The following is a 57,671-nucleotide window of genomic DNA, read 5'->3' on the forward strand; positions in this document are numbered from 1 at the left end:
ATAAAATGATGAAAATGCATGCGTGTTTTACGACGGAATGGAATCGAATCATAAAACTGGTCCATTAACCATGTTTTACCGCGACCCACCCCACCCCACATATAAACACCTTGTGGAGATGTCTGACGACGAAAGCGACGAAATGCCTTCTTTGATGCCTTATAGCGCTGAATCAGTTCTTGCCAGACACGGTCTAATTCATGTACGGCCTGTGCTTGAGCTTCATCAGGCATAAATTGCCCAGAAGCCAAAGCTTGCGCGTAACGTTCAGCTGGTGATAATGGAGCAAAGGCGGTGCTGTGAAGATTTAAATCCGACATATCTTGATTACTATTTTGGTCTGACGAAAGTATAACGAAAATTAGGGAACAATAAATAAAACTTTGGCATGAGTAACACTACTTGGAATATTGCCGAGGACTGCGTCCAAACCAACGTTTAAAGGCATGGTTAAATGCCGCTGGTTCAGAATAGCCCAATAATTCAGCAATCATTTCAATGGTGTACTCCTGATATTCAATTAACCTCAGCGCTTTTTCCTTAATTAATTGTTCTCTAATCTGCTTATAACTACTATTTAGCTGCTGCAACTGATGTCTCAGTGTGCGCTCTGGAACATGTAATGCTTGTGCTGTTTCCGCCATTGTTGGAATAACACCTTGCTGCAAGTCCAAATAGTCCTGAACGCGCTCCACCAAATCAGGTACTGCTGATTGCTGAGACAATCGCTTCATTTCAGCCTGACATTTATAATCATAAATACGGAATGTCATTTGATCAGCCGAAGGAATTTTAATCCCCAAAACAGCCTCATCAAACCAAAATGCAGCATAAGGCTTTGAAAAGGTAATATCCATCCCATAGTATGCTTGATACATTGCCAAAATCTCAGTATTTTCAGGCGGATCAAAGGGTAACTCAACTTTTAGCTGAGGCACGCTTAGCCCCATCTTCTTATACAACTCCTGAATAAACTTATATGTACCCGCCAATTCAGATTGCGTACGTAGCATATTTAGCTCATCAGTTAAATCATTGGCTTCATAACACAATGCCACCTGATGATTTTGAAATTTTAAACTCAGTTTAGCTGTAAGATGTGTTAGCGGCTGATATGCAATCACTTTTTCAAGGGCAACTCTAATATTGTCACTGGTCACCAATAGCATCAATAAAGGACCATACCCTGCTAACGTATAATGTTGCCCAATATTTAAGCCTTGCTCAGACGAAATATGCTCACCCAAGACCATCAATACATCACACTCTAAACTGGGGTGAATAATCGCAGTCGGGTCCAAGGTATCGACACTTAAACCAATGCCTTTTAACTGCTGATCAACATCAATCCCAGCTTTACGCATCGCTTGTATTAAATACATGAGACTGAGAATCGATCTTTTCATATTTGTGTCAATAAAGATAAGAACCCTTTTTTAACTCAATTCCCCGTATTTGAAAATTGCCGAATCTATCAAACTACAATCGTATATAAAGATGTAGGATTTCGTGCCGCCCGAATCTAATGTCAAAATTTCGATCATATCGATATCAACCACTGCAACATTTGCATACTTAGGCTATGATGGCACATCATTAAAATATCGCTTTACCTATGCAAGCATTTATTCTTATATCTCAGCTTCTTTTGTGCTTAGCCGCTGGATATTTCTTTGCAAAAAAAATTCCAAGTAGTTTAATTAAACTATGCTTTAAAGTCTTACCTTACTTTTCTTATTTGCTCTTGATTGGGATTAGCATGGAATTCACCCATGCCCTTGAAAATATTCATGGCTCTTCTCAAATATTAAGTAGTGCAACCGCACTGGCTTTTTTTACAACAATAGGGTCATTTTTATGTTGTTTTGCTCTCTATAAATTTATTGGCATACAACCTGTTTCTGGCAAAATTTCACTGTCATTATTATTCAAGTCCTTCATGAGTATCTCCTACGCGTGTATAGCACTAGCAGTAGGATTTCTTTTAGCAAAATTACTGGAAAATATAGGAATTCCAACCCAAGTAAATACATGGTATCTACTTCTGGTTTTCATGTTTTTGATTGGACTCGATCTTGCATTCAGCCCATTAGATCGCTCTTGGTTAAATTTTAAAATTCTTTTAGTGCCTATTGGTTGTATTGTTGGTTCTATTATTGGAGCCTTACTGTGTAGTATTTTTCTAAAACAACTACAATTGAAAGATCTGATTATGCTATCTCAAGGTTATGGTTTCTACTCCATGAGCGGAATTGTTGTTTCAGAACTTAAAAATCCTGCCCTAGGCAGTATTGCGCTAATTAATGATTTATTTAGAGAGATCTTTGCAATCATTCTCATGTATTGTATTGGCTGGCGTTATCCGCGTTCAGCAATCGCTTCAGCAGCAGCCACTGCAATGGATGTTTCCCTTCCAATGGTCAAACAAGCTTGTGGTAATGACTTTATCCCTCATGCAATGGTCAGCGGTTTTATTCTCTCTATTCTTGCACCGATTGCTGTTAGTGTGCTTGCTGCACTTTAAGAATAAGACATCCCTTGGTATTAATTTAAGAGTTAACGCCAAGGGAGTTAATAAGATCGAACCAGACACCCTACAGGTCTATATCAATATTACCAATAATATCACCCACAGCTTCAATAATGGCAGATCCGATATCTACCAAATCAATTCCAGCCGACCAATCAGTAGAAGAGCCTTCTTTCTTTTCTTCAAGTAACTTCGTTTCTTCTAACGTGTTCTGTAACGTGGCAAAATTCTCCGCTTCAGCAATCTCATCGAACTCTAACATTTTTTATTTACCACCTATTCACCTTTTTAATGGTGTATTCATACAAAAAAGCCTTTCATTAGAAAGGCTTTTATCAATTATTCGTAATATTAAAGATTACAGTGTTGCCAAGATATCTTTTAAGGTTTGACGTGGATTCTCAGATTTTGTAATTGGACGACCAATCACCAAATGTGTAGAACCATCTAGCATTGCTTGCTTTGGTGTAACAATTCGCTTTTGGTCATCTGCATTAGCCCCCTCAGGACGAATTCCAGGTGTCACCAATGCAAAATCCTGCCCCAACAATTCGCGCAACATTTTTGCCTCTTGCGCAGAACACACCACACCATCCAAACCTGATTCTTTGGTTAATTGTGCCAAACGCTTAACCTGTTCAAATGGCTCAACATCCAAACCAATATCACGCAAGTCCTCACGTCCCATAGAAGTTAGAACAGTCACAGCAATCAACTGAGTTGCATAATTCCCTGCTTTTAAACGCTCTACGCAGGTTTCCATCATTTTACGGCCACCTGATGCATGCACGTTAACCATCCATACACCCAAATCCGCAGCTGCACAAACTGCTTGTGCTGTGGTATTTGGAATATCATGAAATTTTAGGTCCAAGAAAACCTCAAACCCTTCTGCATGCAAAGCTTTAACAACAGATGGTCCCTCATGAGTAAATAACTCTTTACCAACTTTTACTCGACATAATGCAGGATCTAACTGCTCTGCAATGTGCAATGCATCAATTTGGCTTTTAGCATCTAGTGCAACAATGATACTCAAGAGAATTTACCTTTGATTAGACAAAAAGAAAGCCCATTATAATGGGCTTTTATTATCGTTTGTTACATCAAATACAGTTTTTTCATGCCTTGCATTTGCAGCAGCTTCAGCAGCAGCCAATTGCGCAGCCTGAATTTGTTCTTTACGCAGGTGATCAATATCTTTACGTAAGCGCTTAATCTCCCAACTTGTTTGAAACACGCGGAATACTTGCACACCAAGTAATAATCCGACCACCACACCTAAGGCTAAAGTCAGTAATAGAACCAAACCTAAGCGCATAGCTGGAACTTGTGTAAATAACAAATCGACAGTGACTTCGGTACCATTCTGTAAAACCAAAGCCAATGAATAACCAAATAAAATGATTAATATGGCGACCAATACATAACGCATATACACCCCACCTATTATTATTCTATAGCTTCATTCACTGCGTCACGTAATGCTTTACCAGGTTTGAAATGTGGAACTGCTTTTGCTGCCACTTCAACAGATTTTCCTGTTTTCGGATTGCGACCAATTCGTGGCTCACGATGATGCAATGCAAAGCTACCAAACCCACGAATTTCAATACGACTATCAGATGAAAGGGATGCAATCATTTGATCAATCATGATCTTAACAGCCTCTTCTACTAACGGCTCCGCTAAGTGCGGGTTTTTTAGAGAAATACGCTCAATTAAGTCAGACTTATTAAGTGCTTCAGTAGTCATCGGCGACCTCTTTAATTATCAAGCTACTTGTACCTAAACTGATAATAACCTGTTTAAATACAAAACGGTAGCGCAATAATTAAATACTACGCTACCGTTTACAGTATTTGTGTAAAAAGTATTAGTTAAATTACATTAACAATACAATTTATACGACCTACTTAGTGGTTCATTTGAGCTTTGATCAAGTCACCAATAGTCTTAGGACCATTGTCTTGAGATGCAGATGCAGTCTTCAAGTTAGCAACAGCTTCTTTCTCTTCAGCTTCGTCTTTCGCTTTGATAGACAAGTTGATAGAGCGAGATTTACGATCAACGTTGATGATTTTCGCTTCAACTTCTTGACCAACTTCCAAGAATTTAGTTGCATCTTCAACGCGATCACGGTTGATTTCAGAAGCTTTTAATTGAGCTTCTACTTCGTCAGCCAACTTAACAGTAGCGCCTTTAGCGTCAACTGCAGTTACAGTACCTTTAACCAAAGCACCGCGTTCGTTAGCAGCTAAGAAATCATTGAATGGATCGCTGTTCATTTGCTTGATGCCAAGGCTGATACGGTTGCCTTCAGCGTCTACAGACAAGATAACCGCTTCAACAGTGTCACCTTTCTTGTAACGACGAATTGCTTCTTCACCTTGTTCGTTCCAAGAAATATCAGACAAGTGAACTAAACCGTCGATACCACCTGGTAAACCGATAAAGATACCGAAGTCAGTGATAGATTTGATCGTACCAGAAACTTTCTCGCCTTTGTCGTGGTTCTTAGCAAACTCTTCCCATGGGTTAGCACGAGTTTGTTTAATACCAAGAGAAATACGACGACGTTCTTCATCAACTTCAAGAACCATAACATCAACTTCATCACCAATCTGAACAACTTTAGATGGGTGGATGTTTTTGTTTGTGTGGTCCATTTCTGAAACGTGTACTAAGCCTTCAACGCCTTCAGCGATTTCAGCGAAGCAACCGTAGTCAGTTAAGTTAGTTACGCGAGCTTTAACGATAGAACCTTTAGGGTAACGGCTCATGATCGCTAACCATGGATCTTCGCCTAATTGCTTAAGACCTAAAGATACGCGGTTACGCTCTTTGTCAAATTTAAGTACTTTAACAGTAACTTCTTGACCAACTTCAACAACTTCTGATGGGTGCTTGATACGTTTCCAAGCCATATCAGTGATGTGAAGAAGACCATCGATACCGCCAAGGTCAACGAACGCGCCGTAGTCAGTAAGGTTCTTAATAGTACCTGTAACTGTTTGACCTTCTTCAAGCTGAGCAAGAAGAGCTTCACGGTCAGCTGAAGATTCAGCTTCCATAACAGCACGACGAGATACAACAACGTTGTTACGTTTTGCATCAAGTTTGATTACTTTGAATTCTAACTCTTTACCTTCAAGGTGAGTTGTGTCACGGATAGGACGAGTATCTACCAAAGAACCTGGTAAGAACGCACGAACTGGACCGATGTCAACAGTGAAACCGCCTTTAACTTTACCAGAGATAACACCAGTAACGATTTCGCCATCTTCAAAGATTTTTTCAAGTTTAGTCCAAGTTTCAGCACGTTTCGCTTTTTCACGTGATAAAACAGTTTGGCCCATACCGTTGTCAAGAGCTTCAACAACAACATCAACTGTATCGCCAACTTGAACTTCAAGTTCACGTTGTTCGTTTAAGAATTCAGCACGGTCAACTACGCCTTCAGATTTAAGGCCAGTGTCAACTGTTACCCAGTCAGAGTCGATGCTTACTACAACGCCTTGGATGACAGCACCCTTTTCAACGTTGAGGTTTAATTCGCTTTCTTCAAAGAGGGCTGCAAAAGATTCGGTCATGATATACCCGATAAAGTATGCGGTCTTGGATCAGACAAGGCCGTTTTAGTTAAGCGTCTACATAGTCCGTTATAAACTGATCAAGCTATGCTTTCGCTAAAAATTTCTTTACTTGGCTAACTGCTTGTCGATATATTGAGTCATGAGATTAAACACTTCATCAATGTTTAATTCAGAGCTATCAATAATCAAAGCATCTGCTGCGGGTCTGAGTGGAGCGACTTCGCGTTCCATATCTCGTTTATCGCGAGCTTCAATATTAGCTAAAATGTCGTTTATTTTAACATCCAGCCCCATGCCCTGCAACTGTTTTACCCGACGCTCAGCTCTGGATTGTGCCGAAGCGGTCAAATAAATCTTCGCTGGCGCTTCTGGAAAAATTGAAGTTGCCATATCGCGACCATCTGCAACCAAGCCTGGCGCTTGTGCAAAGGCACGCTGGCGCTCGAATAATGCTGTTCTAAGCACAGGAATTGCAGCAACTTTTGAGGCAAACTCACCCACTCGCTCCGTACGAATAGTTTGAGTGACATCTTCACCATCTAACAAAATTTGTGTTTCATTTGAGGTTGTTACAAATTGTATGTCTAAATTTGTTGCAATTTCAGCACAATGATCAAGATGGGAATCAATTTCTTCCAATAAGCCTTGTTTATGCAATGACAGGCCTAGCAACCGATATAAAGCACCAGAATCTAATAAATGAAATTGATAATGTGCAGCTAATTTAGCCGCCAAAGTACCTTTACCCGAACCGCTAGGTCCATCAATCGTAATAATTTTAACTGTCATTGCTTTTCCGTTGTTGCCTTATACAGATTTCGCGAGTTTAGAAAAACCTAGTTTAATCGCAGATTTGAGCTGCGCAAGAATTAATTTATTCACAAAAGGAACACGTGCTTGTAATTCAATCGTATAGGTGACTAATGTTGAATCAGGCGTTAATGCTTCAAATTCAATAATCCCAAGATGGTGCTTAATGAGAGGGTTCTGAATAATTTTATATTCAATACGCTGGTTTTCTTGCATTAAAGTTATTTTTTCACGTAATGGCTTTACAGGACCAATCCCCATTCGACGAACCGAACCTAAACCATCAGGTCTTTGCGAATCATTTGAGTCGATTATTCGCTCGACTTGAATAGGAGCAAAAGCAACATTATACGTTGCATGTTTTGCTAATAAATCAAAAACTTGTTGAATTGGTGCTTCAAATTTCTTCTTTACTTGAATTGAATTCATACATATATCCATTTTGACAATTTTTATTGTCATTAGATTTTACATGAATTTATTTAATTAATCTGAACCCTGAAGTTTTTCTTGTCTTTTTTGTTCTCTCTTCTGCTGACGACGCATTTTAAAGAAATCACTCAACTGCTGAGAACATTGTTCCTGCAAACATCCAGAAACCACTTCAAACTGATGGTTATAGTAACCTGTTTCCAATAACCTACGCGCACTAACCAAAGAACCTGCTTTGGGTTCGGTTGCAGCAAATACCACCTTTGCAACGCGCGAATGTATTAATGCCCCAACGCACATTGTACAAGGCTCTAAAGTGACATATAGAACTGCATCAGAAGGCAAACGATAATTTTGCAAATTAAGGCAAGCTTGTCGGATTGCTTGTATTTCAGCATGTGCTGTTGGGTCGATTTTTGAAATAGGTGCATTATGTCCCATTCCAAGAATTTGATTCTGACTCACTAAAACAGCACCCACAGGAATTTCTTGTTGTGATGCAGCTATGGCAGCCTGCTCGTAAGCAAGCTGCATCCAATATTCATCGGAATAAAGTTCAAAGTCAGCCATTCAATTAGGTAATCACACCATACTGTTTCAGTAATTGATTCCAGCTTTCAATCGTTGTTACTGGTGGGTTTGCTGATAAAATTCCTTTTAGGGACAAATCTGTTCCTTTTGTCCATTCAGGTGCTAAATCTTTATCTACCAAACGTGCACGTACACCTTCCACAAAGTCTGCATGGCGAATTTTCCAATCAGAAATTTGCGTTTCTAATTCAAATACTTCATTCCAAGAGTGAATCTGCTTACCCCATTGCCATAATAGCCAAGTGAGTGCAGCAGTTGCAGGCGACCCTTTTTGTAAATTTTCACTGGCTTGACGCAACCAATCGCTACGCGCATCACGTAAACCTATGATTGACTCATAATCATGTTCAAAATTCACACCACGACAAACACTTTGAATCACATCCAGAGAGTTTTGTAATGGCCCAGGTCCAACAGGTCTATGTAGACTATTCAAAGTGTCATCAATTGCACGGAAATCACCTGCTGGGTAATGTCCCCAATCAATATTGATGAGCTTATCTAGCACTTTATCACGATGTGCATCACAAATATGCGTCGCCCAACCAATACTATAAGCACCAGCAGCCGTCATAATCGAACCAGTCAAACCAGTAAATAATCCAATCGCTCCACGATCTGCTAAGAAACGTGTAGCCCCAACATCAGGATATAAACCAATATTAATTTCAGGCATGGCTAAACGTGAGTATGGTGTCACCATACGGAATGGAGCGGCCATAAACAATCCTAAGCCACCACCCATGACATAGCCTTCACCCCACACCAATACTGGCTTTGCATAATTATGTAAAAGCAGATCAAGGGCATATTCTTGTTCAAAGAATTTATTTGCCGTATCAACTTCTGCATTAATCACCAGTTGGCGCAATTTACGTACATCTCCACCCGCACAAAATGCTTTTGGTGTGGTTGAATCCAACCAAATAGCTTTTACTTGATCGTCATGATGGAAATCTTGAAATACTTCCAATAATGCCGTGACGATTGATTCATCTAAAGCATGTAATGACTTTGGGCGATTCAAACGCACAATACGCCAGCCATTAATCGCTTCTTGTACGAGGATGTCAGGATGATAATTTTTTACTACGGGAGAATGTGTCATGCGTCCAGCTGCCAATTTATAGGCTCAATGCCATTATGTTTGAGATAATTATTTGTTTTCGAAAAAACTTTGCATCCAAAAAAACCACCACGATTTGCAGCCAACGGAGATGGATGTGCTGCTTTTAAAATGAGGTGCTTATTTGGATCTATTCTTTGTCCTTTACGTTGAGCATATGCGCCCCAAAGAATAAATACGATGTGTTCACGTTGTTCATTTAATACATCAATAACATGATCGGTAAAATTTTCCCAACCACGCTTTTGATGTGAAGTCGGCTGACCTGCTTCAACGGTAAGCACACTGTTTAATAAGAGCACCCCTTGTTCCGCCCAACGGGTTAAATCGCCATGCCGAGGAATTTCTACACCAACATCCGCATGTAATTCATGAAAAATATTACGTAAGGATGGAGGTAATGCAACACCTCTTTGCACAGAAAAACTTAAGCCATGCGCCTGATTTGGTCCATGATATGGGTCTTGCCCCAAAATCACCACCTTGACTTGCTCTAAAGGTGTCATATTAAACGCATTAAAAATCAAGCTATTCGGTGGATAAATTTCTTTCTGCGCTTGTTTTTCTGACACCAAAAAATCTCTTAACTCATCCATTTTTGAGCTGAGTAAGAAATCACTGAGTCCATATTTCCAACTGGCTTCAAGCTGAACTTTGTCCAACTTGTAGAGTTGTTGATCGGTATAAGACATGCTTATTTCCTAATCCCTTTGAATTCTTTCTTAGTTTTTAAATTAAATTTTTACTTGTAAATCCACACTTGGATTTTGGAATTTAAAGCCTTGTTTCAGCTTGTCGTACATGAATGGATCAGTCCATTCTGATTGTACTTGCTCAGAAAATATAATTTCGTCTAGGCGTAAAATTCCCATTTGCTCATTTTCAATATCTTCCAAAAAGCTTTGTGCATAACCTGTATCAGTTTCATGCACAATCACAGAATAAACTTCAACATCACCTTCACCATTTTGGGTTTCAGTCGATGCTAAAATTTGTTGTGCTAAAAAGAAAAATATTCTAGAAAACTGTTCTGCTGATGGCGAAACTGGTAATGAGACCCAACGTGCACTAAATTTTTGACATGCTTGAATATATTCCAAGTCATCATGTTGCCAAAAACAAATTGCATGATCAAAACTGTCAAAAATATCTTTGATTAAACCTTTAAGTAAACCAAAGTCATATACCATTTGACCATGATCCAACTTCGAAGCTTTAAGTAATAATTCAACTTTATAGCTATGCCCATGAATCGAACGCTTGCAGCGATCTGATGTGCAATTTCGCACTATATGCGCATTTTCGAACTTAAATAACTTACGAATTAACATGTGCCTTAATGGTATCAGTCATCAATGAAATAATGCTAATTATAGAACAAAAGTGACCCAAAGCACATTAATTTTCCCATTTAACATGATCGGTCTATTCTAATTTACTTATTCAGGAGTAAGAGAACGACTTAATACTGAAATTTTCTTATCTTCTCTCAAAAAAATGTCTGAAACTTCCGCTTCCTTTCACTGAGCATCACTTCAATTTTGGCACGAAAATAGCTCGACTTGACTCCAAGTAGACCTTGCACTGAGCTCTGTATATCCGAATTAACCTGATTAAAAGGCTCTAACTTCCAGAACTCTTCTAAATTAGAAAAATGCTCCATATTCTGTCGCTTGGTTTCCAATGCAGCTTGGACTGCTTTTACATCTAAATGCTCACCTAAACTCGCCAATACGATTGCAGGTGCAGTATTCACATTCACTTTGGCATCTTTCACCGATATAGCACTGACGTAGGGTGCAATTTTCAGGTAATTTTCACCTTCAAACCCTCGAACCATTTTTAGCTCATCTACCGCATGAAATTTAGTATTTGCTGGCAAATACGCATTATTAAGCCCACGATAATAGCTTTCTTCAGCTCCCATCGGCCCTACATTATCATTATCAGCATCTTGCCAATCAATCACAGCTTCACTTAATTCTGCTGTTAACCCCGCATTCACAAGTAATCGCTCGAACCATTGTTTTGCTGCCACATTGACTTGTCCTGAATCATCTACCAGATTATTCAGATTAAATTTACCTGATTCGTCATAGAGTTGCCCAGTCACGTAGCCATCTTCAACAGGGAATGCAGGCATGGGTTTTGCCCAATTTTCTTGTAAATAATCCACATCACCTGCATTTTCAGCATCTTCTTTTAACATTTCCGCAAAAAAAGTTTCCGCACTTTTTGCATACCACAATGATTGATTTTGTCTCATCAAATAAGCTGTATTATCTGCTGTAAACTTTTGACGTTGACCGATCGTTGCAGCCAAAATAGTAGCTAAAGCCACCATCACCAATATCGTGATTAATGCGATACCTTTTTGCTTATTCATTTGACATCCCATTGTGTGCATTCATGAACATTGACTGCGCTTTAACTCTTTTGTTTCTGCTCTAAATAATCTGTATTCAGCAGACTAAATACCCATTCATAGGCCACACCATTGACTGTTAAATTTATTTTTATTCCCTTTGGTAGTTTCTTTTTTTGCACCAAATCATCTTGCTGTTCTGCAAATTCAGGCCAAGTCGTGAGTTCATTCGGGTTCAATACTCTCACCTGAAATTGCTCAACATTTTCAAGCAATACACTCGACTCAGGTTGTATCTGTGTTGCTGCATTTAAACCACGTGAACGTAATCGATTTAATCGTTGTGTATCTGCCTGATATTGATATTGGATACGTTCCTCTGCTGGAATACCCTGTAATAGCGGATCTGTGACGCCTATTTTACTAAAAGCAAAACGTTCATTCTGCAAAACCAAAGCAGGTTCAATTTCACCATTTATATTTGAGGTCAACGGTGCAATCTGAATACTATCTTTTAAAATCTGCTGATAGGCTTGTTGTAAATTCGCCAGTTTTTGTTCATGTTGAGCATTACGTTCTTTTACTTTTATTAAATAATCAAAAACTTTCCACCCCAAAGCAGATAATACTGCAAAAATTGCAATAGCAACTAACAGCTCGACCAAAGTAAAACCAGCTCGTTTGTGCATAATTATGTTCTATTATTAAAAAAGACCAGATGGGTAACTCCCGCTTCCGCCTTACCAGTTTCTGTATTAAACAACCGTACTTGTATTTCTACCCGTTGCACATCTGGGCTAATTGTGGATTGTGCGCTTTTCTCTACTTGCCAATGCTCACCCTGCTGGGAAAGTTGTTCGGATTGAGTGCCATCCAACCATTCACCTTTAATTTGCATTTCAGCAATTTCATTCTGTGCAACAAACTGAGCTTTCGTTCGTAAAATTGCCTGTGCTGTTGCTTGCGTATATTGCATTGCGACTTTGGTCAATGCAATTGCCGCTGTTGCAAAAATCGCCAAAGCCACCATGACTTCTAATAGTGTAAACCCTTTAGATTTCATTCATTTTACCTAAATGGTCAATTTCAATTTCAGGTCCAATCGGTTGCTGCGCAAAATAAAATTGTATTCTGACAGGTTTAACTTCGCCATTACCCAACCAAATTAACTGGGGTGCCTTAGCATCTAACAAAGTTGAATTCTGTGCCTTATCATATTGATAATCTGTCGATTGTATTTGAAAGCTAACATCTTCCGGTAAAGACTGTATTTTAAAAGCAGAATACTCAGTCCACGTGGGCTGATTCTCAACCATATTTACTTCAGTTTGTGCAGGATGATATTCAACAACGGTATATCGAAAAGGGTTTACATCTGTTGCTGGTTGTACATTCAAAGCCAAAACAAGCGATTGATCGTTCGCCTCACGAGCAATACGTTGCAGATTCATCATGAAAATTTCACGTGCTTGCATGGCTTTACGCTGATCAATTCCACCAAAATTCATCATGATTAATGATGTCACAATAGCGACAACCACAATGACCACCATTACCTCAATCAGTGTAAAACCTCGACTCGAAGCATATTGATGGTATTTCATGATTTAAATGTCTACGAATTGACTTGTTTGGGTAATGCAAGAGCTTGATCAATATAAGCAACACGTAAAGTATCACGCGAGCCAAGATAGCGCTGATAGAAGCTAGAATTCAAAATCGCAGCAGCACCATGAGTCAAAGACCAAATTGACGCCAGATAATCGCGTACAGACATTAAACTCTGAATCGAATCCAAATAGGTTTCTGTCATATTAATAATGAGTCGCAAGCGGTGACGTCGCACTTTGTATAACTCACTGAATAAGTGCTGAATACCTTGCCCTGTAATTGAAAGGCGCTCTTCGATTTGATGAAAAAGGACAGTACGTTCAGGATGATGAAGATGATGAAGCATGAAAAATGCAAGGTGTTCAGGAAATGCTTTTCCCGAATCCATAATCATCTCTAGCAACATTCGCTCATTACGAATAATAAGCAGCATATACAGCTCATCTTTGCTTTGAAAATGTTTGTAGAGTGTGCCTTTGGCTAAATCAAGTTCAGCAGCCAAGGCATCGAGTGTCATGCCTGATTCACCATTTTCTAGCAATAATTGCTCAGCCACTTGAAAAATTAAAGTTTCTCTTGCTCGAAACTGAGCTTGACGATCCATCTTCACTCTACACTCTCTTCAATTCTTATATTCAGTCTAAAGCCACACAATCTATTACTTTAATTGCAGCAAGTTTTCAAAATTTTGTGTGGTAATCAATGCCATTTCTTCCAGTGACTTATCATATACATCAGCCAAAGCTTTGGCTACATATGGCACATATTTTGGCTCATTTGTTTTACCACGATAAGGCACAGGTGCCAGATATGGACTATCCGTTTCAATCAGCACGCGATCTAAAGGAACTTGTTTTGCGACATCTCTTAAATCCTGCGCATTTTTAAAAGAAACAATGCCTGAGAAAGAAATATAATAGCCGCAATCTAAAACAGCTTTCGCTGTCGGCCAGTCCTCTGTAAAACAATGCAAAATACCATGTGTTGATTTTTCTGCACGAATAATATCAATTGTGTCATGTTTCGCTGAACGGGTATGTACCACAACTGGTTTTTTCACAATTTGAGAAGCATGAATATGACGGGCAAAACATTCTTTTTGTGCTTGAACAAAATCGGTACTATGAAAATAATCCAACCCTGTCTCACCGAGTGCCCAAACCTTTTCTGCTTGTGCCAACTCAACTAGATATTCAGTTGTTGCTCGCGCCATGGTCGCCGCATCTTCACATGGATGCACACCCACGGTATAACCCACATCAGCATGTCTTGCTGCAATTTGCGCTAAAGCAATATGGTCATCTAAATCGACCGAGATACCCATGAATTTGGTTACACCTGCTTCGCGGGCTTGTGCCAATGCCATATCCAAATTTCCATCATATGGAGTTAGATCTAGCATAGTTAAATGACAATGAGTGTCTACAAACACAATTTTTTCCTATTTTTCAACCACTTTACATGGTGTAACTATAACGACCTTCAGCTTTAAAGCCTGCCAGAATTTTTTCAGCTTCGGTTTTGAAGTAAACCCCTTTTTCACCCGATAATTGCATACCAAAACCTTGTGGTTTAATGCCATTTTGTTTCTGTGATATCCAAATCACTTTACCCGTTAAGGGAATTTTCTGAGATTGTTCTGGCAATGTCGTGAGTACGAAAACCTCATCACCTAACTTAACTGCTTGTTTTGAAGGAATGAATAAACCGCCGCCTACAACATAAGGCATATACGATTGGTACAAGGTTTCCTTATCTGGAATATTTGCCTGAATAATACCGCCCATACGTGGTTGCATTGTTTTCCCCTTTAAACATTCATTAGTTTTATACACAGTTGATCGAGTACTAAATTTGTTTGTACGTTTTGCTCAATAAACTGTTTGGACTGTTGTAAATCTGAATACAAATTAAAAAGCGTTTCTAAAGAATATTGCTCAGAAAGCTGCACCAATTCCAAATCTATATTTTTTATTGGTTGATTTAGCTTGACACAAATCAGGTCAGCCAACAAGTATTCAAACATGCGACTAAAATCATCAAAGGGCAAGGCTTTCTGCCATTTGGTCGCAATAGCCATAGGCATATTTTTATCCTGTACCAATTTCTGCCAATCATTTAAAAAATCTTGACGTAAATTCAACCATTGACTTTGTGCCAATTCTAGCGCTTGCAAGGGCATATCATTCGACAGATTCAACAACAGCTGCAATTGCTCCGGTGTCAATTCAGAAGCAAGATGTGCTGACAAATACGCCTGAGTTTGTTCTGTACCAATTCGATCCAGCGCAAAATGTTGCAGTCGACTACGAATGGTCGCTGGTAATTTTAAATAATGTTCAGCCATCAAAATAATGACAATACGATCACCCGGCTCTTCTAAGGTTTTTAACAGTGCATTTGCAGATGCCGTGTTTAAAGCTTCGGCGGGTTCAATCACGATCACCCGCCAACCATCTACGGTTTGCTGTACAAATGGCAATAATTCTCGGATTTTTTCAATCTTAATTTTGGCATTTTGCTTTTTATTTTCTTCGTCCGTAGAGATATACACATAATTCGGATGTGTATCCGATTTCAACCACTGACAACTGCCACACTCTCCACAAGGTGCATTATGCAGATGTCGTTGTTGGCACAAAATCCACGCCAAAAAATATTGGGTAAACGCTTCTTTACCGCAGCCTTTTTTGCCATAAAACAATAAACCATGCCCCAACTGCGGGAAACGCCCCGTTAAGGTGTCCCACACATGTTGTTGCCATGAGAAAACTTGTGGTTGAATATCGGTTTGCATCATCAATCAGTCTTATTCAAAATGTGCAACACCCATGCTGTTTAAACGATCCAAGTCCGCTTGCGTATCTACACCTGGCGGTAAATTTGCTTCTGCAATAGCAATGGCAATACGATGTCCATTTTCCAATACACGTAGTTGCTCAAGACTTTCTAGTTTTTCTAAAACACCCATGTCCCAAGTGACATATTCTTGCAATAAACTAACACGATAGGCATATAAACCTAAATGACGAAACGCTTGTTGATGCAGCTCTGGATGACTCAGTTTAGCTCCATCTCTGTCATAAGGAATTGTCGCACGACTGAAATAAAGTGCCTGATTAAACTTAGACTTGACCACCTTTACGATGCTGTCACGCTGAAATTCATCTAGACTATGTATTGGCTCACACAAAGTGGACATTGAACAATCTGGTTGAGCAACCAAAAGCTCCGCCACCTGCTTCACCAATGTCGCAGGCAATAATGGCTCATCACCCTGCACATTCACAATAATATCGTCTTTATCCCAACCTTTTAAACGTGCCACTTCACTTAAACGGTCTGTACCCGATGGGTGGTCTGCACTGGTCAGTACAACATCAACACCTTCCGCACGACACACTTCAGCTATACGCGCATCGTCTGTCGCCACACACAAATCATCAAAACCTTGCACTTTTTTTGCTTGATCAACCACACGTAAAATCATTGGACGACCATGAATTTCCAATAATGGTTTACCTGGTAATCTTGAACTGGAAAAACGCGCAGGAATGACGATATGCTTCATAATTTACTCTTATTCAATTGAAATGCCTAAATCAGACAATTGCTGATTGAGCACACGATAACATGCACTTGAAAGTACAGCTTCAACGGGCACTACCCAAATTTCACGATTAAAATCTGGATGATGTTTTAAAATTGGCAGCAGTTTAACTGCATCTTTTTCCGTAGTAATAATCGGATTGGTATCTTCAAACTGTAAATCTGTTAGATCATAATCATAATGATCTGGAAATTCGTGGCACTGAAACTGTTGCACACCTAAAGACTCAAGCGTACGGTAAAAACGCTGCGGAAAGCCAATCCCTACAACGGCATAAAAATCTTGTTTAGGATCAAATGTTCGCGCTTCATAGGCATTCAGCAAGTAAGGTGTTGCAACTTCTAAGTGCATATTCAGCTCTGTTTCAGGCTGAGCAGCATGTTCAATCACTGTTCCAGTATTTAAACGGCTTTTCGGTTCACGTAAATAACCTTCAGGCAACAATTTTTCATTACCTAAACCACGATTACGATCTAATACAATCCATTCAAGTTGTCGTGCAAGCGCGTGATGTTGTAAACCATCATCACTAATAATGAGATCTAGCTCATGCTTAGCCAACAACAGCTCTATGCTTTGTTGACGATTTGACCCCACTGCCATCGCAGCGCCAGTAGATTGTACAATCAGACACGGTTCGTCACCCACTTGATCTGGTGTAGCATCCAACCCTACATATGCAGGGAATGGCCCTTTGCCACCATAACCGCGACTAATAATTCCTACGCGTACATTTTGGGACTGTAAGTAATTCACTAAATGGATTAAGAGCGGTGTTTTTCCACTTCCCCCCACAGTAATGTTACCAATAATCATGACTGGCACTGGTGCTGTATAAACTGATTTTATCCCTTTTTCATAAAGCTTTTGATTCACCCAAAAACCAAAATGATACAAGCATGACAAAGGACGTAGCACAATTAACCACTTTGCTTGTCTATTCCAAGCATTTTGAATAAGTTGTGCCACCGACATGCTTAATTTTCCTCAAAATTACGTTGATGTAACTGGAAGTATGCACCACGTTTTTCGATTAACTCTACGTGAGAGCCGTGCTCAACAATACGCCCCTGATCCATCACCACAATTCGATCAGCATTCTCAATGGTTGATAATCGATGTGCAATAACAATCGTAGTACGGTTTTGCATTGCTGAATCAAACGCTCGCTGAATAAAGTATTCCGATTCGTTATCTAATGCACTAGTTGCTTCATCTAAAATTAAAATCGGTGCATTTTTCAAAATCGCACGTGCAATTGCAATTCGTTGTCTTTGCCCACCCGATAAATTTAAGCCTTGCGCACCAAGTTGTGTAGCATAACCTTGTGGTAATGCCATAATAAAATCATGTGCATAAGCGGCTTTTGCAGCAGCAATCACTTGCTCATCAGTTGCATCTTGCAATAAACCATAGGCAATATTTTCACGCACTGTACGGTTAAATAACACAACTTGCTGATTCACCATCGCAATTTGCGAACGCAAACAATTCACTTCGATGTCATCAATTGGATATTGATCCAACAATAGCTGACCCGAACTTAACTCTTGAAAACGTGGCAACAAGTTGACTAAAGATGTTTTACCTGCACCCGACCGTCCAACCAATGCAACCGTTTCACCTGCTTTAACCTGCAGATTAAAATCATGAATGGCATGATGACCATCAGAATAAACCAAGTTAACATCCTTAAACTGGATATTACCTTGTAATACTGGTGTTAAAGTCCCCGTATTTTCTTCTTCTGGTAAATCAATTAATTCAAAAACTGAATGCGCAGCCGCCATACCACGTTGCAGTTTTTCATTCACATCGGTTAAAGCTTTAATTGGCTTACTTAGCATACCTGCAGCAGTAATATAGGCAACGAATTCGCCCGCTGTGGTATCTCGCAAAATTTCAGGACGCAAGGCAATCCACATAATAATACTCATAGCAATGGACATAATGAACTGCACTACTGGGCTGTTCAACTGCTGTACCACAACCATTTTCAAACCACGTTTTAGGTTTTCAACTGATGTCGCTTTAAAACGCTCTTGTTCATAAGCTTGTCCACCAAAACCTTTCACCACCACATTACCATTGACCGTTTCTTGCACGACATGGTTAACGTCACCCATCGTGTCTTGCACTTGTAATGACAATTTACGCATACGTTTTGATGCTTTACGAATCAACAAACCAATTAATGGCGCGAAAATCAGAATAATTAAGGTTAAGCGCCAGTTGGTATAAATCAAATATCCCAACAACCCCAAGGTAATTAAGCCCTGTTGAACAATGGTCTTTAGCGATTCAGATGAAGCAGCGGTGAGCTGCTCCACGTTATACATAATTTTGGCGGTAATGTGTCCACTGGTATTGTCTAAGTAGTATTGCGAAGGCAAACGTAATAGCTTGGCAAACACTTCCTGACGAATATCAAAAACTAAATTTCGTGAAATAACCGCCGTAAAATAGCCACCAATGAAGGAGCCTACACCTCGAAAGAACATCAATAACACAACCAAAAATGGGATAAGGTTGGTAAAACCCTGATCCCGATGTTGAATGGCTGTAATAATTTTTTCCAGCAACTTGGCAATTGATACTTCGGTTGCTGCGTTAATAGCAAAACCAATGACGATTAAAATCGCTACGCCCCAAAATCGCTTCAGATAGCTCAGAAGACGCAGATAGACCTTGAAATCCTGATTCACTAATAACCTCGAGATGGTACTTTGGTACTGATATTAATATTCACAAAACCGAGTTGCCCTGCAACATCCATGACACGGATGACATCTTGATGCGTAGCTTTTGCATCAGCAGCAATCACAAACATTAAATCACGTCGCTCATTAGAGATCTGTTTAATTGCAGTACTTAAATCAGCAACTTCTTTACTCGATAAGGCCTGTCCATTCACGGCATAGTGCCCTGAAGAGTCCACAATCACTTCAATCTTTTGATTGTATTGCTTCGGTGGAACGCCTTGCGCATCGGGCAACGTCAGGTTCATGCGACTAAACTGATTAAATGTGGTCGATAACAGTAAAAACACCAAGATAAACAATAAACAGTCAATCATTGGTGTCAAATTAATATGAATATCTTCAACTTGCCTACGCTTGAATTTCATATTTCACCTTAGCCTGCTTTACGAAGTTCTTGCTCTTCAACAGCAGAGTTTTGGTAGTAAAGTGCTGCATGAAATAAGGTAGATTGCTGCTCTAATTCTGCTACATATTCCTGTACCAAACGCTGAAAATAACGATAGGCAAATAAAGCTGGAATTGCGATCAACATGCCCGCAGCTGTGGTAATTAAAGCTTTTGAAATCCCTGGAATCATCATGGTTGGGTTACTGTTGCTTCCCATATCAATTACTAAAAAGGATTCAATAATCCCCACAACTGTTCCCAATAATCCCAAGAGTGGCGCAACCGCACTTAAAGTGCCTAAGAAATTAATATTTTTTTCTAAAAAACCAATTTCTTGTGATGCTGTTGCTTCCATTTGCGCACGTGCATATTGCTCTGTTTGCTTTTGGCTATTTAAACCAGAAACTAAAATGCGTCCTAGACTACTTAACTGCAAGTTTTGATTATTTTGTAATTGTTGTACGACTTGATGTACATCCTGCCCACCACTCAACAACAACTCTTTTGGTAATACCATTGAACGTTTCAAACGAATAAAACGCTCAATCGTGATCGCTACTGTAAAAATGGAACACAAAACCAGTGGAATCATTAACCATCCACCAGCTTTTACTAATTCCCACATTATTCTTCCCCAAGAATTTTAAAATATTAATCAGCTAAACAAATATTCAAAATACCATCCAACTCATCGAGTGAATGATAATGAATCACGAGTTTGCCTTTACCCTGTTTATTATGATCAATTTTTACATCTGCACTAAAGCGCTCAGCTAAACGCTGTGTAAGCTGCTGTAAATCTGGTGCAATGTCAGTTTTCGCTTTTTCAGTTTTTGGTGCAGTCAAATCACGTACAAGTTGCTCTGTTTGACGTACCGATAAGCTTTTAGCAATCACCAACTCTGCGACTTTTATTTGTTCTTTTGCCTTCAAAGTCAGAATTGCTCGCGCATGCCCCATATCAAGTTGACCTTGTTGCATCAGATCTTTGACAGATTCAGCCAGCGTCAACAAACGCAACAAATTACTCACTGTGGTACGTGCTTTACCCACAGTGTCTGCAATTTCTTGATGACTTAAACCAAATTCATCATGGAAGCGCTGTAAGGCAAGTGCTTGATCAATTGGGTTCAAATCTTGACGTTGAATGTTTTCAATCAACGCCAAAGCAATTGCGACTTGATCATTCAAATCACGAACTAATGCTGGAATTTCAGTCAATCCCGCCAATTGAGCTGCACGCCAACGACGCTCACCCGCAATGATCTCGTACGGGTACTCTTCATCGGCAATCGGACGAATCACAATCGGTTGCATCACGCCATGCTTTTTAATGGATGCAGCCAATTCTTGTAAATCATTTTCCTGAATAAATCGACGCGGTTGATATTCGCCACGTCTAAGCAAATTAACATCAATTTGTTTTAGCTGACCATGATCTAATGCTTGCACTTCAAGTTGTAGTTTTTCTTTTTGGATTGACCCAAGTAAGGCATCCAAACCACGACCTTTGGCAAGTCCGCGTTTTTTTAAGGTCATGCTTTACTTCCTTTCTTCACTTTGCTTTTCTTTAAAATCTCAGCTGCTAAATTTAAATAGGCAACTGCACCCTTGGAACTTTTTTCAAAATAAATAATCGGTAAACCGTGAGCAGGTGCTTCAGCCAAACGTACATTACGCGGAATCACACAATCATATAGCTTTTTACCAAAATACTGCTCTAATTCAGCTGATACATCACGGGTTAAAGCATTACGACCGTCATACATGGTGCGTAACACACCCACAACTTCTAACTGCGGATTCAAAGCTTGTTGAATACGGTCAATGGTCTGAGTTAAGTCTGCCAAGCCTTCTAATGCATAATATTCACATTGCATTGGAATAATGACACCTTGAACGGCAGCTAATGCATTTACTGTAATTAAGCTTAAACTTGGCGCACAGTCCACAATAATATAATCAAATGCATGATCAATACTTTGTAAAGCATCACGCAAAATGAACTCACGACCTTCTTGCTCGGCAATTGCAAGCTCTACACCCGCCAAATCTCGGTTTGCCCCAAGAACTTTATAACCTACTTCTGCTTTGGTAATTGCCGTTTCAATTGGCACTTCACCCAAAAGTACATCTGTTACTGAATATAATAGGTCATTCTTTTGAATGCCTGACCCCATTGTGGCGTTACCCTGTGAATCCATGTCCACAAGTAAAACTCTTTTTTTCAGCACGGCTAATGATGCTGCCAAATTAACTGCGGTTGTGGTTTTCCCTACACCACCTTTTTGGTTCGCAATCGCAATAATTTGAGCCATGGTAACCCCAGTCCTTCGAAAATAATTAAATCTGTTTCAATAATAATAAATGGCGCTGCTCATCTAATCGAGGTACTTTTAACTCAATCACTTCACAACTATATTCATCTTTTAACGCGATAATTTCATCTTGAGGAATCAAACCTTTCATTGATGCAATGATGCTCTTTTCATGCATATATGGCTTAGATGCAGTTACAAAGTCAGTCAGCGAAGCAAATGCTCGACTGGTAATGACATCAAACTTTCCTAAATTTTGAATACTACCTTCATCTTCAACACGCGTTTGTACAGCAACCACATTTTTTAATTTTAAGTCTGCAATAAACTGCTTTAAGAAACGAATTTTTTTACCGTTCGAGTCTAATAACACACAGCTACGTTCAGGCTGACATAATGCAATGATCATGCCTGGCATACCACCACCAGTACCAATATCGAGCAAGCGACCTTCTGGCAAGTCTTTTAAAATACTGAGGCTATCAAGCAAATGCTTGACCAGCATTTCTTTAGGATCACGAATTGCTGTCAAGTTATACGCCTTATTCCAAAGGACTAAAGCGTCTTGGTATTTGAGTAATAAATTTAAAGTCTCTTCGCTGAGCTCTAAACCTAAAGTTTGACTACCCTGCTTTAGTTCTTGAAAAAACATGTGCATATACAATTAACGTCTCGAAAATGTTAGGTGAAGTATACCGATTTATCCATGAAGTCATAGTGGCTTGTGCTTAGTGAATATTCACTTAAGCATACATGCCTTGTCGAATCTGCAAATCTAGAGCAGTTAAACGCTCTGGCGTGCCCACATCAACCCATGAAGCATGCATTTTTTCTGCAGAAACTCGACCATCCAGCATCGCCTGTTTCAATAAAGGCGCCAAAGGACGTTTACCATTTTCCAAGCCAGCAAACATCTGCGGATGTAAAACAGCCACACCACTATAGGTTAAATCTTCGCCTTGCTGTGCTTGTTCAAAAGTATATGCTCGTCCATTCACCAATGTGAAATCACCCTGTAAATGCTGTGGGGGATTTTTCACAAAGACCAAATGCGCCAAATCCTGATCAAGTTGTATTTCCAGTAATGAAGCAAAGTCAAAGGTCGTCCAGACATCACCATTGACTAGAATAAAAGGTTCTGTTCCCAATAAAGGCAATGCATTAATAATGCCACCCGCTGTTTCTAAACCTTCTTCTTCGCGTGTCCACAAAATATTTACACCAAATTGCGAGCCATCACCTAATGCACCAATCAACACATCAGCCAACCATGCAGAATTGATCACGATGTCTGTCACACCAATTTCTTTGAGTTTTTCAATATGCCATACAATCAGTGGCTTACCACCAACTTCGAGTAAAGGCTTAGGTTTATACAGCGTTAAGGGACGCATCCGATTGCCCAATCCCGCAGCTAAAATCATGGCTTTCATGCAGCAACGACCTCGTATTTGCCATATTTTTGTTCAAATTTTGGCATAACTTTAACCCGAATGAACTGCATAAATGGTTGTAATTCTGCATATGGCTTGCTTTCTTCCAGCAAATACCACATCACTCGCGGTAAATCTTTGAGATACCCCGATTTTCCATCGCGTTCAAACAAACGTACAAAAATGCCTAAAATCTTGATGTGGCGCTGAATCGCCATTAGGTCTGCATCTTGCTTAAACTGCTCAAAGTCACGACCTTCTTTCGCAGAAACAGGCAATAAGTCATAAAACACTTTAAACCAACCATACACGCGCACAGGATCCCACTGTACATAAGCATCACGCGTAATTGAAATTAGATCATAAGTATCTGCACCAATCACCGCATCTTGAAAGTCGATCACACCTTGCTCTTGCTCGTCTGCCAAAAGCATGAGATTACGACTATGGAAATCACGATGTACAATCACTTGTGGCTGGGCCAAAGCAGCATTAGCTAAAATCGCAAATGTTCTTTTAATCAGCGCAGATTCCTCTTCCGAAGGTTGAATCTGTAAACTTGGCAGCAGCCAATCGGTTAATAACGACATTTCAGTCATTAACTTTTCATAAGAATATGCGGGGAAATGTCCCTCACCATTAATTGACTGTAATTGAATCAACTGTTTAAAGCTTTGCTCATAATGTGCATCGACGGTGTTTTCATCTAACTGGGTTGATAACAACACATCGCCAAAATCTTCAAGCAACAACAGACCTTGCTCTAAATCTTTCGCCACAATATGGGGTACACGTACACCATGTGCATCAAAAAATTCATCAATCGACACAAAAGGTACACAATCTTCTTTCTCAGGAGGTGCATCCATCAACATAAATGTTTTATGATTCAAATTGATTCGTGCATAACGACGGAAGCTGGCATCACCTGCTAAAAAATTAATTTCAAATTGATCTGAACCAAGTACAGATGTAATCCATGTTTGTATCAATTGTTCACGTTGTGTATTCATTTGCGATAAATTCTAATACAGGCTGAGTTTTTAAAGTGCTAAGTGTAGCCACTTATCAACTTTTTCTCTATGATGCGACAATAATTAATTGCGATTAAGCATACTTGGTTAATGATACAAATGAAGCATCAGTTTAAATTCAATCCTTTAGCGACTGCTATTTTCAGCCTCTTATGCGGAAGCTCGATTACGGCATACGCAGATACATCTAATACTGTTTCATCCCTAACCAATGAACAACTGAAAGCAAGTATAAATGAAGCCTATGCGGGGCAGCATTTTTTTGAACAATACTATGTCGACAAATCTGCACCTGAAGCACAGCAACGCCAGGGGAAATCACTAAGTGCAGCTTATTGTCAAGGAGCTTGGGTCACTCCAATTGCTTCAAACACAACAGCGGTTGATCCAAGCAAAGCAACATCCGTGGTTACGGCCGATTATGGTCATTATGACCCGAACGGTGATTCTGTTCTTGAAGGTAATGTTCTGATAGATCAAGAAGGACGTCAAATTCGTGCCGATAAAATTACCATTGATAAAACACAAACTTTCGCCAATGCGCAAGGACGTGTGCAAATGGCGCAAGCTGGTCTTTTGGCGCAAAGTGACCAAATCAATTATAATTTGAAAACCCAACAGGGTGATTTAAATAACAGTTACTACATTGCCGAAGAACAACATGCACATGGTCATGCAGCCAAAATTGCTCGCACCTCTGAAAATGTTGTCGTATTAAGCAATGCCACCTATAGCACTTGCCCACCAGAACAAAAACCAACTTGGAAAATTCAAGCCAATACAATTGAATTGAATCAAGACACTGGACGTGGTGTTACCAAAGGCACTAAGTTATATGTGAAGGATGTTCCTGTTTTAGCTGTACCATATTTCAACTTTCCGATTGATGACCGTCGAACTACAGGAATTCTGACTCCTGGTTTTGGCTATACCAACGATGGTGGTATCGAGTTTTCAGTTCCTGTTTATTTAAACCTTGCACCGAATTATGATGCCACACTGACACCACGCTATATGAGCGACCGTGGCGCCATGATAGATGCTGAGTTCCGTTATTTAACAGAAAACTTTGGTGAAGGTAAAATTTGGGGTGGCTATTTACCTTCAGATGAGAGCTATAAAAATCAGGATCGTAAAGATTTGCACGTTATCCACAAATGGCAAATCAACGACAGCTTCTCAACCAACCTTGAATACAACTATGCATCGGATAAAGACTACTTTACCGACCTAAATAATAATCCAAACACCAAAACCGACCTGAACTTACGCCGCGCTTGGGAACTTAATTACAAAAACGGCATCCCAGGTCTGACGGCTCAGCTAAAAGTCGAAGATTTCCAGACCTTAGATAAATCAGTTTCCGATGAAAAGCGTCCTTACGCGCGTTTACCTCAATTCTTACTCACCTACAAAGGTGGAAATCCACAAGGTTTCCAGTATGAATTTAATAACGACACTGCTTATTTCAAAAAGAATATTGGCAGTACAACCTCAGCAACTTCAGAACCAAGCGGCACAAGGTTCTATAACGATTTTGCTGTACGCTACAATTACCGCAATCCTTGGTCGTTTGTTATCCCAGAAGTATCGGTACGCAGTATTAATACCTTCTACGACCAAGACACGATTACAGCACAGCAGAATCAGACCACAAGTGTCAGTAATGCTGACCAAAACAAATCTGTCGTCGTTCCGCAATTTAGCTTGGACACTGGTTTAACATTCGAAAAAGATGGCAAATACTTACAAACCATTACACCACGTGCCTTCTATGCATATTCGCCTTATGAAAATCAAGCGGATTATCCAAACTTCGACACTATTAGCGCCTCAATCAACTATGATCAATTGTTTAGTTCAAGACGTTTCTATGGTCATGACCGTTTAGAGGACAACAATTTCTTATCATTGGGCTTAAGTTATAGCTTATTTGATGATATTGGCTTAGAACGCATCAAAGCGAGCGTAGGCCAAAGTTTCTATTTTGATGATCGCCGAGTCACTTTAGATGGCACAACAGATGAGTTAAATACAGAATCACATACGGGCCCAATCGTTAGTCTTTCAAGCCAACTCTCGCAGCATTATCGTGTAAGCGCCAACTCAGCTTGGATGGCAAATGGAGACAATGCTCAACGTGATGTGCAAATTTACTACATGGGCGACCAAGGGAATATTTATAGTGCAGGTTATTTCTATCGCAAGGAAATTGCTAACCGCCAAGATAAATATGACCAATTTGTTGCATCATTTATACAACCTATTCACAACAACTGGCGTATTATGGGCCACGCTCAATATGACATGGACAATAATGTTGCGCGTGAATACTTACTCGGTGTGAATTACGAATCGTGCTGTTGGGGGCTTTCTCTCTACGGACGTTCTTACTACAACGACTTGGATGATGTAAGCGATTCTAGCGTTAAACCAAAACGTGCTTTTATGGCTGAAATTAACCTGAAAGGTTTAGCTGGTTTTAATAATAAACTGGCATCCATGCTTGAAAATCGAATTTTAGGTTACGATCATATTAATTAGGCTCTAGACTAGCAGACTAGTTATGTTGGTCTGTAATCATGATTAAAAACAGTAAATTAAGCCACTACAAGATTAAAAAAATCATTCAATGCTTTTGCATTGATATACCCGCTTCTAAAACTGCATTATTACTCAATTTAAATCGTAATACGATCAACTATTGGTACATGCTTTTTAGGGAAGCTATTTATGATCATCAAACAGATTTAAGAACTAAATTTGTAGGTTCTATTGAAGTGGATGAAAGCTATTTTGGCGCTAAACGACAACGTGGTTTTCATGGGAAGTTAAAACGTGGTCGTGGCACTTTAAAACAACCCGTATTTGGAATATTTGAACGGGATGGGCGTGTTTATACTGAAATCGTTCCTGACTGTAAAATGAAGACTTTACAAAAGGTTATCTTAGGTAAGGTGGCACTAGAAAGTGTCATTTATAGTGATGGATGGCGAGGCTATAATGGTCTAGTTGATGTTGGTTATTCAAAGCATTTCAGGGTAAATCACGGAGCAAATGAGTTTGCTAGAGGACAATGTCACATAAATGGAATAGAATCATTTTGGAGTTTCTGTAAACGAAGATTATCCAAGTTCAATGGTATCTCAAAAGATTATTTTGACTACCATCTGAAGGAGTCTGAATGGCGTTGGATGAGAGAACCTAATGAGTTAGCAACTGAGTTGTGGAACATCATTAGATAAAATTAAGTATAAATCTGCTAGTCTAGAGCCTTAATTAATTTGGACACGATGTTAATGAAGACAAAACAGTTAAAACAATTCTTTAAGGCGACTGCACTAGCAATTGCCCTTTCTTCATCAATGCCGACATTTGCCCAAACTTCAGATGAAGTTGTAGCAGTTGTCGACAACAGTGTCATTTTACGCAGTGATTTACAGCAGAATGTTGCCGAAGCTAAACATCAATTAGAAGCTCAAAAGCGCCCTGTTCCGCCAGAGCAGTATCTTGAGCAACAAGCACTCGAGCAACTTATCTTACGTCAAACTCAATTAGAGCAAGTAAAACGCTATAACATTAAAGCCGATGAAAAGAGCTTAAATGAAGCTGTGCTTAAAGTAGCCAATCAATCTGGAATCAACTCGTTAGAAGCATTCCAGCAAAAGTTAGACAAAATGGCACCAGGCACCTACGAATCTCTCCGCAAACGTATTGCAGAAGATTTAGCGATCACTCGTTTACGCCAACAGATTGTGATGTCACGTATTAAAATTAGCGATCAAGACGTTGCCAATTTCCTTAAAACCCCGCAAGGACAAGCGGCTCTGGGCAGCCAAGTTCATGTCATTCATGCGCGTATAGCGGGTGACAGCAATGTAGAAGCCGTTGCCAAACAAGTACGCACTGCTTTAGCCAGCAGCGATGATATTGCAGCGATTAGCAAGCAATTCAGTACCAACAGCGTTAAAGTTGAAGGTGCAGATATGGGGTTCAGAAATCTTTCTGAAATTCCCACTGAACTTGCTGCACGTGTTACTCCACTCCAAGTTGGCCAAACCAGTGAACTGATTACCGCACGTGATGGTATTCATGTGATTAAGCTATTAGAACGCAAAGGGTCTGAACAAAAAGCCATTATTCCACAATATCAGACGCGTCATATTTTGATTCAAACTTCTGAAGTTGTAAGTCCTGAAAGCGCCAAACAAATGATTGATAGCATTTACAACCGACTTAAAGCGGGTGAAGATTTTGCAGTGTTGGCAGCTACATTCTCAAATGATTCTGGCTCTGCTCGTGATGGCGGTAGCTTAGGTTGGGTAAGCCCAGGTATGATGGTTCCTCAATTTGAAGAGCAAATGAAGAGCACTCCTGTAGGTCAAATTAGCCAACCCTTCCAGACCCAGTTTGGTTGGCATATTCTTCAAGTGACTGAGACGCGCCAGCAAGATATGACACAGGAATATCAAGAGCGCATGGCTCGCCAAATTCTAGGTGAGCGCCAATTTGATGCCGAATTAGATAGTTGGTTACGTGAAATTCGTAATAATGCTTTTGTTGAAATTAAAGACCCAAACTTGGATCGTAAGAACAATAAAACATCTTAATTGGTAACTTGAAAAGCCAGTCAAATGACTGGCTTTTTTTACTACAGTTATGTAATTCATTTGCCATTTATAAAAATTTTGTACGCATTCTATACTTATTGTTAATTTTGCATCAACCTGATCCTATAAAATCTATCCCGAACAATTTCTTAAATTCCCACATGTTTTATTAAAAAAAAAAGCCTCTCATTTGAGAGGCTTTTTTTAATGAATATCAATTAACGATTGTTGTCGTCTTCTTGAGAGTCATCAAATTTAGTTTCGCTATCAAAACCACCTTGGCCACCGAAGCCACCTTGACCACCGAAGCCACCTTGGCCACCGAAGCCACCTTGACCACCGAAGCCACCTTGACCGCCGAAACCACCACCTTGACCGCCAAAGCCACTGCCTTGACCGCCACCAAAGCCACCGCCTTGACCGCCACCAAAGCCACCGCCTTGACCGCCACCAAAGCCACCGCCTTGACCGCCACCAAAGCCACCGCCTTGACCGCCACCAAAGCCAGCACCTTGTGCACCAGCAGGAGCACCAGCAGGACGAGGGTTACGTGCAGGAACAACCGTAGAAATAGCGTGTTTATAAACCATTTGGCTTACAGTATTTTTCAACAGAACAACATATTGGTCAAAAGATTCAATATGACCTTGTAACTTAATACCGTTTACAAGGAAGATAGATACAGGAATACGTTCTTTACGGAGAGAATTCAAGAACGGATCTTGCAAAGTTTGACCTTTAGACATGTTATACAACTCCAAAAATATTAAAAATCAGCGCAAAAAACTATCTTTATTTTTCAATTAAAAATTATAAAAAAGACAGTATGTAAATTTTGCTTTATCCGTAACAGTTTCGCAAGTCTTCTTGAGCCTGCTTTATTGTTAAATATGTTTTAAATTTATGCGACTGTTGCAAAGATCTTAACCAAGTATATTGACGTTTGGCAAGTTGTCGTGTCGCAAAAAGGGCTTTATCCTCCATTTCTTTCTTATTTTCGAGACTTTTGTCGCTTTTTAATAAAAAATCTAAGGCTTGTCGATAACCTACTGATCTCATTGAAGGCAAATCATCGGTTAGATCGTATTTTTCAATTAGTGACTCGACCTCATTTAAAAAACCGATATCCCACATAATTTCTAAGCGTTTTTCAATTCGCTTATGCAATTCTAACCGATCTGGTAACAAAGCATAATTATGAAAAGTGTAACGATATGGTACATTTTTAGGTTGTTCTGCTTGTAGTTTGGTAATCGGTTGCCCTGTAATACGAAACACCTCGAGCGCACGAATAATACGTTGCTTGTCACTCACCTTGAACTTTTCGCCCGCCAATGGATCCACTGCACATAGCGATGCGTATACAGCCTCCCAGCCCTCAAGCTCACCTTGTGCCTCAATTTCTGCTCGAATAGCATAGTCCGCACTTGGTAGATTGCTTGATAAGCCTTCTAGCAAAGCCTTGAAATACAACATCGTTCCACCGACTAAAATCGGCGTTTTCCCTTTGGCATGTATGCCATCAATAAGTTTAGATACATCTTCTACAAATTGCGCAGCAGAATACACTTCTAACGGGCTTATAATATCAATCAAATGATGTGGATACTGCACCTGCTCAGCTTTACTTGGTTTCGCTGTTCCAATATCCATATCTCGATAAACCAATGCCGAGTCAACAGAAATCAATTCAAAATTGCCCCGTTCATATAACTCACATGCTAAAGCCGTTTTACCGCTGGCTGTAGGTCCCATCAAATTGATGACAGGCAATTGATTCGACATTTAGGTTCACTCTCCTCGAGCAAAAAGTTTATCTAGCTGAGCCAATGGAAATGCACGCCAAGTTGGTCGACCATGGTTACATTGACTCGCAAATTCAGTCTGCTCCATTTGACGAAGCAAGGCATTCATTTCAGAAAGGCTTAATAATCGATGCGCACGCACAGCACCGTGGCACGCCATACCCGCCAAGATTTGATCACGTTTCTGCAATAGCCCACGCACCTCGTCCGTTGGATCCAAATCATTGAGTAATTCAGGAATCAAAGCCGAAAAATCAGCTTTGTGCAAAATAGCAGGCACACCACGAACAATAACCTGTTCATCACCATATTGATCAATTTCCAAACCCAAGCGTGCTAAAGGTTCTTTCAAATCTTCTACTCGAAGTGCCTGCATCCGATTCACATTAACTACTTTCGGAATCAATAACTGCTGAGAAATCCAAAACTCTGGATTTTCCCAAGCGGATTTCATTTGTTGTAATAAAATCCTTTCATGCGCAGCATGCATATCAACAATAATCAGACCTTCGGTGTTCTGTGCCAAAATATAAATGCCGTGCAACTGTGCAATTGCAATCCCTAAGGGATGCTCATCCACCTTAGGCGCCATATCATCAATTACAACATCATCAGTAGACTCAGCTACTGTACGTAATGGTGCGAGGTAGCTCTGTAAAGCAGCAGCATTTATCCTTGATGTAGGATTGACTTGATACGCTCGGGAATCTTGCGCCACATATTGCACAGCATGTGGCTGTGAAGACTCGAAGTCTGTTAATATGGCGACAGACTCAGGTGTTGGTGTAGACTCTACCGAACGATGCAGTTGGAACTGCTCCTGATAACGCGGTTGCTGTGTATTAGTTGGGCTTGTTGGCTCAACTTTCAATGCTTGGGCTAAATCTGCACTCGCAGTTTGAAATTGAGACAGCGTGTCTTTTGCAAAATGACGTACAAACTCATGAACCTCGCGTTGATTCAGAAAACGGATTTCATGCTTAGTTGGATGAACATTGACATCGATATTTTCAGGATCAACTTCTAAAAATAACAAATATGCAGAGTGTTGATGCCCGTGCAAAATACCATCATAAGCCATGCGTAAAGCATGAGAAATCGTTTTATCTTTGACAATCCGCCCATTGACATAGACATACTGTAAATCTGCTTGTGCTCTTGCATCCGAAGGATGACCCAACCAACCACTAAGACGCATATTGACGCTGTCTGCGTCAATCCAATACGCATTTTCTGTGAATTGACGCCCCAGTAATTGTTGTACCCGCTGAAAGCGTAATGCGCCACTATCGGCAACGGGCAAATTCAACCGAATATTATTGTTATGTTCTAACACAAAACGAATATCAAAATGAGTAAGCGCTAAACGGCGCACAATTTCTTCGATATGACCGAATTCCGTGCCTGGTTTTTTTAAGAATTTTCGGCGCGCAGGGACATTAAAAAATAAATCCTGTACTCGAATCTGTGTGCCACGCGATGCTGCTACAGCTTGAATTTGTTGGTGTTGAAATGCAGTGCCATTCACTTCAACCTGATAACCAACACCATCGTCTACTTGACTACTGGTCAAGGTTAAACGGGAAACTGCTGCTATCGATGCTAATGCTTCACCACGAAAACCCAAACTCACAATCGCATGTAAATCTTCTGCGGTTTGAATCTTACTGGTCGCATGACGCATCACCGCCAAAGACAAATCATCAGGATGAATACCTCGACCATTGTCGATAATTTCAATCAGCGTACTACCACCTTGTTCAACACGAATGATCAGTTCTGTTGCACCTGCATCAATTGAGTTTTCCAACAACTCTTTGACGACAGAAGCTGGTCGTTCAATTACTTCACCCGCAGCAATCTGGTTGGCAAGTGCGGGATCTAAAGTATGAATGCGGCGAACAGAAACTTCATCATGCATGTTGAAATGCCTGCTCAAGGGCTTTATAGAGCACTTCATCTTTAAAGCTCAATGTGGCATGACGAGTTAGCTCGTCTTCTGACTTTAATATCTCAATAGTTAAATCTGCTGTAGGAATTTCTTCACCACCTTTACTTGGCCATTCAAATAAGAATAAAGCGTTGGGTGTATCCAAATAATCGCGAATACCCATTAACTCAAGTTCATAAGGATCATTGAGGCGATACAAATCAAAATGAAAGACTTGTTTATTCTGAATGCTGTATGGTTCCACCAAAGTATACGTTGGACTTTTTACTGAACCTTCATGCCCAAGTTGTTGTAACAAATAACGAGTAAATGTCGTTTTCCCAGCACCTAAATCACCGACTAAATAAATTACACCCTCAGTAAAATGTTGTGCAACCACACGCGCAAGTTGCTGGGTATCTGCTTCAGAGTTTAGGGGCAAATGAAATGAATACGACATATGACTCACAACATGATTCAAAAGTAGAATTATGATAGCATCGCCACGCTGTTAATACCTATGCCATGCATACGAAATGTGTATTTTTAATACAGCACATGCATTCTGCCAACCTGTTGTGATTGATATCTTATGACTGCGCATGACTTTGTTCCACCGATGATTCGCGGTGTAACTGCAAGCAAACTGTTCTTACCTGCTTTACAACCTGCGCCACAGCGTTTGTATGATTATCTCTGCCAACAGTTTGCACATATTTCAGCACAAGAGTGGCAACAACGTTTTCAAGACCAATTGATTTATGCAGCCGACGGTACAATTCTAAGTTTAGATAGTGCTTATCTTGCCAATCAACATATTTATTACTATCGTTTTTTAGCACACGAAATCCATGTTCCGTTTCAGCATCATATTTTGTATGAAACTGATGATCTGTATATCGTCGATAAACCACATTTCCTGACCATGAGCCCTACAGGTCAGTATGTGCAGGAAACCTTATTAGTACGCTTAAAAAATCAAACGGGAAATGCGGATTTAACTCCGATTCATCGTTTAGACCGTGAAACGGCAGGACTGGTTTTATTTTCTAAACGGCCAGCAACGCGTGGTATTTACCAACAAATGTTTGCTCACCGTGTAGTTAAAAAGACTTATCATGCGATTGCAGCTTATCATTCCACTCTTGAATTCCCACGTACCGTTTGTTTAAGAATGGACAAAGGTCAACCTTTTTACACCATGACAATTGTAGAAGGTGAACCAAACAGCGAAACCCAGATTGATATTTTGGAACACAACTCTCAATGGGCGAAATATCTACTAAAACCCGAAACTGGAAAACAGCACCAATTACGGGTTCACCTGAATCATTTAGGCATAGCCATTAAAAACGATCCTTTTTACCCAATAGTGCAGCACAAATCTGATGATGATTTCTCTAACCCATTACAACTACTGGCTAAGCGAATTCAATTCATCGATCCTGTTACAAACAAGTCTATGGACTTTTCATCCAATTTTGAACTGACACTGTAGTTTGTTTGTCATTACAAAAAAATGAAGTTTTAAGCTCAAGAATATTGAAATTACAATAAAATTGATTAAAATGAAGTCTAAAATTTTAATCTTCAAATTTATAAAAATCATGAGAAAAACCGAAGTTTATCAAATTCGTCTCGATTCACAGGAAAAGAAACAAGCTTTTGCTGTATTTAAACAGTTGGGGATTACGCCAGCACAAGCGGTGCGGCTTTTTTTCAAACAAGTTGTACTGACAAAGTCCATCCCCTTTTCTATTGAAAATCAGAATATCAATTTAGAGCAATTGATTAAGTTAAGACGACTCAAACAAGAGCAGAAAACGGCTGCTGTTACGCATGAAAGCAATGACAGCTCAAACAGCATTCAACATAACGATGAATTTCTCATTGATGATGACCATCTAGACTTATTTGAAGAACTTAACGCAATCTTGGGTGAAGGTGATAAAAATTAACCCTGTTGCATTTTTATACATTATTTAAATTTTTTCATTTAAAAACTTAGGTATGCTTCATGCAATGACAATAAAAAATGCATGGAGCAATCAATGATTGTAAAAAGAGCGACATTAGATGATCTCAATCAACTTGCAGTTTTATTTGATGAATACCGCCAATTTTATGGTGCTTCTTCCAATTTAAATCTTTCCCAACAATTTTTAAAACAACGCTTTGAAAACCAAGAAAGTGTCATTTTTATTCATATCAAAGATGAAGTATTTACAGGTTTCATTTTGCTTTATTTAGGTTTCTCTTCTGTTGCCTGTTCAACCTACTATATTTTAGACGATGTTTATGTAACACCCCAATTTCGCCGTCAAGGCTCAGCCAAACAACTTATTGATACTGCCATTTTGTTTACACGACATGAAAATGCGCTTCGCATTAGCCTCGAAACGCAAAAAACCAATCGTGAATCTCATCGGCTATATGAAGCTATGGGTTTTATTGCTGATAATGAGTTTAGAACCTACCATTGTTTCCTCAAATAGCTTCTCGGGTACGTGCTAACGCTATCTGCTCAGGTGTCAAATAAATCCATTCGCCTTCTTTTAGCTCAGGGCACTCTAACGCACCAATTTGCACACGATGCAGCTGTTCTACTTTATTGCCCACTGCAGCCAACATTCTTTTCACTTGATGATAAACGCCTTGATGAATTGTCATTTGCAACTCACAGGCTGCCAATTGCTGTACATCTGTAGCTGCAAAAGTACCTTGTTCATTACGTAACTCAACCCCCTGTTTAAGCTGCTCAATCTGTTCAGAGGAAATTGGATCAGCAGTTTGCATACGGTAAACTTTACCCACATGCTTTTTGGGATGGGTTAATGCTTGAAGAAATTGACCATCATCCGTAAGCAGCAATAAGCCAGTGGTGTCTTGATCTAAACGCCCAACACATTGTAATCCACGATTTAACAGTACATCATCAAACAAGTCGAATACACTAAAATGATGCGTTGCCTGATGAGAGCATTCATAGCCCGTAGGTTTATTTAGTGCAATGTAAACGTTTTCTCGATATTGATAGCGTTTTCCATATACATCAAAAACTAAGTTTTCCAAATTTAGCTTTTGCTTAGGATTTTGCATAATGTCTTGGTCAATGCTAACAGCTCCAGATTTAATTAATTGCTGGCAATGCTTACGCGAACCAAAACCTTGAGATTGCAACATTTTTTCCAAATACATAATTTAAAGCCTTACATCAAAGTGCTGCATTTTAAACAATTTTCTAATTTCCCGCTGATTTTCTGAATGCAATGTACAAAAAGTCGTTACAATAGTTGCATTTTCACACATTCTCCCTGCATCTCATGCCTAATTTAGATTTAAATCTGATAGTACTTTTGGTTTTAGTGGCTTGTGGTATTTTCAGTCACAACTCTGCTGTTACCATTGCTGCTGCTGTACTGATTGTCTTCAAAATAACACCATTAAGTGAGTTTTTCCCGCTATTACAACAACACGGTTTAAATATTGGTATTGTTATTTTAACCATCGGTGTTTTAACCCCAATTGCCAGTGGCAAAATCCCTGGTGAGGCTATTCTTAAATCATTTTTAAGCTGGAAATCATTACTTGCAATTGCAATCGGCGTATTTGTGGCTTGGTTAGGTGGACGTGGGGTCAAACTGATGACTCATCAACCCAATATAGTTGCAGGTTTACTGATTGGAACTGTAGCAGGGGTTGCTCTGTTACGTGGGGTACCTGTAGGTCCTTTAATTGCCGCAGGTGTATTGTCATTATTTATAGGACACTCTTAGCCCAATTCAATTGAATGTGATGATGCAATCTTTGAATTGCACCATCACAGCAAACATATCTATTAGATTAAGACAAATAATACTGATGACGCTTCTGTGAAAATTTATCCAACTGTTTCAAGAAGCCTTCAAAATAATTCTTCTCTTTTTCCTCAGTTCGATAGCCAGCATATAATGTCCTACGCAGACCTCTTTCAGAAACACAATCCAAACGACGTGATGTTACCCAGCCTTTTTGCTCATACTCATTCACAACCCAATCAGGCAAAGCCGCAATACCACGCCCACTTGCCACCAATTGAATTAACATTTGAGTTAAGTCCGTGGTACGGATCTGTTTAGGTAGAATATTCGCTGGAATGAATAGCTTAGACATAATATCTAAGCGATGTTTATCAACTGGATAAGTAATAAGAGTTTCTTCAGCCAAATCCTGTACTGTAATCTTTTCAGCACGTACCAAAGGGTGTGTATTGGATAATACTAAGCGCGATTCGTATTCAAAGATTGGAAAGTAATCCACCCCTTTTAAAGCAATTGGATCTGCGGTAATAAGCAAATCAAACTCGCCATTTTGCAACAACTCATGCGGATTGGCTTCGAAGCCAGAAGCAAAATCTAAATCGACATCTGGATATTGCTGGCGATATTGATTTAACAATGGCATGAGCCAATCAAAACAACTATGACATTCTGAGGAGAAAATAATACGTCCAGTTTGACCATGTACAATTCGCGTAATATCAGTTTGTGCAATTTGAATTTGCGGCAAAACATCGTCTGCAAGCTTTAACAGACGTTGTCCTACATTGGAAAATGAGACAGGACGGCTACGACGATTCACCACCTCTACCCCGTACCAATGATCTAACTCTTTTAATTGATGCGAAATAGCCGAAGGCGTCAAACACAAATCATTGGCGGCTGCAACCAAAGAGCCATGTTCACGAAGTGCGAGTAATGTTTTTAGATGTCGAATTTCAAGCATGTTTATTATCAGTCCGCAAAAAATCAAAAATAAAATGTCTGCGTAATAGTTTAAATCGGATGAAATACCGCAAACCGAGCGAGCAACGACATAAATGTTGATTGATATAATTAAAAACAAAAATCAAAAAATGAATTTAACTCATTCTATCACAAAATAAATTAATATATTTCACCACTTGTTCATTTCAGCATCTCTTAATTAGATCGCATTTACATATATTTTCCTTAATCTTCAGGTTGAATATACTCAGGCATCAAGTGAGATTTTTTAATACTTTTTTCTTAAAAAAATACTGAACATATCCTTTAATTTATGTCAAAAATATACAAAAAAATTATCTCATTTATATGATTATATTTATTAATTTATAATAAAAAACCTAACATTTATAATTTTAATTACGTTCAAATTACAATAAATTCCGAGTAAATTACTTAACATTATTCGTTCATTTCACCTATAATTATCCATTCTCCCCCTCCCAATGTTTCTATTAAAAATGATCTCTGTGGATATAAATACGGCAACTGATCCTACGCCATCCTATCGCCTATTGTGGGTTATTCTTGCGCTTGCCTTAGGTGGTTTTTGTATTGGCACAACTGAATTTGTCGCGATGGGTCTTATCCAAGAAATTTCACATAATTTAAATGTGAGTATTCCTGTTGCGGGTCATTTTATTAGTGCTTACGCCTTAGGCGTCACTATTGGTGCTCCAATCATCGCAATCTTAGCGGCTAAAGTACCCCGAAAAATCTTATTGATTGGGTTGATGCTTTTTTATGGTATCGCCAATGTCATCACTGCTTTAACAAATAGCTATGAAAGTATGTTGCTATCACGTTTTATCGCAGGGTTGCCTCACGGTGCTTATTTCGGTATCGCAGCCTTAGTTGTTGCTGAATTTGCAGGCAAACAAAAACGTGCTTCTGCTGTTGCCAAACTCATGATGGGCTTAAATGTTGCAACGGTTATTGGCGTGCCTTTTGCGACATGGTTGGGACAACATTATGGTTGGCGTACTGGGTTTGAATTTTCAGCTTCAATTGCATTTGTAACAGTGATTGCAATTTGTTTTTGCTTGCCAAAAATTCAACTCGACCACACTGCCAGCATTCAAAATGAACTTCGCGGACTTAAAAATACGCAAATGTGGTTAACTTTAGCTGTCGGTGCTATTGGTTTTGGCGGTCTTTTCTCGGTATATAGTTACGTTTCACCAATTTTGACTGAATACACACATGCCCGTATTGAAATCGTCCCTTTTGCACTTGCAAGTATTGGTTTAGGTTTAGTACTTGGTGGTTTAGTTGCAGGACATTTCGCTGATAGAAATCTGAATAAGGCAATTATTTGGGTACTCCTTTCAAATGCTGGCTCTTATATTATTTGCGCACTCACGATAGGCAACCTCTATACGGCATTTGCTGCATTATTCTTAGTCAGTTTTAGCATTGCAGGTTTAGGACCATTGCTGCAAACGCGCCTCATGGATGTTGCAGGTAATGCTCAGAGTTTGGCAGCTTCTCTAAATCATTCAGCATTCAATATCGCCAATGCTTTTGGTGCTTTTCTTGGCGGTTGGTTAATTAGTCAAAACTTGGGGTGGCTCGCGCCCATTTGGGTTGGTACATTACTGAGTTTCGGTGGTTTAATTATTTTATTTTGTGCTTTTCAGCATGAGAAAAATAATCTAGTCGTTTCATCATGTCATGAATCTATCTAACACAATGCCTAGACGTGTGCATATGTGAAATAAGCAATGAAAGTGCTTTCTGCTTTCATTGCTTTACCCATCGCTTGACTCTCAATTTTTAAATATTATTCAGGTAATTTTTTACCACAATGTGGACAATAAGCATATTGTTCACGTTCCTGTTTCAAAGATTCCTCTTTTTGCTCTCGAATCAACTGAAGAATAATATCTTGGGTCTGCTCTTGAGTCAGTCCCACTTCTTTACGTATTTCCTCAATCTTTTCTTTTTCTAGAATAAAATCAATATCACTGTTTTGAATCAATTCACGAAATCTGAGTTCCAATTCTTGTTTTCGCAATTCAAGCTCATTTGCCAAACCATTGGCTAGAATACCCGCGGGTAAAGCGGCCAAGCCCACACCTAAAATGGTAATCAGTGCCCCTAAAAAACGGCCAAGCGGCGTTACAGGAGTCACATCACCATACCCCACCGTAGTTAAAGTCACGACCGCCCACCACATCGATGCTGGGATTGAACTAAAAACATCAGGTTGTACCCGACTTTCAATCAAATACACACCTGCTGCCGCCATAATAATCATAATCACCAAGATAAAAATGACGGCTTGGAATGAACCTTTTTCGCGTTCGATGACTCGTAATAAAATTTGCAATGAAACAAAATATCGAGTCAGTTTTAATAATCGCAGTAAACGGACAATTCGGAGGAATCTTAGGTCGAAATGAACAAAGAAATTGAGATATGCAGGCAAAATAGCCAGTAAATCAATAATCGCCCCGCCACTTTTAACCCAATTTAAACGATTTTTCCAAGCCGATTCAAAACTGTCTGACTCTGCAACTGACCAAAAACGTAAAATGTATTCTATGGTAAAAATAAAAATTGAAAAAAGTTCAAAATAATAAAAAAAAGCTTCGTAACGTACATAATATTGATGTACTGACTCAAGTAATACCGCAGCAGCATTACTCATAATGAGTGCTATCAGAAAATAATTAATCGCACGACTTAAGCGGGTTTCATAATCTTCATTGTGCAAATTGTTATAAACAAACTTGCGTAGCGTATACCATGCCGTAAATTTCATTGCTGTTCTAAGTTATTCTTATCGCTTATAAATCAGTGTATATGAACTTTAATTTAAAGTAAGCAAGAATTCCTCTTGCCTACTCTTTTCTCTCATTTAAGTTTTATTCAATATAAAGTAACGCTAAACGTACTTGGTCATAGCCCATACGTGGATTAGTTGCTTCCACAATTGGACGTAATTTGATTGCACCATCATCTGCGAAATGATCTGGGCTTTGACGCTTCTGTAAACGTTTATAGATTTTACGGACTTCCTCTACAACCTCTTCACCTGGATGCGCGACAGAAATATCCAAACCTTGCTCTTTATGTAAACGCCCTAAATGATTAATAATGGTGGCAGGAGTGAGCCCACGTTCCGTTGCAATATCTTCAATCTCATAACCAGATTCAAATAGTTCACGAGTTTCGTCTAAAGTTGCCGAAGCATAGTTTTGCTTACCCGCACTCCGAGCAATTTTCTTTTCATTTCGCTCAATTTCAACTTCATTTAACGTTCCACCACAATGTCGAATAAAAGCTTTATGTTGTACGCTTAAATCGGTATCAGCAAAATTCGTTTCAGCTTCAGCAGAGAGTTCTTGAAAGCGTCGGTCTGCTTTAATAGCAAGACTGTCTAATTCCAAAGCTTGCATGTTAAAGCCGAGCAGTTTTAAACCATCTAATGATTTTAGACGTGATAATGCGACATAACCTTGTCCTTTCTCGAAAGTATGACTTAAGTTTATTTCTGCCGCTGCCAAGGTCATACCTTGTGATTTATGAATAGTAATTGCCCATGCCAGACGCAGTGGAATTTGCTGCAAACTAGCAATACTCTTCCCCGCTTCGTTATCGACCGACCATGTTTCCGGTTCAACCAATAAGACTGAACCATCAGTGAGTTTCACTTTTGGCAAAATACCATGATCATCATCTTCTTCAAAACCAATGACTTCGCCTAAACTGCCATTGATATACCCCATGTCAAAGTTATTTTTCACAAACATCACTTTGGCATTCTTTTTTAAAGTTAACGCTTCTGGCGCACGTACAGAAGATTTCAGGGTTTCAATTAATTTATCATTACCATCACAAACAGCCATAAATTCATGACCCTGCTGCTCAATCGCATTTAAATGTTGATAATTAATCGAATCAACGTCCATATTATGGGTGTATAAACGCGTGAAAGTCTCGCCGATATCTTGTGAGCGAGTTTGTTCTAATGCACGTATATGCTCTGAAGTAATGCTCTGACTACGGATAGCATTCAAAATATCATTCAGATAATCATTACCTTGACGATGTTGCTCGGTCAGGTAGCAAACACGAAACTTGGCTTCTACCCACGCTTCGGACATAAAACAAAACTTATCCCGATTCAGCTCTTCTTTTTTACCAACGGGTGGCAACTGAAAAAAGTCACCCGCAACAATCACCTGAATACCACCAAAAGCATCATCACTTTCTTTGAAGTATTTTAAAACTTGATTGACTAAATTCAGTTGTTTTGCATGCAACATCGAAATTTCATCAATAATTAATACCTGTGCATTCTCTAAATGCTCTTTCAGGTATTTGCGCTCTTTCATGCGCTTCAGATCATCATCACTTAGGCTATCTTTAATACCAATACCCGCCCAAGTATGAATCGTCATACCATTCATATGCGTTGCAGCAATACCTGTAGACGCCGTAATCGCAACAGGCACCTTACGCGCTTTCAAATAATTGATGTACTGATTTAAAGTATAGGTTTTTCCTGCACCAGCCGAACCTGTAAGGAAGACATTTTCGCCAGCTTTAAGGAGCTTAAGTGCAGTTTCTTGTTTCATATGACCGATAACCAATAAATAACGGCTATAGCCTAACGAGTTTTACGTTAAAAGTTAAGTCTGAGAAGAAACACAGTTATTTTTTCTTAGATCAATCTCATAAATTACAAAAGCTTATCTATCAATTTTTAAATGAAGCAAAATAGTTTTTGTTGATTGTTTAACTTTTATGAAGTTTATTTCAGTGCTGGTGAAAAATGTTCGTTAAACCATTGAATGAATTGTTCTGCAATCGTCACCAATAATTGCTCCGCTTTTTGATTATTTGGATACTCCAATTGATCAAACAATAATTTACCTGCCTGAATATGACAACCTAGTGTTAAAGACTGTGCGTAATGCGGTGAGGACATATGAAAAGCAACATATTCTCCCTGCATAATCCGTTCCGCATAACTCATCGCCAAGCAATGATGAAATACATTCGACTCTTCAATTATTCTTTCAATATGATGTAGTTCCTCAAAACTCCAACCTGAATATTGCAAAATAGTTTGAGGCGATACAGCATTCCAAGTATTCACTGCAAAATTTTGTTTTAACCGCGCTAAAATTTCATCTTTATGTAACTGCCGATGCCATTCTACGGCATGGTGAAACAAACCTAGCCATGTACTGTTTTTGGCAATTTCACGGTTTTCATTAAAACAATAGATCAAATAATCTCGAACATAAGCATCAAATACAGACACTCTTAAATTCTGATATCTTAAATAAAATAAAGCCCTAAACTCATTCACAGGGACATGATGCCGACGTAAGGTACGATAAAACCCCCGATTTTGGTGTGTACTTGGATGTACATAATTTAATAACTCATGAGGTAAATCTTGCACAATATGATGTAAATGCAACATATATGCCTGCATGACACGGCTAATTTTCTTGTAGACTTGCTTCACTATGGTTTCATTTTTATTGGCAACATTACGCAGTAAATTCATCCATTCATCCAAATATAAAATAGATGGACTGATGGCGATACGCTGATCCTCTACCGTTTGCTGTTGTCCTTTCAGCACCACGCTTTGATTGTTCTGGTGTTCAAACCATTGTTCTGTGGTCGCATGAATATCGCAACTTTGAATAAACATCCGCGCACAGGTATGTTGAAAATATTGCAATGTCAATAAAATGATACAAGGGTGAATTTGACTGGTATCGACAAAACTTAAAGCAGTAACGGCGACGCGTACATGACTGTGTTGGATGTGTGCACTTAACCAGTCAAGTACCATTGCATCTTGCTTAAACAACCAATTGACTGTTCTCGAATAGTCAAATATAGGTAAACGCGCCACTTTTTTTTGCCAGATCTGCGCATTTGGCTGCAAAAAATTCTGTTTAGCTAATAAATCATCTTTATGCCACAACTCACGATTCATCAAACGTACAAAGGATAAGACATGACTTTGCTGTAATGCATAAGGTTGCAGTAATGCAAAATCCATTTGATGATCAAGCAACTCATCTAAATTAAATTTTTGTTCAAAAGTTAAAGTCGCTATCCGATACAGTGCTGAAGGTAAAAACTGCGCTGCACTGTGACAAAGCTCATCATAACAATCCATTAAGCCCTGCAAGGGTAAAAAATCATCTCCATTCACAATATGTAAAGCACAAAGCTGGCTAAAATGTTGTTGTAATGCTGGATCCAAATCAGTTCCCATTTGTTTAGAGTGGGCAAAACAAGCGTATTTTGCCATTCCAAGTACCATTAAACGCCGATCTAACAACTCAGCTTGCGCCAAGCTGATGTGATTTAAACATGTAATAACACGCGTAGGTCCATTCACCCACTGATAAATTTGTTTCGCAATAAGTTCACGTAGTTGCTGAGCTTTATTTTTAAGAAATAAGGAGTGTTGTTCATTCAATTGATCAGTCAAAAAACCGACATCATTCAAAAAGAAATCTTCAAGTAATTCTGCATGTTGATCTTGATAATGGAAGTTATATTGAATAAAAGGAGTCTGTTGATTTTGGACTAATTCAAAAGAAAGATGAAACATTTCATTCATTATATAGATGGTATGTTTCTCTTGATCTATCCGAAACATATTTTGCGCATTAATATCCCCCAAGATTTGCCATTGTTGATGCTGCATGGTCATCAAATCTGGAGAAAAACTCAGAATCAACTGAGCAATTTGACGTTGTTGCGGTATTAAACGCTCTTGTTCCATACACGCCCCTCATTCTACTTTTGTATAATGCCTCTCTTTATTGTAATCAAATTTTTTAAAAAAGCACCTAAAGAAAAAAATTCACATATTTTTTTATTTTTCAAAATATTAGATAAAAATATTACAGTATTAATTTTCAACAGCATCCTACCTCTCCACGACAATTTTCCAATCTAAATATGATGGTAGGTGTTTGGTAGGTAGGCTTAAATGTGTCTTCATTTAATACTCAAACCACGGTGAGGGTCACCGCTTAAAACATAACAATGGTAGAAGGAATCGCACCATGGCTTTTAAAAATATTGCAGATCAAACAAACGGTTTTTACATTCCATGTGTTTCACTCTTTGGTCCAGGCTGTGCTAAAGAGATTGGGACCAAAGCACAAAATTTAGGTGCTAAAAAAGCACTGATTGTTACCGATGCTGGCTTATTTAAGTTTGGTGTAGCAGACACGATTGCAAGCTATCTAAAAGATGCGGGTGTCGACAGTCACATCTTCCCAGGTGCAGAACCAAACCCAACAGATATTAACGTACATAACGGTGTACAAGCTTACAATGACCATGCCTGTGACTTTATTGTCTCACTAGGTGGTGGTTCATCACATGACTGTGCAAAAGGCATTGGTCTGGTAACAGCAGGTGGCGGTCATATTCGTGATTATGAAGGCATTGATAAAAGCTCTGTCCCAATGACTCCTCTGATTGCAGTAAATACAACTGCTGGTACAGCATCTGAAATGACGCGCTTCTGTATTATTACCAACACAGACACGCATGTAAAAATGGCAATTGTCGATTGGCGCTGCACTCCACTGATTGCAATTGATGACCCTAAACTCATGATTGCAAAACCAGCTAGCTTAACTGCTGCTACAGGTATGGATGCATTGACTCATGCTGTAGAAGCCTATGTTTCTACTGCTGCAAATCCAATTACCGATGCATGTGCTGAAAAAGCGATTTCAATGATCAGTGAATGGTTGCGCCCAGCGGTTGCCAACGGTGAAAACCTTGAAGCACGTGATGCAATGAGCTATGCACAGTATCTTGCAGGTATGGCATTCAACAATGCCTCTTTAGGTTATGTTCATGCCATGGCACACCAATTAGGCGGCTTCTATAACCTACCACATGGTGTATGTAATGCGGTATTACTACCACATGTATGCGAATTCAACTTAATTGCCTGCCCTGACCGTTATGCACGTATTGCCGAGTTAATGGGTGTTAACACCACTGGATTTACCGTGACTGAAGCTGCCTATGCTGCGATTGATGCAATCCGTGAGTTGTCATCTTCTATCGGTATTCCATCAAGCCTATCTGAACTCGGTGTGAAAGAGCAAGATTTAGGCATTATGTCTGAAAATGCTCAAAAAGATGCTTGTATGTTGACTAACCCACGTAAAGCTACTCATGCTCAAGTGGTTGATATTTTCAAAGCGGCATTAAAAAGTGGCGCTGAAGTTGTAGATTTTAAAGCAGCGGTGTAAGTCTCTCCAATCTCTTACTTTTTGCTTTTGGCAACCCAGTTCTGTTTGAATCGGGCATGGAATGTAGCCAATGTTGACTAACCATTGGCTGCAGTCTAGATTCTTTACAGAAGAAGGCACTGGGTTGCATTTTTTTATTTTACAATCAATTCAATTTGACAAATGTTCCAACATCATCAAGGATTAAACCATAATAAATCTTGATGAGTATAAAAATGACATCGCTCAAAATTCCTACCACCTATCAAGCCGATGTTCTGGGACCAGATTATCAACAGTTTGTGCTTGAATTCCCCGATGATTATGAAGGCAAAGTCGTTGCGACTTTAGTCCGCAAAAAAAATACTCAAGCCACCACCAAAGCAATTCTGTACATTCATGGTTTTATTGATTATTTTTTTCAAACTGAAATGGCAGATCAATTCAATCAGCAGGGTTTTGATTTCTACGCACTGGATTTACGCAAATATGGACGTTCCCGTTTAGGGCATCAACAACTCTATAATGTTCGTGATTTAAGTGAATACGATGCAGAAATTAATAAAGCGTTAGAAATTATTCAAGCTGAAGGTCATGATGCTGTGTTGTTAAGCGGGCATTCAACGGGAGGCCTCATTTGTACCTTATTTGCAGCCCATCACCCGCAGCATTCATTGATTAAGGGTTTATGGGCAAACAGTCCTTTTTATGATTTCAATATGAGCGAGTTTGAGAAAAATAAGGCGCTGCCTCAACTTAGCAAACTAGGTCGATTGCTTCCGAATCTCACTATTCCAAGCGGTTTGAATAAATGGTACGTCCCTAGCCTACATTGTCACTATCACGGTGAATGGAATTTTAATCTGGAGTGGAAACAACCAAGCTATAAAATGGTAAAACTCAGCTTTGTTCGAGCCATCCATGAAGCTCAAAAAGAGATTCACGCAGGTGTAACACTCACTATTCCCACCCTAGTCATGCATTCACATCAAACCACCAACCCGAAAAAATGGGGGATTGAAGCTCAGACCAGTGACGTGATTTTAAACGTTAATGACATTCAAAAATACGCCGAGAAAATGATCGGAGATATCAGTATTCAAACCATTGAAAATGGTTTGCACGATTTGGTTTTATCCGCACCTAAAGTTCGTGAGCAGGTTTATCAGAACTTATTTGCTTGGATAAAGGAGAAAGGAATCTGAATTAAAAGTCCTCTCTATCCTTAAATTTCAATAGCGTTTGATGAACAGGATGTGTCTTAGGCATCAGTTCAATCAAACGCTCTACCGCATCTATTGCTTCTGGAAAATGCGCCACGTGTTTTAGTAATACATCAGTTTCGTTGGCTTTAAAAATGGCATCACTTAAACGTGACTCCAAACAATCCCGCCAAGCACATAAAAATGGACTTTCGGTTTTCGCCAAGAACACGCCTGTATACAACCTTAAAGCGGTTTCCAAATATCCAGCGTCTAAAGCTTGCTCAGCCTGTAAAAAATCCGCATCGACATTGACCAACAAACGGTAAGGTCTTGAGCCTAACATGCCTCCCAAAATATCACGAAGTTGTGACATTTCCGCTTTTAACGTTCCCACACTGACCTTACGTTCTCCATATAGCGCTTGATGTAAGGTATCCAAAGTTAGCCCTTGAGGACACAAAGCCAAAATCGCCAGAATCTCAATTTGACGCGGCGTCAGTACCAAGGCTTTACCATTAAACAAAATTTGTGGCACAGCAAATGCACGAATAAATAACTGTTGCTTTTGATATTCCAATAAAGCGGATTGAATAATCGAAGAACAGCGCTCAGCAGCCAAAAGTCCCAAGCTATTGTGGTTTTTCCATGTGGTCGATAAGTCGATGACCCCCAAGAGTTGCTTTGAATAAGGATCAATAATAGGTGCCGCATAACACACCCAGTCCTGTATAGAAGTCATGTAGTGCTCATTAGAAAACACACAACTCGATTGCTGGGTTTTTAACGATAATGCTAATGCATTAGTACCGACCAACTCTTCTCGCCACTGCCCACCTTCAACAAAGTGTACACTTTCAGCAGCTCTCTGCATTTGATGGCTCGATGCCGACCACACAATGGTACTACCGATATCGCCCACAGCAATCACCATGGAAGATTGCTGTGCAATATGTTTGAGATCTTCCGTGCAAAGTTGTAAGGCATGCTCTAATGCACCGTTTAAACCACGACGATGCTGATGATTAATTGGCGCTGCCATACGGTCTTTAGGAATCGCTGCCGAAGCAGAACGCTGCCATGAACTTGCAATACTTTGCCCTAATTGTTCTGCATGTAATGGCGAAAGGCTACTGCTTTGGCGAAACTGATCAATCCTTTGTCTTTTTTCTAATAATGCTTGCTTATTCATCATTGCTTTCTCTCAACAACTAATGATTCGACGTCCTGTACTTAACTGTTTTTGTAAGCATTTGTCGTCCTGTTGTAAACCTTCTACTTTCCAACCTTTCTCCAACCTTATGCTAGTTATGCTAAACAAATAATGTACTGTTGTACCTTATACCAAAGCTGTAGAAGCTGAGATAAACAACAAGCAAAGGAAATTATATATGCGTTACGTCGATCCTAATCAACCTGGTTCTAAGGTTCAATTTAAAGCACAATACGAAAACTTTATTGGTGGCCAATGGGTTGCACCTATTAAAGGAGAATACTTCGAAAACATCTCGCCTGTCGATGGCAAAGTATTCACAAAAATTCCTCGCTCAACGGTTGAAGATATCGAACTTGCGCTTGATGCAGCGCACAAAGCTAAGGCTCAATGGAACAAATCCTCTCCTACAACGCGTTCAAATCTGTTACTTAAAATTGCAGATCGTTTAGAACAAAATCTTGAATTACTGGCGGTTGCAGAAACTTGGGACAATGGTAAACCTGTCCGCGAAACACTTGCGGCAGACATTCCTCTAGCGATTGATCACTTCCGTTATTTTGCAGGTTGTATTCGTGCACAAGAAGGCGGAATTTCTGAGATTGATGAAGATACAATTGCTTACCATTTCCATGAACCATTGGGTGTAGTGGGTCAAATTATCCCATGGAACTTCCCAATTCTTATGGCAGCATGGAAACTTGCTCCAGCACTGGCAGCTGGCAACTGTATTGTTCTTAAGCCTGCCGAACAAACCCCAGTCGGTATTTTATTGGTTGCTGAATTAATTCAAGACATATTACCAGAAGGAGTCTTGAACATCGTCAATGGCTTTGGTGCTGAAGTGGGCCGTCCACTTGCAACTAGCCCACGTATTGCAAAAATCGCATTTACTGGTTCTACGCAAGTAGGTCAGTTAATTATGCAATATGCGACTGAAAACATTATTCCTGTAACGCTGGAACTTGGTGGTAAATCTCCAAACATTTTCTTTGAAGATATCATGGATCGTGAAGATGACTACCTAGACAAAGCCCTTGAAGGTTTTGCAATGTTCGCTTTAAACCAAGGTGAAGTATGTACATGTCCTTCACGCGCTCTCGTTCAAGAAAGCATTGCAGACAAATTCCTTGAAAAAGCTATTGAACGTGTAAAACGTATTAAAACAGGACATCCATTAGACACAGACACCATGATTGGTGCGCAAGCTTCTCAAGAGCAGCAAGAAAAAATCTTGGGCTGTATTGCAACAGGTCGTGGCGAAGGTGCAGAAGTACTTACTGGCGGTGGTGCACGTAACGAAGTCGGTAGTGGTTTCTACATTGAACCAACCATCTTCAAAGGTAATAACAGCATGAAGATTTTCCAAGAAGAAATTTTTGGACCTGTCTTGTCTGTAACTACCTTCAAAGACTTTGATGAAGCCATCAAAATTGCCAATGACACCATTTATGGCTTAGGTGCAGGTGTATGGTCACGTTCAGCACACACTTCTTATCGTGCTGGTCGCGCGATTGAAGCAGGTCGTGTATGGACCAACTGTTACCACATCTACCCTGCGCACGCGGCGTTCGGTGGCTACAAGAAATCAGGTATTGGTCGTGAGAACCACAGAATGATGCTTGATCATTACCAACAAACTAAAAACTTGTTAGTGAGCTACTCGACCAAACCAGCAGGTTTCTTCTAATCTCCTCTATTGAAACCTGTTTCCTTTGCACGAAAATGAAAACAGCGAACCTAGGTTCGCTGTTTTCATTTTTGAATCTGTTATTTACTGTTTACTTACATTAAGTGGAAACAATCGTATGATTTGGTTCAGTTGCAGGTTCTTCTTTAAATAAAATCATCAAACAAACAAAAATTAGTCCCATTCCTAACCAACCAAATCCATCTAATTTCTCTCCGACAATCAGCATTGCAAATACAGCAGCCATAAATGGTTCAAACAAGGTCAAAGTCACTGCACGACTTGCAGGCACAGTTTTGAGTCCATAACCAAATAATAAATAGCCCAAAAACATTGGAATCAGCATCATATAACCAACAACATACACATGAATGGCTTGATCAAACAGATTTGCCCCGGTGTAAAAGGCTGTAGGAAGTAATAATGCTGCACCGAATCCAAAAATTAAACCAATTGATGCTTTCGCTTCTACACCGCGATCAATAAGTTTTTTGGCAGCCCATGAATACAGCGAATAAGTCAGTCCAGCGACTAAACCTAGAATAACCCCTACAATTTTCTGATCGGTTGAATGTTGTAACTGAGTCGTAGCATGTGACTCGCCGAGTGAGAGTAACAACACTCCAAATATGCCCAGAAAACAACTTAAGAACCATCGTTTAGATAATTGCTTTTGATCAAAAATACGCTCTAGCAAGGCTGTAAATAAAGGCGCTGTACCTATAGACACCACAGTCCCAATGGTAATGCCTGCCAAATGCATAGAACTATAGAAGGCTAGCGGGTAAATTGCCACAGAAAGAGCACCTAACAATAATATGCCTTTATTTTTAGGAATGTCTTGAAGATGTTTTGCAATTTTCTTTCTAGCTAATAATGCCTGTAGAAGCCCACCACCACCCATAGCCAAAGCTCCAATTGCCAAGGGACTTAAATGAGGAGCAAATGATGCAGCTGTACCTGTAGTTCCCCATAATACTGAGGCAACCAGTACCGCGATAAAACCATAATGTGGACTTAAATCAAACTTCTGGCTCACACATTCAACTCCTGTTGTAAAAGGCGCTCTATCATTTGCTTCGCAGCATGTACCTTCGTTCCATTGCCTTCCAAACCTGCACGGGCAATCGAACCCTCTAAAACAAAAGAAATGAATAATGCTAATTCTTGAGCTTTATTTTGATCCTGAAAGATTGCATTTAAATGCTCTACTAAAATCTGCTCAACTTCATCTTTATGTTGCTTCACCGTGAGCCGCTCTGGACTAGCAGCAGGAAACTCCGCCGCTGCATTCAATAAACCGCAACCTCTAAATCCCTTTTCGTATGCACATTCCGCATGATCTTGATAGGCATCGAATACAGCCAAAATTTTTTCATAAGCAGAATTACAATCGACTAATCGCTTGGCATACAGGTCTAGCCATTCTTGATGACGAGCTTGTATATAAGTAGCAATCAAATCAGATTTGGTCGGGAAATTATTGTAGAGCGACATTTTAGCTACACCCGCCCGATCAGTTATCGCATTAATCCCTGTATTGGCAATACCATCGTTATAAAACAAGGTGGCTGCTGCATCTAAAATTTTTTCCTTTGCCGACTTATTACTCATGCTAACAACCCTAATAGGTATACCGATCTACCTAATTTATAAAAATGAATATAAAATTGCAAACTAAAATTCATCTATTTGAAAGGAATGAATGTCTTTTAAAAGTTAAATATTGAAGAAAGCGAATGAAAAAATCTCCTGAAAAACCATCCAAGAGATTTGCTCTGAAACTATTAATATAATTTAAGCGGAAGTTAATGCATGTTCTAAAAAGTGCAGATGATCAATACCCCAGTACATTTCATTCTGACTAAACCACGTCGGCGCCCCAAACACCCCGCGTTGTACAGCTTCTTCAGTAACCGATTTTAACTGTTGTTTGACTTGCTCATCTTCCAACCAATCTTGTACCTGTTGTACATCCAAGTCCAAATCTATAAGCATTTTTTTAAACTCTTGTAGATCATTCAGATTACGTGGCTCACCAAACATGGCATGAAATACACCTGTAAGTACACGCAAAAATTGCTCAGGTTGATAAATCTGTACAGCAGTGACTAAGCGCATTAATTGTAAAGTATTAATTGGGAAATAAGGATTCATTTGCATGGGAATCTGCCAGAGCTTCGACCAGCGCTTTAAATCTTTCATGGCATATTGTGCCTTTGCGGGAACAATCATGGGGCTGCTGTTACCCGTTGCCTTGAATACCCCGCCCAAAAGCATCGGTTTCCAAAGAATGTTGGCATGTCTGTCTGCAGCTATTTTTTGGATACGATGAAAACCTATATAACTATATGGACTGCCTAAATCAAAATAAAATTCTATTGTTTGCATTTTTAAATCTCCCTATTTAACATTTTGAAATATTTGCATTACCAACGTTCAATCCAAGGTCTTAAGTCTAATTCATGTGTCCATGCATCACGAGGTTGATGTGCCAAATGCCAATAATTTTCTGCAATATGCGCGGGGTTTAATATGCCATCTTGCGACTTAAGTGCATAAAGTTCAGGAAAGGTGGTTTCAATAAAATCTGTATCAATTGCTCCATCGACTACAACATGTGCAACATGAATGTTCTTTGGTCCTAATTCACGTGCCATACTTTGTGCCAAAGCCCGTAATGCATGTTTAGCACCTGCAAAGGCGGCAAAATTTGCAGCACCTCGAACACCAGCCGTTGCCCCTGTAAAAATAATGCTGCCTTGTTCACGCTGCACCATACGCTTAGCAACCTCTCGTCCAACTAAAAAAGCACTAAAGCATGCCATTTCCCAAATTTTGAAATATTTACGCGCGGTTTCTTCTAAAATACTGCACGGTACATTCGCCCCAATATTAAAGACCATCACTTCAATCGGACCTATTGAACTTTCTATCTGTTCAATTAATTCAATCACTTGTTCTTCTTTACGTGCATCGGAAGCAAAACCGTAAGCCGTACCTCCCATGGTTTCAATTTCATCAATTAAAGGCTGTAACTTATTAGCATTACGGCGTGTCATACATGCTATATATCCGCCACGCGCAAAGCGTTTTGCAATCTCCCCCCCTGTTGCATCACCTGCACCAATAACTAGGGCAACACCCTTTTGTCCAATTCCTGGCTCATTTTTCTCATTCATTTTTTGCATTCTATTGAATAACGATCGTTACCATAACGAATACTATGTTATAATTTATTTATCGTCAAATCTCGTTTATGAGTCATTCACATGCGATATAAACCAGGCTACAAACAAGAAAAACGCAAAGAATTACTGTATATCAGTGGTCAACTGGCTAAACAGCAAGGCTTTGCTGCAACAGGCGTGGATGGCTTCATGAAAGCTGCTGGTGTAACCAGTGGAGCTTTCTATTCACACTTTGCTTCCAAACATACGTTATTAAAAGCTTTATTAGAGTCAGAACTACAGCAAAGTTTTTCCAGATGGGAAAATAATCCTCACAATAGTCCGCATGAATGGCTAGATTTTGAGTTAAACCGTTACCTCAATATCTCTCATGTGCAGCATGCAGATCATGGTTGTATTTTACCTGCGCTTGCCAGTGAAGTAGCCCGCTCGGATATCGACATCAAACAGATTTATCAACAAGAATTACTGCGCGGGCATGCCCTATTTACTCAACATTTAGGTAGTGAAGACAAAGCATGGGCTGTACTTTGCCAACTGGTGGGTGCGATTAGTCTTGCGCGTGGTATGGCAGATGAAAATATACAAAAACAAGTGATCGAATCTAGCAAAGCTTTTTTAAAAGCAAGCCTTAATGTTTAAACTTTATTACTTACTTAGCTTTATTATTTTGGTATATATTCAAAACCATTTCGTTTATTCATCACAATTTAAAGCGTATGAAAACAACAGATCCCGATTTTCCTGAGACCATTTATGCCATTCAACATCTTGCTTTTGAAGACCTAGGTGCTTTAGAGGATACTTTTTATCAACTTGGCTTTCGCGTTCGATATGTAGAGGCAGGTGTTGATGACCTGCGTAAAGCCCTAGAGCATAAAGGGCTGACAGTAATTTTAGGCGGGCCAATTGGGGTCTATGAAACCGAAGATTATCCTTTTCTTACACAAGAAATTGAGCTACTCAAGCAGCGACTAACACGCAATTTACCGACACTCGGCATTTGTCTAGGTGCTCAATTGATTGCCCATGCGTTAGGTGCCAAAGTCTATGCGGGATCACAAAAAGAAATTGGATGGAGTCGTTTAGAAATCAAGCCTGTCGCACAGAATCCTCTCACCAGCCTAGCTGATACGCCAGTTTTACATTGGCACGGCGATACATTCGATTTACCGCAAATTGCAGAACTTCTGGCAAGTTCTACCCTATATCCAAACCAAGCATTTAAAATCGGTAATAATATTTTGGGACTACAATTTCATGTTGAAGTCGCTGCGGATGCAATGGAAAAATGGCTGATTGGTCATACCTGCGAACTACGACATGCAAAAATTGATATTCCTAACCTACGTGCCGATAACCAACGTTTTGCACCTGATTTAGAGCAACATGCACCACAAGTGCTTGAGTTTTTTATGCAGCATATTGAGTAAGACTGCTCAATCAAATCGATCCTCTATTACCCCAAGAATTAACAGACATAAAAAAGGCACTCAATGCGAGTGCCTTTTACTTTCCCGAAGAAATCGTGGGGAGATTATTTCTTCGCAGGAACTGATGCCTCAGTGGTGATATTTACTGTAATTTTATCACCCACATTCGGTACATATGCGCCGACACCAAATGCAGAACGGTCAAATGAAGTTGTAGCATTAAAACCAATCGACTGTAGCTTAGTCATTGGATGTTCACCTTGCTTGTTCATTACAGCATCAAGCACAACAGGTTTAGTGACATCTTTAACAGTTAAGTTACCTGTAATTTTATATTGGTTATTACCTAAAGATTCTACTTTCGTACTTTTGAATGTGATGTTTGGATAATTGATCGCATCAAAGAATTCAGCTTTTTTCAAATGCTCATCTAATGCAGCCACGTTGGTATTTAAGCTAGACAATGGAATAGTTACATTCACTGAAGAATTCGCAGGTTTTTCATTATCTACATTGATTGTGCCTTGAATATTACTAAAGTTTGCAGATGGTGTAGAAAAACCAAAGTGGCTCCAAGAAAATACTGTTGCCGTGTGTGTTGGATCAATTTGATATGCCACAGGTTTTGCCATAGAGAATGTTGCAACTGAAGCAACTGCTAAACCCAAAGTTAATGCTTTTAAATTCATGTGATTTTATCTCGTTTCAGAATGATTATTAGTGTATACCTTTGAAATTATAATTCACTGTTATGGATAAGACGATATGTTTCAAATTTAGAACAGTTTAAAGGATTAATATTATTATGGATTTTATTAGAACGATTGTGACAGATTACTCACTAAATTAATCACCTATCTTTCATTTTAGTATGTTCAAATAACAGTTGATCTATTTACTGTGGAATATACAACCCTAAGACTTTTAGCTGTGTGATCCATTTAAAATTTAGTTTTATCTGCTTTTGTTGTTATGATCTTTTATTACTATGATTTATGAATTTTATAACCATAAAAAAACGCCTCACATTAGAGGCGTTTTTATATAGAAATGACCGATTAAGCTGTCAATTCTTTTACTGCATTTACAACTGCTTCAGTCGTAATACCAAAGAACTGGAACAAGTCTTTCGCAGGTGCAGATTCACCATAAGTCGTCATACCAATTACTTTGCCATCTAGACCAACAAACTTCCACCAGTAGTCGACATGCGCAGCTTCAACTGCAACACGCGCACGAATATGAGCTGGCAATACAGCTTCACGGTAAGCAGCATCTTGCTTCATGAACTCTTCAGCACATGGCATAGAAACGACACGCACACCTTCTAATTGTGCATATGCTTCCATCGCTAATGACACTTCAGAACCGGTTGCAATAATAATTGCTTTTAATTCGCCTTTTTCTTCAGCAAGAACATAACCACCTTTTGCTACGTTCTCAATTTGTGCTTGAGTACGAGTTTGGAATGGTAAGTTTTGACGAGAGAAGATTAACGCAGAAGGACCTTCTTTACGTACAAGCGCAGATTTCCAAGACACAGCTGCTTCAACAGTGTCACATGGACGCCATGTATTTAAGTTAGGTGTACCACGTAAAGATGCAATTTGTTCAACTGGTTGATGTGTAGGACCATCTTCACCCAAACCAATAGAGTCATGCGTATATACATGAATTACACGTTGTTTCATTAATGCAGACATACGAACTGCATTACGCGCATATTCCATAAACATTAAGAATGTAGCAACGTAAGGAATGAAACCACCATGCAATGCAACACCATTCGCTATTGCAGTCATACCAAATTCACGTACGCCATAGTGTACATAGTTACCGGCAGGGTTATCTTGAACACCTTGGCAACCTTTCCAAAGTGTTAAATTAGAACCAGCTAAGTCCGCAGAACCACCTAATAATTCAGGCAATAATGGACCAAACGCTTGTAAAGTATTTTGGCTTGCTTTACGAGTCGCAATTGTTTCCGCTTTAGCATTAGTTTCTGCAATGAACGCATCTGCTTGAGCAATAAATTCAACAGGCAAGTCACCTTCGATACGACGTAACAATTCAGCCGCTTCTGTAGGATACTTCGCTTGATATTGAGCAAATACAGCATTCCAAGCTGCTTCAGATTCAGCACCTTTTGCTTTTGCATCCCATGCTGCATAAACGTCAGCAGGAATTTCAAATGGACCTTCTGTCCAGCCTAAAGCTTCACGTGTTAATGCAATTTCATCATTGCCTAAAGGTGCACCGTGACAGTCTTCTTTACCTTGTTTGTTTGGAGAACCTAAACCAATAATTGTTTTACAAATAATGATGGTAGGTTTTTTAGTTTCCGCTTTCGCTTCTAAAGTTGCTGCGCGAATCGCATCGTTATCATGACCGTCTACACGAAGTACTTGCCAGCCGTAAGATTTGAAACGTTGCTCTGTATCGTCAGAGAACCAACCTTCGACTTCACCGTCAATTGAAATACCATTGTCGTCGTAGTAAGCAATTAATTTACCTAGACCTAAAGTACCTGCTAGTGAACATGCTTCATGCGAAACACCTTCCATTAAACAGCCATCACCCAAGAAACAATAAGTGAAATGATCAACAACTGCCAAGTCTTCTTTGTTGAACTGCGCTGCCAAAGTTTTTTCAGCCAACGCAAAACCTACAGCATTGGCAATACCCTGACCCAACGGCCCAGTTGTAGTTTCAATACCAGGCGCATAACCCAATTCTGGATGACCCGGTGTCTTAGAGTGAAGCTGACGGAAAGCTTTCAAATCTTCGATTGAAAGCTCATAACCTGTTAAATGTAACAATGCATATTGAAGCATTGAACCATGACCATTCGACAATACAAAACGGTCGCGGTTCGCCCATTGTGGGTTTGTTGGATTATGATTTAAAAATTCGCGCCAAACGACGTCTGCAATATCTG

The 57,671-nt window shown here is 39.5% G+C and carries 60 protein-coding genes and 1 pseudogene (2 of these 61 cut by a window edge); 14 read left to right on the forward strand and 47 right to left on the reverse strand.

Annotation, left to right across the window (positions count from 1 at the left end):
- Both zapE and C3F34_RS17600 read right to left on the reverse strand, forming a co-directional pair.
- Positions 1-320, reverse strand: partial view of a cell division protein ZapE gene (zapE, locus tag C3F34_RS17595; RefSeq protein ID WP_016167700.1) — the 5' end (the start) only. Its footprint begins 829 nt before the window's first position; the window shows 320 of its 1,149 coding nt (coding positions 1-320); it begins with the start codon at positions 318-320; its stop codon lies beyond the left edge, outside the window.
- 78 nt (positions 321-398) lie between these two features.
- Positions 399-1,406 (reverse strand): AraC family transcriptional regulator, encoded by a 1,008-nt coding sequence (locus C3F34_RS17600; protein WP_104442214.1) that lies wholly within the window; start codon positions 1,404-1,406, stop codon positions 399-401.
- A 209-nt stretch (positions 1,407-1,615) separates the two neighbouring features.
- Between C3F34_RS17600 and C3F34_RS17605 the strand changes: the two genes are divergently transcribed.
- Positions 1,616-2,524 (forward strand): lysine exporter LysO family protein, encoded by a 909-nt coding sequence (locus C3F34_RS17605; RefSeq protein WP_104442215.1) that lies wholly within the window; start codon positions 1,616-1,618, stop codon positions 2,522-2,524.
- 70 nt (positions 2,525-2,594) lie between these two features.
- On the opposite strand, the gene C3F34_RS17610 is transcribed toward C3F34_RS17605, so the two are convergent.
- The 29 genes and pseudogenes from C3F34_RS17610 to C3F34_RS17750 all read right to left on the reverse strand — a co-directional run bounded on the left by C3F34_RS17610 (position 2,595) and on the right by C3F34_RS17750 (position 24,584).
- Positions 2,595-2,792, reverse strand: a complete 198-nt coding sequence (locus C3F34_RS17610) for a hypothetical protein (RefSeq protein WP_044740022.1) — start codon at positions 2,790-2,792, stop codon at positions 2,595-2,597.
- A 96-nt stretch (positions 2,793-2,888) separates the two neighbouring features.
- Positions 2,889-3,569, reverse strand: a complete 681-nt coding sequence (gene pyrF / locus C3F34_RS17615; RefSeq protein WP_044740023.1) for an orotidine-5'-phosphate decarboxylase — start codon at positions 3,567-3,569, stop codon at positions 2,889-2,891.
- A gap of 36 nt (positions 3,570-3,605) precedes the next feature.
- The gene (locus tag C3F34_RS17620) at positions 3,606-3,965 is read right to left on the reverse strand and encodes a lipopolysaccharide assembly protein LapA domain-containing protein (RefSeq protein ID WP_044740024.1); all 360 of its coding nucleotides are present in this window, start codon (positions 3,963-3,965) and stop codon (positions 3,606-3,608) included.
- A gap of 17 nt (positions 3,966-3,982) precedes the next feature.
- Entirely contained in the window at positions 3,983-4,285 is a 303-nt protein-coding gene (locus C3F34_RS17625) for an integration host factor subunit beta (protein WP_016167694.1), read from the reverse strand.
- 161 nt (positions 4,286-4,446) lie between these two features.
- Positions 4,447-6,123: a 30S ribosomal protein S1 gene (gene rpsA / locus C3F34_RS17630; protein ID WP_016167693.1), complete on the reverse strand. Its 1,677-nt coding sequence runs from the start codon at positions 6,121-6,123 to the stop codon at positions 4,447-4,449.
- A gap of 108 nt (positions 6,124-6,231) precedes the next feature.
- Positions 6,232-6,915 carry a (d)CMP kinase gene (gene cmk / locus C3F34_RS17635; protein WP_104442216.1) on the reverse strand — a complete coding sequence of 228 codons (684 nt, stop codon included), beginning with the start codon at positions 6,913-6,915 and terminating at the stop codon, positions 6,232-6,234.
- An 18-nt stretch (positions 6,916-6,933) separates the two neighbouring features.
- Complete coding sequence (locus tag C3F34_RS17640) at positions 6,934-7,365, reverse strand: SRPBCC family protein (RefSeq protein WP_016167691.1); 432 nt, start codon at positions 7,363-7,365, stop codon at positions 6,934-6,936.
- Positions 7,366-7,422: 57 nt separating this feature from the next.
- Positions 7,423-7,938, reverse strand: a complete 516-nt coding sequence (tadA, locus tag C3F34_RS17645) for a tRNA adenosine(34) deaminase TadA (RefSeq protein ID WP_044740025.1) — start codon at positions 7,936-7,938, stop codon at positions 7,423-7,425.
- 4 nt (positions 7,939-7,942) lie between these two features.
- Positions 7,943-9,067 (reverse strand): enoyl-CoA hydratase/isomerase family protein, encoded by a 1,125-nt coding sequence (locus C3F34_RS17650; protein ID WP_104442217.1) that lies wholly within the window; start codon positions 9,065-9,067, stop codon positions 7,943-7,945.
- Positions 9,064-9,777 carry a uracil-DNA glycosylase gene (ung, locus tag C3F34_RS17655; RefSeq protein WP_104442218.1) on the reverse strand — a complete coding sequence of 238 codons (714 nt, stop codon included), beginning with the start codon at positions 9,775-9,777 and terminating at the stop codon, positions 9,064-9,066. Before ung ends, C3F34_RS17650 begins: the two co-directional genes overlap by 4 nt.
- A 42-nt stretch (positions 9,778-9,819) precedes the next feature.
- The gene (locus C3F34_RS17660; protein ID WP_044740028.1) at positions 9,820-10,416 is read right to left on the reverse strand and encodes a 6-pyruvoyl trahydropterin synthase family protein; all 597 of its coding nucleotides are present in this window, start codon (positions 10,414-10,416) and stop codon (positions 9,820-9,822) included.
- A gap of 108 nt (positions 10,417-10,524) precedes the next feature.
- Positions 10,525-11,471 (reverse strand): annotated as a pseudogene (gspK, locus tag C3F34_RS17665) (type II secretion system minor pseudopilin GspK).
- A 41-nt stretch (positions 11,472-11,512) separates the two neighbouring features.
- A complete protein-coding gene (gspJ, locus tag C3F34_RS17670) occupies positions 11,513-12,139 on the reverse strand; it encodes a type II secretion system minor pseudopilin GspJ (protein WP_044740030.1) in 627 nt (208 codons plus the stop codon).
- A gap of 2 nt (positions 12,140-12,141) precedes the next feature.
- Entirely contained in the window at positions 12,142-12,513 is a 372-nt protein-coding gene (gene gspI / locus C3F34_RS17675) for a type II secretion system minor pseudopilin GspI (protein ID WP_104442219.1), read from the reverse strand.
- Entirely contained in the window at positions 12,503-13,054 is a 552-nt protein-coding gene (locus C3F34_RS17680) for a prepilin-type N-terminal cleavage/methylation domain-containing protein (protein WP_104442220.1), read from the reverse strand. Before C3F34_RS17680 ends, gspI begins: the two co-directional genes overlap by 11 nt.
- An 11-nt stretch (positions 13,055-13,065) precedes the next feature.
- Positions 13,066-13,665, reverse strand: a complete 600-nt coding sequence (locus C3F34_RS17685; RefSeq protein ID WP_016167682.1) for a TetR/AcrR family transcriptional regulator — start codon at positions 13,663-13,665, stop codon at positions 13,066-13,068.
- Positions 13,666-13,719: 54 nt separating this feature from the next.
- Entirely contained in the window at positions 13,720-14,493 is a 774-nt protein-coding gene (locus C3F34_RS17690) for a TatD family hydrolase (protein ID WP_044740034.1), read from the reverse strand.
- Positions 14,494-14,518: 25 nt separating this feature from the next.
- Positions 14,519-14,860, reverse strand: coding sequence for a PilZ domain-containing protein (locus C3F34_RS17695; RefSeq protein WP_016167680.1), 342 nt, complete (start codon positions 14,858-14,860; stop codon positions 14,519-14,521).
- A gap of 11 nt (positions 14,861-14,871) precedes the next feature.
- Entirely contained in the window at positions 14,872-15,858 is a 987-nt protein-coding gene (locus C3F34_RS17700) for a DNA polymerase III subunit delta' (protein ID WP_104442382.1), read from the reverse strand.
- A 12-nt stretch (positions 15,859-15,870) separates the two neighbouring features.
- Positions 15,871-16,632 (reverse strand): 3-deoxy-manno-octulosonate cytidylyltransferase, encoded by a 762-nt coding sequence (gene kdsB / locus C3F34_RS17705; protein ID WP_104442221.1) that lies wholly within the window; start codon positions 16,630-16,632, stop codon positions 15,871-15,873.
- 9 nt (positions 16,633-16,641) lie between these two features.
- A complete protein-coding gene (lpxK, locus tag C3F34_RS17710) occupies positions 16,642-17,646 on the reverse strand; it encodes a tetraacyldisaccharide 4'-kinase (protein WP_044740036.1) in 1,005 nt (334 codons plus the stop codon).
- A gap of 2 nt (positions 17,647-17,648) precedes the next feature.
- The gene (gene msbA, locus C3F34_RS17715) at positions 17,649-19,376 is read right to left on the reverse strand and encodes a lipid A export permease/ATP-binding protein MsbA (protein WP_044740037.1); all 1,728 of its coding nucleotides are present in this window, start codon (positions 19,374-19,376) and stop codon (positions 17,649-17,651) included.
- Positions 19,376-19,798 (reverse strand): ExbD/TolR family protein, encoded by a 423-nt coding sequence (locus tag C3F34_RS17720; RefSeq protein ID WP_016167675.1) that lies wholly within the window; start codon positions 19,796-19,798, stop codon positions 19,376-19,378. The genes msbA and C3F34_RS17720 overlap by 1 nt, the downstream gene beginning before the upstream one ends.
- Before the next feature lie 8 nt (positions 19,799-19,806).
- Positions 19,807-20,445 (reverse strand): MotA/TolQ/ExbB proton channel family protein, encoded by a 639-nt coding sequence (locus tag C3F34_RS17725; protein WP_044740038.1) that lies wholly within the window; start codon positions 20,443-20,445, stop codon positions 19,807-19,809.
- Positions 20,446-20,471: 26 nt separating this feature from the next.
- Positions 20,472-21,359 (reverse strand): ParB/RepB/Spo0J family partition protein, encoded by an 888-nt coding sequence (locus tag C3F34_RS17730; RefSeq protein WP_044740039.1) that lies wholly within the window; start codon positions 21,357-21,359, stop codon positions 20,472-20,474.
- Complete coding sequence (locus tag C3F34_RS17735) at positions 21,356-22,138, reverse strand: ParA family protein (RefSeq protein WP_016167672.1); 783 nt, start codon at positions 22,136-22,138, stop codon at positions 21,356-21,358. Before C3F34_RS17735 ends, C3F34_RS17730 begins: the two co-directional genes overlap by 4 nt.
- A gap of 25 nt (positions 22,139-22,163) precedes the next feature.
- Entirely contained in the window at positions 22,164-22,796 is a 633-nt protein-coding gene (gene rsmG, locus C3F34_RS17740) for a 16S rRNA (guanine(527)-N(7))-methyltransferase RsmG (protein WP_104442222.1), read from the reverse strand.
- Between the two features lie 85 nt (positions 22,797-22,881).
- Entirely contained in the window at positions 22,882-23,571 is a 690-nt protein-coding gene (gene murU, locus C3F34_RS17745; RefSeq protein ID WP_016167670.1) for an N-acetylmuramate alpha-1-phosphate uridylyltransferase MurU, read from the reverse strand.
- On the reverse strand, positions 23,568-24,584 hold the full coding sequence (locus C3F34_RS17750) for an aminoglycoside phosphotransferase family protein (protein ID WP_016167669.1): 1,017 nt from the start codon (positions 24,582-24,584) through the stop codon (positions 23,568-23,570). Before C3F34_RS17750 ends, murU begins: the two co-directional genes overlap by 4 nt.
- 120 nt (positions 24,585-24,704) lie before the next feature.
- On the opposite strand from C3F34_RS17750, the gene C3F34_RS17755 reads away from it, so the two are divergent.
- Genes C3F34_RS17755 through C3F34_RS17765 form a run of 3 tightly spaced genes read left to right on the forward strand, consistent with a single transcriptional unit; the run spans position 24,705 to position 29,215 of the window.
- On the forward strand, positions 24,705-27,149 hold the full coding sequence (locus tag C3F34_RS17755) for an LPS-assembly protein LptD (RefSeq protein ID WP_104442223.1): 2,445 nt from the start codon (positions 24,705-24,707) through the stop codon (positions 27,147-27,149).
- A gap of 38 nt (positions 27,150-27,187) precedes the next feature.
- Positions 27,188-27,850: an IS1595 family transposase gene (locus C3F34_RS17760; RefSeq protein WP_104440784.1), complete on the forward strand. Its 663-nt coding sequence runs from the start codon at positions 27,188-27,190 to the stop codon at positions 27,848-27,850.
- 54 nt (positions 27,851-27,904) lie between these two features.
- Positions 27,905-29,215, forward strand: a complete 1,311-nt coding sequence (locus C3F34_RS17765) for a peptidylprolyl isomerase (protein ID WP_104442224.1) — start codon at positions 27,905-27,907, stop codon at positions 29,213-29,215.
- Between the two features lie 218 nt (positions 29,216-29,433).
- Here the strand turns inward: C3F34_RS17765 and hfq are convergent, their stop codons facing one another.
- The 4 genes from hfq to tsaE all read right to left on the reverse strand — a co-directional run bounded on the left by hfq (position 29,434) and on the right by tsaE (position 33,410).
- A complete protein-coding gene (gene hfq / locus C3F34_RS17770; RefSeq protein ID WP_104442225.1) occupies positions 29,434-29,961 on the reverse strand; it encodes an RNA chaperone Hfq in 528 nt (175 codons plus the stop codon).
- Between the two features lie 94 nt (positions 29,962-30,055).
- Complete coding sequence (miaA, locus tag C3F34_RS17775; protein ID WP_044740043.1) at positions 30,056-31,000, reverse strand: tRNA (adenosine(37)-N6)-dimethylallyltransferase MiaA; 945 nt, start codon at positions 30,998-31,000, stop codon at positions 30,056-30,058.
- Positions 31,001-31,006: 6 nt separating this feature from the next.
- The gene (gene mutL / locus C3F34_RS17780; RefSeq protein WP_044740044.1) at positions 31,007-32,941 is read right to left on the reverse strand and encodes a DNA mismatch repair endonuclease MutL; all 1,935 of its coding nucleotides are present in this window, start codon (positions 32,939-32,941) and stop codon (positions 31,007-31,009) included.
- The gene (gene tsaE / locus C3F34_RS17785) at positions 32,934-33,410 is read right to left on the reverse strand and encodes a tRNA (adenosine(37)-N6)-threonylcarbamoyltransferase complex ATPase subunit type 1 TsaE (protein WP_104442226.1); all 477 of its coding nucleotides are present in this window, start codon (positions 33,408-33,410) and stop codon (positions 32,934-32,936) included. The genes mutL and tsaE overlap by 8 nt, the downstream gene beginning before the upstream one ends.
- 132 nt (positions 33,411-33,542) lie before the next feature.
- Here tsaE and C3F34_RS17790 point away from each other — a divergent pair, with 132 nt between their 5' ends.
- From C3F34_RS17790 to C3F34_RS17800, 3 genes are all read left to right on the forward strand, one after another.
- Positions 33,543-34,448, forward strand: coding sequence for a pseudouridine synthase (locus tag C3F34_RS17790; protein ID WP_104442227.1), 906 nt, complete (start codon positions 33,543-33,545; stop codon positions 34,446-34,448).
- 109 nt (positions 34,449-34,557) lie between these two features.
- The gene (locus C3F34_RS17795) at positions 34,558-34,908 is read left to right on the forward strand and encodes a type II toxin-antitoxin system RelB/DinJ family antitoxin (RefSeq protein WP_016167661.1); all 351 of its coding nucleotides are present in this window, start codon (positions 34,558-34,560) and stop codon (positions 34,906-34,908) included.
- A 93-nt stretch (positions 34,909-35,001) separates the two neighbouring features.
- On the forward strand, positions 35,002-35,445 hold the full coding sequence (locus C3F34_RS17800) for a GNAT family N-acetyltransferase (RefSeq protein WP_104442228.1): 444 nt from the start codon (positions 35,002-35,004) through the stop codon (positions 35,443-35,445).
- Here C3F34_RS17800 and C3F34_RS17805 read toward each other — a convergent pair.
- Entirely contained in the window at positions 35,438-36,148 is a 711-nt protein-coding gene (locus tag C3F34_RS17805; RefSeq protein WP_104442229.1) for a pseudouridine synthase, read from the reverse strand. The two genes, C3F34_RS17800 and C3F34_RS17805, sit on opposite strands and share 8 nt — an antisense overlap.
- A 125-nt stretch (positions 36,149-36,273) precedes the next feature.
- Here C3F34_RS17805 and C3F34_RS17810 point away from each other — a divergent pair, with 125 nt between their 5' ends.
- The gene (locus C3F34_RS17810; protein ID WP_016167658.1) at positions 36,274-36,726 is read left to right on the forward strand and encodes a DUF441 domain-containing protein; all 453 of its coding nucleotides are present in this window, start codon (positions 36,274-36,276) and stop codon (positions 36,724-36,726) included.
- 67 nt (positions 36,727-36,793) lie between these two features.
- Here C3F34_RS17810 and C3F34_RS17815 read toward each other — a convergent pair whose 3' ends face one another.
- Positions 36,794-37,714: a LysR family transcriptional regulator gene (locus C3F34_RS17815; protein WP_016167657.1), complete on the reverse strand. Its 921-nt coding sequence runs from the start codon at positions 37,712-37,714 to the stop codon at positions 36,794-36,796.
- A gap of 502 nt (positions 37,715-38,216) precedes the next feature.
- Between C3F34_RS17815 and C3F34_RS17820 the strand changes: the two genes are divergently transcribed.
- Positions 38,217-39,443, forward strand: a complete 1,227-nt coding sequence (locus C3F34_RS17820) for an MFS transporter (protein WP_044739826.1) — start codon at positions 38,217-38,219, stop codon at positions 39,441-39,443.
- Positions 39,444-39,538: 95 nt separating this feature from the next.
- Here the strand turns inward: C3F34_RS17820 and C3F34_RS17825 are convergent, their stop codons facing one another.
- The 3 genes from C3F34_RS17825 to C3F34_RS17835 all read right to left on the reverse strand — a co-directional run bounded on the left by C3F34_RS17825 (position 39,539) and on the right by C3F34_RS17835 (position 44,527).
- Entirely contained in the window at positions 39,539-40,522 is a 984-nt protein-coding gene (locus C3F34_RS17825; RefSeq protein WP_104442230.1) for an ion transporter, read from the reverse strand.
- Positions 40,523-40,625: 103 nt separating this feature from the next.
- Complete coding sequence (locus tag C3F34_RS17830) at positions 40,626-42,341, reverse strand: AAA family ATPase (protein ID WP_104442231.1); 1,716 nt, start codon at positions 42,339-42,341, stop codon at positions 40,626-40,628.
- A 176-nt stretch (positions 42,342-42,517) separates the two neighbouring features.
- On the reverse strand, positions 42,518-44,527 hold the full coding sequence (locus tag C3F34_RS17835; protein ID WP_104442232.1) for a hypothetical protein: 2,010 nt from the start codon (positions 44,525-44,527) through the stop codon (positions 42,518-42,520).
- A gap of 286 nt (positions 44,528-44,813) precedes the next feature.
- On the opposite strand from C3F34_RS17835, the gene mdh reads away from it, so the two are divergent.
- Both mdh and C3F34_RS17845 read left to right on the forward strand, forming a co-directional pair.
- On the forward strand, positions 44,814-46,025 hold the full coding sequence (gene mdh, locus C3F34_RS17840) for an iron-dependent methanol dehydrogenase (RefSeq protein ID WP_104442233.1): 1,212 nt from the start codon (positions 44,814-44,816) through the stop codon (positions 46,023-46,025).
- A gap of 215 nt (positions 46,026-46,240) precedes the next feature.
- The gene (locus C3F34_RS17845) at positions 46,241-47,209 is read left to right on the forward strand and encodes an alpha/beta hydrolase (protein ID WP_104442234.1); all 969 of its coding nucleotides are present in this window, start codon (positions 46,241-46,243) and stop codon (positions 47,207-47,209) included.
- A 1-nt stretch (position 47,210) separates the two neighbouring features.
- On the opposite strand, the gene C3F34_RS17850 is transcribed toward C3F34_RS17845, so the two are convergent.
- Complete coding sequence (locus C3F34_RS17850; protein WP_104442235.1) at positions 47,211-48,401, reverse strand: transcriptional regulator; 1,191 nt, start codon at positions 48,399-48,401, stop codon at positions 47,211-47,213.
- Positions 48,402-48,597: 196 nt separating this feature from the next.
- Here C3F34_RS17850 and C3F34_RS17855 point away from each other — a divergent pair, with 196 nt between their 5' ends.
- A complete protein-coding gene (locus tag C3F34_RS17855; protein WP_044739832.1) occupies positions 48,598-50,109 on the forward strand; it encodes an aldehyde dehydrogenase family protein in 1,512 nt (503 codons plus the stop codon).
- 100 nt (positions 50,110-50,209) lie between these two features.
- Here C3F34_RS17855 and C3F34_RS17860 read toward each other — a convergent pair whose 3' ends face one another.
- From C3F34_RS17860 to C3F34_RS17875, 4 genes are all read right to left on the reverse strand, one after another.
- Positions 50,210-51,148, reverse strand: coding sequence for a DMT family transporter (locus C3F34_RS17860; RefSeq protein WP_104442236.1), 939 nt, complete (start codon positions 51,146-51,148; stop codon positions 50,210-50,212).
- Complete coding sequence (locus C3F34_RS17865; RefSeq protein ID WP_044739834.1) at positions 51,145-51,723, reverse strand: TetR/AcrR family transcriptional regulator; 579 nt, start codon at positions 51,721-51,723, stop codon at positions 51,145-51,147. The genes C3F34_RS17860 and C3F34_RS17865 overlap by 4 nt, the downstream gene beginning before the upstream one ends.
- A 183-nt stretch (positions 51,724-51,906) precedes the next feature.
- Positions 51,907-52,500 carry a 2-hydroxychromene-2-carboxylate isomerase gene (locus C3F34_RS17870; RefSeq protein WP_104442237.1) on the reverse strand — a complete coding sequence of 198 codons (594 nt, stop codon included), beginning with the start codon at positions 52,498-52,500 and terminating at the stop codon, positions 51,907-51,909.
- Positions 52,501-52,538: 38 nt separating this feature from the next.
- Entirely contained in the window at positions 52,539-53,291 is a 753-nt protein-coding gene (locus C3F34_RS17875) for an SDR family oxidoreductase (RefSeq protein ID WP_104442238.1), read from the reverse strand.
- A 90-nt stretch (positions 53,292-53,381) separates the two neighbouring features.
- Between C3F34_RS17875 and C3F34_RS17880 the strand changes: the two genes are divergently transcribed.
- Together C3F34_RS17880 and C3F34_RS17885 are read left to right on the forward strand one after the other, a co-directional pair.
- Positions 53,382-53,942 (forward strand): TetR/AcrR family transcriptional regulator, encoded by a 561-nt coding sequence (locus C3F34_RS17880; RefSeq protein WP_044739837.1) that lies wholly within the window; start codon positions 53,382-53,384, stop codon positions 53,940-53,942.
- A 77-nt stretch (positions 53,943-54,019) separates the two neighbouring features.
- Positions 54,020-54,733, forward strand: coding sequence for a glutamine amidotransferase (locus C3F34_RS17885; protein WP_104442239.1), 714 nt, complete (start codon positions 54,020-54,022; stop codon positions 54,731-54,733).
- Positions 54,734-54,837: 104 nt separating this feature from the next.
- Here the strand turns inward: C3F34_RS17885 and C3F34_RS17890 are convergent, their stop codons facing one another.
- Together C3F34_RS17890 and tkt are read right to left on the reverse strand one after the other, a co-directional pair.
- On the reverse strand, positions 54,838-55,422 hold the full coding sequence (locus C3F34_RS17890; RefSeq protein WP_044739839.1) for a YceI family protein: 585 nt from the start codon (positions 55,420-55,422) through the stop codon (positions 54,838-54,840).
- A 369-nt stretch (positions 55,423-55,791) separates the two neighbouring features.
- Positions 55,792-57,671 carry the 3' portion of a transketolase gene (gene tkt, locus C3F34_RS17895; protein ID WP_104442240.1) on the reverse strand. The gene runs 109 nt beyond the window's last position, so the window shows 1,880 of its 1,989 coding nt (coding positions 110-1,989); its start codon lies off the right edge, out of view; its stop codon occupies positions 55,792-55,794.

Source organism: Acinetobacter sp. ACNIH2 (assembly GCF_002934965.1).
Classification (GTDB): Bacteria; Pseudomonadota; Gammaproteobacteria; order Pseudomonadales; family Moraxellaceae; genus Acinetobacter; species Acinetobacter tandoii.

Bases quoted from the DNA above. Each gene is read 5' to 3' on its own strand.
- C3F34_RS17600 (WP_104442214.1), bottom strand. From the start codon at position 1,406: ATGAAAAGATCGATTCTCAGTCTCATGTATTTAATACAAGCGATGCGT.
- C3F34_RS17605 (WP_104442215.1), top strand. From the start codon at position 1,616: ATGCAAGCATTTATTCTTATATCTCAGCTTCTTTTGTGCTTAGCCGCT.
- C3F34_RS17610 (WP_044740022.1), bottom strand. From the start codon at position 2,792: ATGTTAGAGTTCGATGAGATTGCTGAAGCGGAGAATTTTGCCACGTTA.
- C3F34_RS17620 (WP_044740024.1), bottom strand. From the start codon at position 3,965: ATGCGTTATGTATTGGTCGCCATATTAATCATTTTATTTGGTTATTCA.
- C3F34_RS17625 (WP_016167694.1), bottom strand. From the start codon at position 4,285: ATGACTACTGAAGCACTTAATAAGTCTGACTTAATTGAGCGTATTTCT.
- rpsA (WP_016167693.1), bottom strand. From the start codon at position 6,123: ATGACCGAATCTTTTGCAGCCCTCTTTGAAGAAAGCGAATTAAACCTC.
- cmk (WP_104442216.1), bottom strand. From the start codon at position 6,915: ATGACAGTTAAAATTATTACGATTGATGGACCTAGCGGTTCGGGTAAA.
- C3F34_RS17640 (WP_016167691.1), bottom strand. From the start codon at position 7,365: ATGAATTCAATTCAAGTAAAGAAGAAATTTGAAGCACCAATTCAACAA.
- tadA (WP_044740025.1), bottom strand. From the start codon at position 7,938: ATGGCTGACTTTGAACTTTATTCCGATGAATATTGGATGCAGCTTGCT.
- C3F34_RS17650 (WP_104442217.1), bottom strand. From the start codon at position 9,067: ATGACACATTCTCCCGTAGTAAAAAATTATCATCCTGACATCCTCGTA.
- ung (WP_104442218.1), bottom strand. From the start codon at position 9,777: ATGTCTTATACCGATCAACAACTCTACAAGTTGGACAAAGTTCAGCTT.
- C3F34_RS17660 (WP_044740028.1), bottom strand. From the start codon at position 10,416: ATGTTAATTCGTAAGTTATTTAAGTTCGAAAATGCGCATATAGTGCGA.
- gspJ (WP_044740030.1), bottom strand. From the start codon at position 12,139: ATGCACAAACGAGCTGGTTTTACTTTGGTCGAGCTGTTAGTTGCTATT.
- gspI (WP_104442219.1), bottom strand. From the start codon at position 12,513: ATGAAATCTAAAGGGTTTACACTATTAGAAGTCATGGTGGCTTTGGCG.
- C3F34_RS17680 (WP_104442220.1), bottom strand. From the start codon at position 13,054: ATGAAATACCATCAATATGCTTCGAGTCGAGGTTTTACACTGATTGAG.
- C3F34_RS17685 (WP_016167682.1), bottom strand. From the start codon at position 13,665: ATGGATCGTCAAGCTCAGTTTCGAGCAAGAGAAACTTTAATTTTTCAA.
- C3F34_RS17695 (WP_016167680.1), bottom strand. From the start codon at position 14,860: ATGCAACCACGTATGGGCGGTATTATTCAGGCAAATATTCCAGATAAG.
- C3F34_RS17700 (WP_104442382.1), bottom strand. From the start codon at position 15,858: ATGCAAACCGATATTCAACCACAAGTTTTCTCATGGCAACAACATGTG.
- kdsB (WP_104442221.1), bottom strand. From the start codon at position 16,632: ATGAAGCATATCGTCATTCCTGCGCGTTTTTCCAGTTCAAGATTACCA.
- lpxK (WP_044740036.1), bottom strand. From the start codon at position 17,646: ATGTCGGTGGCACAACTTATTCAAAATGCTTGGAATAGACAAGCAAAG.
- C3F34_RS17720 (WP_016167675.1), bottom strand. From the start codon at position 19,798: ATGAAATTCAAGCGTAGGCAAGTTGAAGATATTCATATTAATTTGACA.
- C3F34_RS17725 (WP_044740038.1), bottom strand. From the start codon at position 20,445: ATGTGGGAATTAGTAAAAGCTGGTGGATGGTTAATGATTCCACTGGTT.
- C3F34_RS17730 (WP_044740039.1), bottom strand. From the start codon at position 21,359: ATGACCTTAAAAAAACGCGGACTTGCCAAAGGTCGTGGTTTGGATGCC.
- C3F34_RS17735 (WP_016167672.1), bottom strand. From the start codon at position 22,138: ATGGCTCAAATTATTGCGATTGCGAACCAAAAAGGTGGTGTAGGGAAA.
- rsmG (WP_104442222.1), bottom strand. From the start codon at position 22,796: ATGCACATGTTTTTTCAAGAACTAAAGCAGGGTAGTCAAACTTTAGGT.
- murU (WP_016167670.1), bottom strand. From the start codon at position 23,571: ATGAAAGCCATGATTTTAGCTGCGGGATTGGGCAATCGGATGCGTCCC.
- C3F34_RS17750 (WP_016167669.1), bottom strand. From the start codon at position 24,584: ATGAATACACAACGTGAACAATTGATACAAACATGGATTACATCTGTA.
- C3F34_RS17755 (WP_104442223.1), top strand. From the start codon at position 24,705: ATGAAGCATCAGTTTAAATTCAATCCTTTAGCGACTGCTATTTTCAGC.
- C3F34_RS17760 (WP_104440784.1), top strand. From the start codon at position 27,188: ATGATTAAAAACAGTAAATTAAGCCACTACAAGATTAAAAAAATCATT.
- C3F34_RS17765 (WP_104442224.1), top strand. From the start codon at position 27,905: ATGAAGACAAAACAGTTAAAACAATTCTTTAAGGCGACTGCACTAGCA.
- hfq (WP_104442225.1), bottom strand. From the start codon at position 29,961: ATGTCTAAAGGTCAAACTTTGCAAGATCCGTTCTTGAATTCTCTCCGT.
- miaA (WP_044740043.1), bottom strand. From the start codon at position 31,000: ATGTCGAATCAATTGCCTGTCATCAATTTGATGGGACCTACAGCCAGC.
- mutL (WP_044740044.1), bottom strand. From the start codon at position 32,941: ATGCATGATGAAGTTTCTGTTCGCCGCATTCATACTTTAGATCCCGCA.
- tsaE (WP_104442226.1), bottom strand. From the start codon at position 33,410: ATGTCGTATTCATTTCATTTGCCCCTAAACTCTGAAGCAGATACCCAG.
- C3F34_RS17790 (WP_104442227.1), top strand. From the start codon at position 33,543: ATGACTGCGCATGACTTTGTTCCACCGATGATTCGCGGTGTAACTGCA.
- C3F34_RS17795 (WP_016167661.1), top strand. From the start codon at position 34,558: ATGAGAAAAACCGAAGTTTATCAAATTCGTCTCGATTCACAGGAAAAG.
- C3F34_RS17800 (WP_104442228.1), top strand. From the start codon at position 35,002: ATGATTGTAAAAAGAGCGACATTAGATGATCTCAATCAACTTGCAGTT.
- C3F34_RS17805 (WP_104442229.1), bottom strand. From the start codon at position 36,148: ATGTATTTGGAAAAAATGTTGCAATCTCAAGGTTTTGGTTCGCGTAAG.
- C3F34_RS17810 (WP_016167658.1), top strand. From the start codon at position 36,274: ATGCCTAATTTAGATTTAAATCTGATAGTACTTTTGGTTTTAGTGGCT.
- C3F34_RS17815 (WP_016167657.1), bottom strand. From the start codon at position 37,714: ATGCTTGAAATTCGACATCTAAAAACATTACTCGCACTTCGTGAACAT.
- C3F34_RS17820 (WP_044739826.1), top strand. From the start codon at position 38,217: ATGATCTCTGTGGATATAAATACGGCAACTGATCCTACGCCATCCTAT.
- C3F34_RS17825 (WP_104442230.1), bottom strand. From the start codon at position 40,522: ATGAAATTTACGGCATGGTATACGCTACGCAAGTTTGTTTATAACAAT.
- C3F34_RS17830 (WP_104442231.1), bottom strand. From the start codon at position 42,341: ATGAAACAAGAAACTGCACTTAAGCTCCTTAAAGCTGGCGAAAATGTC.
- C3F34_RS17835 (WP_104442232.1), bottom strand. From the start codon at position 44,527: ATGGAACAAGAGCGTTTAATACCGCAACAACGTCAAATTGCTCAGTTG.
- mdh (WP_104442233.1), top strand. From the start codon at position 44,814: ATGGCTTTTAAAAATATTGCAGATCAAACAAACGGTTTTTACATTCCA.
- C3F34_RS17845 (WP_104442234.1), top strand. From the start codon at position 46,241: ATGACATCGCTCAAAATTCCTACCACCTATCAAGCCGATGTTCTGGGA.
- C3F34_RS17850 (WP_104442235.1), bottom strand. From the start codon at position 48,401: ATGATGAATAAGCAAGCATTATTAGAAAAAAGACAAAGGATTGATCAG.
- C3F34_RS17855 (WP_044739832.1), top strand. From the start codon at position 48,598: ATGCGTTACGTCGATCCTAATCAACCTGGTTCTAAGGTTCAATTTAAA.
- C3F34_RS17865 (WP_044739834.1), bottom strand. From the start codon at position 51,723: ATGAGTAATAAGTCGGCAAAGGAAAAAATTTTAGATGCAGCAGCCACC.
- C3F34_RS17870 (WP_104442237.1), bottom strand. From the start codon at position 52,500: ATGCAAACAATAGAATTTTATTTTGATTTAGGCAGTCCATATAGTTAT.
- C3F34_RS17875 (WP_104442238.1), bottom strand. From the start codon at position 53,291: ATGAATGAGAAAAATGAGCCAGGAATTGGACAAAAGGGTGTTGCCCTA.
- C3F34_RS17880 (WP_044739837.1), top strand. From the start codon at position 53,382: ATGCGATATAAACCAGGCTACAAACAAGAAAAACGCAAAGAATTACTG.
- C3F34_RS17885 (WP_104442239.1), top strand. From the start codon at position 54,020: ATGAAAACAACAGATCCCGATTTTCCTGAGACCATTTATGCCATTCAA.
- C3F34_RS17890 (WP_044739839.1), bottom strand. From the start codon at position 55,422: ATGAATTTAAAAGCATTAACTTTGGGTTTAGCAGTTGCTTCAGTTGCA.